Consider the following 57671-nt stretch of genomic DNA (forward strand, 5'->3'; position numbering starts at 1 on the left):
CGGTGACGGTAGAAGCTGAAGGCTATGAATCTGAAACGCGTGATATCGAGCTTACGAAGAGTCTCAACATCGGCGATATACCGATGCGCAGAGTTCGGGGCAACGAGGTCGCTGCTGTAAAGAAGCCGCGTACCGCGCTCGATATCGAAGCGCCTATCGGTGAGCCCGATGTCGATGTCATCGAAGTCGGCGAAGTAACGGCAGCCATGTCGGTCATGTCGCAGGCGCCGGACGAAGACGGTGGCGTCATGAGTACAGGGGGACTTGCGAAGAACTGAAACGGATTGCGTCGGTTCCGCTTGTGCGAAGCCGACCGTGCGCTGTCGAGTGACGGCGTCTAAACGATACCAACGAAAGGGGACAGCTGATGATTACGAAAGCAGATGATGTGAGGCTCACCGTGCAGCCCATCTTCCTTGAAATGGAGCATCTGTACAAATACGAGGGGCCGTGTCGGGTTGGGAGGGGCGAGGCGCTCGAACCGGGATTCGATGCTATTAGAAATGCCGAATGGTACAAGCGATTCCAGAAAAAGCTTGCCGACAACATCCCAGACGATATAGCCGAGGTCAAAGACATTCTCCGCATCAAACGGACTGACAACTGGGACCAGGAAGAAGAGTGGTGGACCCGCATAGCAGCCACAACTGCAGATACCGATTTCTATATTGTCCATTCGTTTCTCGGGCTTGATGACATCGCCGTTGAGTTCGGTGAGCGATTCAAAAAGCCGTTCAGCTTAGAGCCTGAATACGAGAACCCTTGCTCGACTACTTCAGTTGGCGCCGCACTGAACGCTCGCGATCGCGGATACGAATTCTACGGGTTCAGAACGTGGGATGAGCTTGTGCGGCAGCTCCGTATCCTGCGTGCACGCAAAGTCGTGAGGACATCTCGGATCCTCATGGCGCCGCGCAACGGGGCAGCGTTGTCGTTTAGCGGCGTTGATGGAGCCTACGATGTCGAGGAGCTCACTCATAATCTCGGGTGCCGTTTCCGCTACATGAGCATACACGAGCTGCTTGACCAGACGTCTCCGGCTAAGCCTGCTGGCAATCATACGACGCCCGGTCGCGATACCTGGGACATCACCGATGAGGATGCAGCCGAAATCGAGGCCGTGGCAGACGATCTTATCGCGCGCGCCGACGAGGTAGAGGTTGATCGCGAATATGTGATTAATTCTCTGAAATTCTTCAAAACGATGCGTAAACATATGGATCGTCTCGACTGCAACGGGTTTACGGCACCATGCCCCGATAGCTGCTCAACACGCCGCTTGAATGAAGAGAAATTTACATTCTGCCTTGCGCATTCCCTCAATATGAGGGAGGGGTTGCCCTCGGCGTGCGAATACGATGCATGTTCGGTTATCACCCAGCAAGCGCTCGTCGCCGTATCAGGGCAGCGGTGCTTCATGGGTAACACGATGCCGGTTGTGAAGGAGTCTGACGGCAGGTGGGCTACCTTCGGACTCGGCGGCATCGAGGACGAGGATATGCCGTTGCTCGACGAACACGAGGGGCATCTTTACATGATGGTGCACTCTGTCCCTAATCCGCGCATGAATGACCCCGAAAAAGATGCTCCCTACTCGCTTCGTCACTTTGCCGAAGAGCAGGGTTTTGGAGCGGTGTACCGTTACGATTTCAACCGTGACAAAGGTACGATCATCACCGTGGCGCGTTTTTCGCCCAACGGGAGCAAGCTCTTAGTTGCGAAAGGAACGATCGTTTGCGGAAACGGATTCCATCAGCATAGCTGCAACACTGCCATCGTGTTTTCCGTCGCCGATCAAAACGATTTGTTCCAAAAGCAGATGCTGGTGGGCAATCATCTCGCCACCGTGTATGGCGACTACACGCGAGAAATGGAAGCGCTCGGCAAGGCGCTTGGTGTCGAGGTTATAACGTCATAGTAGGTTTGGTGGCGGGCGGGCAGCCATGATGTCCGCCCGCAGTTATTTGCAGGAGGCCGACATGGGAGACGATGCGTCGAACCGCATCAAGGAGCGAATCGAGGCGTTGTATGAAAAATCGTTTGCGTATCTCGATTCGATCAAGAGTCAAGCGGGTGACGAGGAAGCTGTCCGTGCTCATTTGAAATCATTTGTGCTACACCGCTTCTTTCTTGTTGACGAGGATCCGGCCTCGGATGATATCGCGACGTTGGCGACGATGAGCACCGAAAAGCTTTTGAGAATAGACAGGAAAAACGCGCTAGGCGACATGCCGAACAATTGCGCAGGTACGAGTTCTGAGACGTTGAAAAAAGCCCTTTTGATCATGACCTTGCACAAACAGCTCGGAGTTCGGTTTGATCCACTCGAAAACGATACGATAGCGCAGCTGTCTCGCTCAATCGTGCAGCAGCTCGGCGGCGACCATGGGTAAGTTCGAGTTCGATATAGCGCGCGTGCGTTCAGACTTTCCTATTCTTGATCGTAAGGTGAACCGATGCCCTTTGGTGTATCTCGACAATGCGGCAACGACGCATGTGCCCGATCAGGTTCTTGCAGTAATCGCGAACCACTACCACACGCACAACGCCAACGTGCATCGTGGTGCCCATACACTGAGCCTAGAGGCGACCGGGTATTTTGAAAAGGCACGTGAGCGAGTTGCGGAGTTTGTCGGAGCGAACCGTAAAAGCGAAGTAGTCTTTACGCGGGGGACAACGGATTCGATCAATCTTGTAGCGCAGTCATGGGGTGCGGCGAACCGCAAAAGCGGAGTTGCCGTAACTGCGATGGAGCACCACTCCAACTTCATACCGTGGCAGCAGCTCTGCCGGGCTCGCAGGAAAAAACTCGGAGTCGTTCCGTTGGATTCCAGCGGAGATCTTGACCTCGATGCGCTTGAGGTGATGCTGCGGAAGGACGACATAGGCTTGGTAGCGGTAACACAGGTCTCGAACGTGCTCGGTACGGTAAATCCCCTTCGTGACATCGTCGAGCTGGCCCATCGATTCGGCGCGCTCGTGCTCATTGACGCCGCGCAGGCGGTTCGACACGAAGCTATACAGGCACACGAGCTCGAGTGCGATTTTCTCTGCTTTTCGGGCCACAAGATGATGGGTCCTACGGGTATCGGCGTTCTGTACGGGAAAGCGTCGCTTCTCGAGAAGATACCGCCGTTCGCCTTCGGGGGCGAGATGGCTGATCGGGTTGATGCGATAAGGAGCACGTTTCAGCCTGCGCCGCTCAAATTCGAGGCAGGTACGCCTAACTATGTGGGAGCGATCGGCCTAGCGGCAAGCATCGACTACCTGAAAGGAGTGGGACTATCGGCAATCCGTTTGCGCGAGCAGGAGCTTTTACGCTATGCGGAAAAGCGGATACGGTCGATAAGCGAGGTAAGGGTGCTGGGAAGCCCGAAGAGGCGGGCGGGATGTTTGTCGTTTGCAGTTGAAGGTCGAAACCCGTTCGATGTTGCCGCTATGCTCGATGCGCAGGGCATCGCCGTCAGATCGGGGAGTATGTGCGCCCAGCCTCTTGTAAAGAATCTCGACGTTGCGCAGGTTGTGAGAATCTCACCTGCTTTCTACAACACGTTCGAGGAGCTGGATGCATGCATTGCGGCTCTCGAGGAGACGGTCGCGATGCTTCCGCCGGCGCTGCAGGGGTGAGTGGAAGGAGCTACGGTATGTGCGGATATTTATGTACTGGATGCGGTAGATGCAGAGGAGAGCTAAGGGGCATGAAGTCGTTCGGAACCTGTCTTGTATGCAAAACGGAAAACGAACCAGGTAGAGAGATATGCCGGGCTTGCGGAGCAAAGCTGGTTCCTCCACCTGGAGCCGCGCTTGAAGTCAACGTGAAGAAAAAACCTACGTAGGCGATCCCTCGCATGAATCGCTTCCTCCAATAACCCCCAGCGCCTCCCGCCCGTCCATCGGCTTTGCGTACAGGAAGCCCTGTATCAGCGTACAGCCCGCTTCCTCGATGAACGCGCGTTGCTCGTCGGTTTCCACGCCCTCGGCGAGCACAGTGATTCCCATGGCGGCGAAGGAGGCAACGAGATGCCCGAGAAAATCGCTTCCCTCGAAATCGCGCCGTGACGTCATCCAGACGATGCTCTTGTCGAGCTTCACGACATCGATGGGTAGCCCGAGAATGGTCGAAAGATTCGAATATCCGGTGCCGAAATCATCGAGGCAAAAGGCTATTCCTGCCTCGTGCATTTCGAGCATGAACTGCGCAACGCCCTCGGGGTTGGAAACGAGCACGCTTTCGGTGATCTCGATCTTGATATGGCGCGGATCGATCTCGCTGGCCCGTATGATGTCGATTGTGCGCTCGGGCAGGTCGTTTTGCATGAACTGAACGGCTGAGAAGTTGACCGATACGCTATCGAACGGACTGTCGGGATAGTCGTCGCGTGCGGCTTTGATAAACGCGCATACCTTTTCGAGCACCGCGTAGGTCATATCGACGATGATCCCCGTTTCCTCAGCGATGGGTATGAATTCGGCGGGGGATATCGGACCGAGTTCGGTATCTTCGAGGCGGCAGAGCGCTTCTGCGGCGACGAACTTCTGCTGAGGCACCGACCATATGGGCTGGTAGTGGATCGTGAACCCGTCTTCGGCAAGCGCTCTGCGCAGGATATCGGCGATGCGGTGCTTGCGCCTGATGGCCCCTACCATCCCCTGGGTACAGCGGCACGGTTCGTTTGGCCCGAGCCGCTTCGATTCCTCGACGCTGTACTCGAGCGCGTTGGTCACCGATCCGCTGCTTGCGGCCACATCGGGGTAGTCCACGATGCCGATCGAGCACGAGACGACGAAGTTCGTGTCCCCGATCTGCCACGGTTCGGCCATGCGCGCGCGTAATTCGGCGAGAAACCCGTCCACCTCGCTTCGGCGATCTTTTTCGAACAGAGCGACGAACTGATCGCCGCCGTAGCGGTAGAGCCACGGAGTGCGGGCTGCGGTTTTCAGATACGCCGAAAGCGAGCCGAGGAACGCATCGCCGCTGTCGGTGCCGAACTTATCGTTGATGAACTTGAAGTTATCCACTGAAACGAGGACGGCGGTAAACGGGTTCTGGTGTTTCTGCTCGAGTGCGAGCATGTTAGAGAACTCCTGGCGATTGGGGATGCCGGTGAGGAAATCGATCGATATCTGCTTGTTTTGGAGATAGAGGTACACGATGAGGAGCGAGCATACGGCAGCGGAGCCCGAGAGAATGTAGCTCGGGAAGACCTGCTGAATCGCGATCACCGCGACGGCGAGCAGCGGGAAGAATATGAGTATGCGCGTGATCGCCGGATCGATGTCGCGGCGCGAGATGTAGGCGCGCACGAAGCACATTGCGCAGTACAGGTAGAACACAAGGTAGGTGATCGGGATCAGCGGACCTTGGTGGTACGCTCCTGTTTCGTCGAGGTAAAACAGGCTGCCGGTCCAAGCGTTCGACGCTACGCATGCAAGATAGATAAGATAGGGGATTGATCCGAGCGCGGCACGCGCGGCGTGCCGAGGGCGCGCCTCGGTGAAGGTCGCGTAAATGTAATAGTAATAGGCAGCGCCGATGAGCGGTGTCGCCGCAAAGTACAGCGTGGTGATAAGCCAGGTGAGTCCGATGAGCTCGATCGCTCTGTTCTCGATGAGGATCGTCGAGGCGATGTTGAGCCCGATTGCCGCCACCGTGATGATGAGGCATACCTGAAATATCCTGTTCTTCAGGCTCGGCGTCAAGTAGCTCTTGCGCGAATAGGCCAAGATGATGCATGCGATGACAAATGCGATGCACTCAGCCGTAAGATTCCACGTCACGTTACCCGTCTCTGTCGTCCCCGTTACTGCAAACCATGACCTATTGTATCGTATTACCGCTTCGAAACGCCGCTTGATGGTCGCCGCATTCTCTCGATGCGTTATTTGGAAAAACGAGCGTGCTTTCGTCCGAGCAACCCGCGAAGCTCGGCCGCGCCACGGCGCTCGCTTTCGTGGTCGCAGCACGAGACGTTACCAAAATGTAATATAGTATCTTATATATAAATTCTGCATGCGAACAGGCATTTCAAAAGATATCATTTCGACTTTAACCTCTTGGGAATCGGCGCGGCCAAAACGGCATTTCAGACACTGTTTCGTTGCTATAATTACAGAATGAGTTACCTACTATGGGTATCGTCTACCGGGGATCGACGAGCGCTCGGCTCGCCGTATGCCAGGCTGCGGATTCCCCGGTACGGTTACGGGAGGTTGTATCGATGGGAGTCCACGTTCTCGCAAAGCGAAGCCGGTTGCTCGCTGTTGTCCTTGCTGTTGTTGTTCCCCTCTCGCTCATGCCCGCGGGGCTTTCCTATGCTCTCGAGCTTCCTGTGGGCGGCGGCGAGAGCGAGACGCAGGAAAGCTCCTCGCACGACGCTCGCGAAAACTCCGAAAGCCTCGATGCCGGCAAGGATTTCGAAAGCCCCGACGAGAGCAAGAATTCCGAGGGCTCTGACTCTGGGATAGTCGGTGAAGGCTCAAGCGGCGATGATGCAGCCGACGGCCCCGACGGAAGAGAAACGGGCGAAGACCTGAGCGGCGACGAAGCAGCCGAAAGCCAAAACGGCATCGAAGCAGCCGAAAGCCTGCGCGGCACCGAGCTTGTCGCCAATGATTGGATCAGCCTGAAAACCATGGTCGAATCTGCAACCGGAAGCGTTGCGATACTCGTTGCCAACGACTGCACTGCGCTCGGTGCGATAATCGTTCCGTCCGGAACCTCGGTCGAAATCAAATCGGCAAGCGATACGAAAACGATCACAGCACAGGGTTCGTTCCGCATTTTCGAGGCTGCATCCGCAAAGCTTACCTTGGAAAACATCGTTTTGGACGGCAACGGCCTCGGCAGAGGCGTCACCCTTTCATCGGACGCGTCGCTTATGCTCGGAGACGGTGCTGTGATTCGGAACTGTGCTGGTAAAAACGGGGGCGATTCAAGCGGTCCGGTCGTTTATGCGCAGGACTCATCAATGGTAATCCAAGACGCAGTTCTCGAAGGTAGCGTGGTGGGGCAGCTAGGAAGCGGTGCCGGTGGAGCCGTGTTCGCCTCGAATTCCACAATCGACATGAAAGGCGGAACGATCCGCAACAACAGGGCTCTGTACGGAGCTGGGCTCTACGTTTCCGGCGCAGGCAGCCAACTTACCATGGACGGCGGATCGATCGAAGCCAACGATGCGTCGGATACAAACTATCCGCGTCCTCGCGGTTCCGAGAACATCGGGTACGGGGGCGGAGTCCTCGTTACGTCCGGCGCTCGTTTCGTGATGAACGGCGGAAGCGTGCAGGGCAACGAGTGCAACTACAGCGGCGGCGGCGTTTTTGTCGGATCGTACGGGGACGATCCGACGATTCCCGATGCTTCTTCCTTTGTCATAAATGGCGGTGCGATCAAGGGTAATTTCAGCCATTATGCGGGGGGCGGCATCCTCATTCGAGGATTCGGGCCCACGATGACCATGTACGGCGGCGAGATAACCGACAACGAGGCGGCAACCTACGAATACAGCGACGGAACGAAAGGCGGCGGGTACGGCGTCGGCATATACGTCTTGAGCGGTGCTGTAACGATCGGAGACCCGATCGGGAATGCGCCGTCGACGCCTTTGATTTCGAGGAACAAGGCAACGGGCGAGAACAGCCAAGGTGGTGCCCTGTATGCCATATCGTATGCCAATCAGCCGGGTATTGGCGGTCCGTCGGCTCCCGTCGTCATCAACGATGCCGACATCTCGTACAACACGTTGGTTGTATCCGGCGGCGGCATATCGCTCTACGATTCGGAAGTAACCATGAACGGCGGCCGCATCCGAGAGAACGCGACGGAGGGGTTCGGCGGCGGCATCTGCCTATACCCGTTCGGCACCGGCTCGTTCAGGCCGTCGTTTACGCTCAATGCCGGTTCGGTCGAGGGTAACCAAGCCCATGCTTCGAGTTTGGGCGGGGGAGGGGTGTTCGCCGTCGGCGCCTCCGAGAGCGCGACTGCTGAAGTGAACCTCAATGGCGGCGAAGTAAGCGGCAATGCGTCTGCCGGGCACGGGGGAGGCGTCTACGTCGGCGAGAATACGCTGCTTCGCGCCGAGGGCGCAGCCCTCATCGCAGATAACGAAGCCGCTTTCGAGGGCGGTGGCGTATACACGGCCGATTTCAACGGATTCGCGGCGGGCGAGCCGGTGGGGGATTACGGTGCGGTTACGCAGGCGGATTACGGCAACCTCAACTTCGATGCATCGGTGCGCTTCGAAGGCAATACCGCTTCTCATCCTTTCATGCCCCCGGTGTTTTCCTCCGATATGACGAAAATCGCGTATGCGACTTCGAGCCTGCGTTCCGATGGAGCATATCTTCATCCGCTCAACAACTACGACATAAACTATCGAGGAGATGAGATTACGAAGTACCGGGTCGTGTACCATCCGAACGGCGGTGAAGGCACGCTGCGCACCTACGAGCACTACCGGGGAGAGCTCCATGACGTGCGGGCCAACGAAGGAGATGTCGGATTCGCCCGGCCGATGCATGAGTTTTCGGGTTGGTCGCTTGATCCTGCAGCCGAGGGGGGCACGCTGTTCGGCGGGGAGCAGCTTTCGGAAGCCGATGCGACCGAAAGCTCCGTGACGCTGTATGCCATATGGAAGCAGGAAGAGGCGCCGATTCCCGACCCGGACCCCGATCCTGATCCGACTGTGCCGCCGGAAGACCCGACGCCGACGCCCAAGCCTTCTTATGGCACCTCGTTTCCGGCGAAGCTCGCAGCGGCGGGAGACGGGCTTTCGGTCGCCGTGCTTGCCGCGGGGGTCGGTGTGATTCTTGCGGGGGGAGCACTCCTTTTGGCCGTGCACCGCTCGCGCGAAAAGCGCTGATCCGCAGATGATGGTTCGCTGGGTGTAAATATTCTTAATCAAGGATATTACACCTAGTCATATGGTGTTTTTCTCGGGCAAAACTAGGCATATCGATCCGTTTGGGCATGGAAAAGGATCGCTTCGGCCTCGATACTGATTCCAACGATTCGCGCAGGCTCCGGGTGTGCTTGCGCGAACGTCCTCGGATCATGAAACGGGGTTGAGGGAATTGTCTGCATCGGTATCCGTTTGCCCGTCGAATTCCTATCCGCTTCGTTTTTGCAGAGCTTCGAAATTCTATCGCTTGTGACGTGCGCAGGCCGAATCGGCATGCGAGGTGCGCAGAGTATGCGCGCAAGACGAGAGAAAGGGGCAGCATGACGGATACGATTGAGGTAAAGCGAGCCGGATGCTTCTTCTGCCACGTGCGCTGCGGCGTGCTCGTGACGAAGAAGAACGGCAGGATCGTCGACATCGAAGGCGATCCGGATTGTCCGCACAACAAGGGGTACGTGTGCTCGAGGCTCGAGAAAGGGCGCTACCTCGAGGGGTTCGTGTACAACCCCAACCGTTTGAAGCGCCCGCTCAAGCGCAAAGGGGAACGCGGCGGCGGCGAGTGGGAGGAAATCACGTGGGACCAGGCATTCGACGAAATTGCCGATAAGCTTGCAAAGCTGCGCGACGAGTACGGTGCCGAAACACTCGCGTTCACCGAGGGCACGGCACGCACCTGGAGCTGGCTGCACTACAAGTTCACGAACCTGTTCGGCACCCCTAACACCGGAGGCAACGGAACCATCTGCTACTCGAGCGACATGTGGCTCGAGCCCTGCACCTACGGAGGATTTTGCTCTGACAAGGCCGACTGGGTGAACGCCGACCTTGTGGTTCTGTGGGGCCGCAACACCATCGCATCCGAGCCGCTTTTATGGCATTGGGTCGATACGAACCGCAAGGAACGCGGTGCGAAGCTGCTTGTCATCGACCCGCGTTTCAGCGAGGTGGCCCAAAAGGCCGATCTGTTCTTGCAGCTGCGCCCCGGCACCGATGCAGCGCTCGCGCTCGGCTTCATTAACGTCATCATCGAAGAGGACCTCTACGACCACGAGTTCGTGGATGAGTGGTGCATCGGTTTCGACGAGCTCAAAGAGCGCGCTGCCGAGTATCCGCCCGAGAAGGTCGCCGAGATCACGTGGGTAAGCGCCGATAAGATCAGGGAAGCCGCCCGCATGTACGCTACTACGAAGCCCGCGTGCCTGCCGTGGGGCCAGAAGGGCGGCGATGCGAGCGGTATCAACGCTTCAAGCGCCATACAGGCCAAAGCGATCCTGCGCGCCATCACGGGCAATCTCGACAAGAAGGGCGGCGATCAGCTGGCCCCGCCGTCGCGCTTCCCCCCGGCGTTCTACGAGCACTACGCGCTTTCGCAGGAGCAGCGCGACAAGATGATCGGCAACGATCGGTTCCCCGGTCTCACGTTCAAGGGATGGGACGTCATCTCGCAGGCCTATCCGTCGTTCTACCCGTACAGCAACGCGCCGCTTCTGTTCCGCGCGATGCGCGACGGCGACCCTTATCCGGTCAAGGCCCTCATCGTGCAGGCCGACAATCCGGTCATGGCGTTTTCGAACACGAAGCTCGTGGTCGACGCGCTCATGAACCTCGAGCTTCTGGTCGTGCACGACTACTTCCTCACGCCGACGGCGGCTCTTGCCGATTACGCGCTGCCTGCGGCCACGTGGCTTGAGCGTCCGGACAACTGCTATGCCGTCATGAACCATCGGCCGATGTACTTCGGAGCGCAGGCGCGGGTGATCGAACGGTTCGAGGGCGGTACCGACGTCGATTTCCGCGACGATTACGAGTTCTTCTACGGCTTGGCCGTCCGCCTCGGGCAAGAGGACAAGTGGTGGGGCCCGAAGGCCGAAGACATGCTCGATTTCCAGCTGGCTCCCATGGGCATGACGCACGAGAAGTTCTACAACGAGGTCAAGTACATGGCCGGGCAGAAGAAGTTCGAGAAGTACAAAGAGCCGGGGTTCAAATTCCTCACACCCACCGGCAAAGTCGAACTGCGCTCGACGGTAGTCGAGAAGCTCGCCGAGGAAACGGGGATACCGTTCGACCCGCTGCCGCATTTCGAATACCCGGGTTTGAGCGTGGAAAAGCATCCCGAATGGAAAGACGAATATCCTCTCATCATGATAACCGGTGCGAGGTTCATGCCGTTTTACCACTCCGAACACCGGCAACCCGGCCCTTACCGCGACCTGCATCCCGATCCGATCTTCGACATCCATCCCGACACGGCGATCGATTTGGATATCCGAGACGGCGACTGGTGCTGGATCGAGACGCACAAGGGACGCATTAAGCAGCGCGCCCGCAAGACGTCCATCGTCGATCCGCGCGTCATCAGCGTGCAGCATGATTGGTGGTTCCCCGAGAAAGAAGAGGCGCTGCCGAGTTTGTTCGGAGCGTTCGAGTCGAACGTGAACGTGCTTTTGGACGACGATCCCGAAACCCTCGACCAGCTCATCGGCGCATGGCAGCAAACCGGCGTTGCGGTGAAGGTGTACAAGTGCGAGGAGGAAGAAGCGTAGGCGAACGGAACCGATCGATCTTATGCAGGTTCGCTCGGCCGAGTGCCGGGCGAACCCTCGCGTCAAAGAGGAAAGGAGCATGCCATGGCAACGGATCTGTCCCAGCTGTTCGGAATCGATCCCGATGCGGCCGAGGCCATCAAGGCGCTCGGCATCGAGACGATCGAAGCCTTCTACGAAGTGGCCAAGCACCCCGATTCGAGAAACGAGCTTTCCGAGCAGATCGGCGTCGATGCCTTCAAGCTCGAAGAGTGGTCGTCGACGGCGGGAAACTTTATTTTGATGTCGAATTGCGAATGGTGAGGTGATCGTCATGTGTTTCAGGCCTCCGAGCGCAGAGGCGGGCGAGATCGTGTGCCCGAACTGCTTCATCGTGGCCGAGCCCGATGCGCAGGGCCGCTGCCCTGAGTGCGGCGAGCCGATGAGGCCGGCGGGAAGCGCGCCCGCACCTGCCGCACCGACGCCACCCGGTGCGCCAGCGCCACCGAGCGCGCCTGGTGCCCCCGAAGCGCCAAAACCGCCGCACTAGATTCATCCCTGCGGGCTTCCGCGTCGCGTGCGGGAGCCCGCCCGATCTGGACAAGCGAAAGAACCCGTGCCATGATGGGAAAAAGCGATCGGGGGTTGACCGCATGAGGGGAAGCGATTCCAAGCTGAGCTTCGCCGAGTCGTTCATCGACTTGGCCGAAACGATGCCCATAGACAAGATAACGGTGAACATGATCGTCGAGCGCATCGGCAAGCACCGCAAGACGTTCTACTACCATTTCTCCGACAAAGACGATCTCATGAGATGGCTCTTTCGATTCGATCTCGCCAGGGGGCTGGAAAGCGAGTTCGGCTCAGCGCAGCTGGTGTACGAGGATGAGGGAGGATCGTATCCGGAGTTTCCGTTCTACGTGAGAAACGTGCTCGGCAACGGACGGCTCTACAACGCGTTGTTCTTCGAGGCCTTCGCGCGCTCGCTCGAGAGCAGAAGGGCGTACTACCGGGCAGTCTTCTCGGTCCGCGGTCTCGGTTCGATGGAAAACTACCTGTACGATCTGTATTGCCCTGAGCTGAAAAAGGACATCGTCCATTTGATCGAGGTCGGTCTCGCCGACAAGCCGGCGCTGCTCCAGGCGGAGTGTCGCGAGCAGCTTGCCCAGGGGGAGGGTATCGATTTTCTTGCCGGGTTCTACACGGGGGCGTTCATCCAGCGGTTCGTCAAGCGCCTTATCGACGATCCGTCCCGCAGGACCATCGACGACATCAGGCCCTACGAGAACGTGATCCACGATTCGCTGTGGCTGCTCATCGGGGCGGGGGCGCAGAGCCGTTGCCGCTAGCTTCGCCGTGCTCGCCCTTCGTCTCAGGCGGATTCGGCGGCGATCCCCCGATAAAGGTGTGGCATGCTGGGCAGCAGAGGGCATCGGGCGGAAGGGGGCTTTTGCATTCGGGGCAGGAAAGGGGCCTCTCGTCGCGGCCCGTGTCGAAGCAGGCGCCGCACATCACGCAGGGTATGCACATGGCAAGCTCCTTTCGATGCGCTCTCGTTCAGTGCGCTCCGGCTTCTCCGTCTACTGTATAGAGTGTGCACCCGAGTTCTCCCGGGTGTCACTAGCCAGTTTTCGCTCTGTGGGCGAAATGCGGCTACGGATCTAGCCCCTCGCTCGTCTGAACCATCCGTGTCGGGTAAATGTGCGCAGGTTGTGCAGATGCCCGCACCAGCGGCTTTGCGAAAAAAGCTTCTTGCATCCACGCCGCCGGGCGTATATAATTCTCGGTTGCGTCTGGTTGTGGATGGATACACCCGGGCGCGTGGCAAGCCGGAGTCGTAAACGCTTCACTCCAAAACGGGCGTTAAGCGGCAAGCGGAACCACATAGGTTATCAGGGTCTTCTGGGGTACGCAAGGAGTGTGCGTGCGAGCAGGGGGCCGCAGGAAAGGAAACTGAGGACATGGGAGTAAAGCAGTACAAGCCGACCAGTCCCGGCAGGCGCTTCCAAACGGTCTCGGACTTTGCCGAGATCACGCGCACCACGCCGGAAAAGTCGCTGTTGACGCCGCTGCCCAACAAGGCAGGACGTAACAACAACGGCCGCATCACCACCCGCCATCAGGGCGGAGGTGCCAAGCGTCGTTACCGCATCATCGATTTCAAGCGCAACAAAGACGGTGTGCCCGCCAAGGTTGCGACCATCGAGTACGATCCGAACCGCTCCGCCCGCATCGCCCTTCTGCATTACGCAGACGGCGAGAAGCGCTACATCCTTCATCCGAAGGGCCTGTGCGTCGGCGATACCGTCATGAGCGGCGTCGACGCCGACATCAAGCCGGGCAACGCTCTGCCGTTGTCGGCTATCCCCGTGGGCACGCTCGTCCACGCCGTCGAGCTCCAGCCCGGCCGCGGTGCTGCCATCGCGCGTTCCGCCGGCACGAGCATCCAGCTCATGGGCAAGGAAGGCGACTACGCCATCCTCCGTATGCCCTCCTCTGAAATGCGCCGCGTGCTCGTTACCTGCCGCGCCACTGTGGGCGAAGTGGGCAACGCCGAGCATGCTAACATCAAGATCGGCAAAGCGGGCCGCAATCGCTGGAAGGGCATCCGCCCGAGCGTCCGCGGTACCGTCATGAATCCGGTCGACCATCCGCACGGCGGCGGCGAAGGCAAGAACAAATCCGCTGGTCGTCACCCGGTCACCCCGTGGGGCGTTCCCACCAAGGGCCATCGCACCCGCAATCCCAAGAAGGCTTCGAGCCGCTTGATCATCCGTCGGCGCAAGAAGTAGCGCGAGCGCATAAGGAGTAGATGTGAGTAGAAGTTTGAAAAAAGGTCCTTTCGTCGAACCGCGCCTTCTCGATCGCATTGAGGCGATGAATGCGGCAGGCGAGAAGAACGTCGTCAAGACCTGGTCGCGTGCCAGCACCATCTTCCCGGAAATGGTGGGACACACCATCGCCGTGCACGATGGCCGCAAGCACGTGCCCGTATACGTAACCGAATCCATGGTTGGCCATAAGCTCGGGGAATTTGCGCCTACGCGTACGTTCCGCGGCCATTCGGCCGACAAAGGCAAGCGATAGGAGGACGCGAGCATGGAAGCTAAAGCAGTATCGCGTTTCGTGCGCGTCTCGCCTCGCAAGGCCCGCATCGTCATCGATCAGATCCGCGGCAAGTCCGTTACCCAGGCGCGCGAGATCCTCAGGTTCACCAACCGCGGCATCGCTGAGACGGTCGAGAAGACCCTCAACTCTGCCGTTGCCAACGCCGAGCACAACCATCACGTTCGTGCCGAGTCGCTGGTCGTCAAAACTGCATTCGCCGACGAAGGCCCCACGCTCAAGCGCATTCGTCCGCGTGCAAAGGGCTCCGCTTCGCGTATCCGCAAGCGCACGAGCCATATCACCATCATCGTCGCAACACGAGAGGAGGCATAAAGCACATGGGTCAGAAAGTCAGCCCCACCGGATTCCGTCTCGGCATTACCGAGGAGTGGCGCAGCCGCTGGTATTCGGATAAGGACTATGCGAAGAACCTCGAGAACGACCTGGCTATTCGCAAGTTTTTGGACAAGTACCTCGCCCGCGCCGCCGTCTCCAAAGTGGAAATCGAACGCGCCGGTGACAAGATCAAAGTCGTCATCACCACGGCTCGCCCAGGCGTTGTGATCGGCAAGAAGGGTGCCGAGATCGACACGCTTCGCAAGAAGCTCGACAAAATCGCCAACGGTCCCGTTTCCGTCGAGGTGATCGAGATCAAGCGCCCCGAACTCGACGCCGTGCTCATTGCCCAGAGCGTCGCAGAGCAGCTCGAGGGTCGCGTGGCTTTCCGCCGCGCCATGCGCAAGGCCGTCCAATCCGCCCGCAAGAGCGGTGCCCAGGGCATCCGCATCCAGTGCGCCGGCCGTCTGGGCGGTGCCGAGATGAGCCGCCGCGAGTGGTACCGCGAGGGTCGCGTGCCGCTGCATACGCTGCGCGCCAAGATCGATTACGGTTTCGCCACCGCCGCCACCACGATGGGTTCCATCGGTGTGCAGGTGTGGGTTTACCACGGCGAAGTGCTCCCCGGCCAGAAGGCTCCCCAGCCCGCGCTCGAGGGCAGCTCTCGCCCCAACCGTTCCCGTCGTAACGACCGCAACGAGAGGGGGGCAAAGTAAATGCTCGTACCTAAGCGCGTAAAGCACCGCAAGGTGCAGCGTGGCTCGATGAAGGGTAAGGCCAAAGGCGGCACCCGCTTGAACCACGGCACCTACGGCATCCAGGCCCAAGAGGCCGCTTGGATCACCAACCGCCAGATCGAGGCTGCGCGTATCGCCATGACCCGTCATATGAAGCGCGGCGGTAAGGTGTGGATCACCATCTTCCCCGATAAGCCGATTACCCAGAAGCCTGCGGAAACCCGCATGGGTTCCGGTAAAGGTAACCCCGAGGCGTGGGTCGCTGTGGTGAAACCCGGCCGCATCATGTTCGAGATCGACGGCGTCGACGAAGAGACTGCCAAAGAGGCGCTTCGTCTCGCCATCAACAAATTGCCCATCAAGTGCAAGATTGTTTCTCGCGAAACGGAAGGGCAGGCGTAAATGAAAGCAGCAGAGATTCGCGAGCTTTCGGCTGACGATTTGCAGGCGAAGCTTAAAGAAGCCCGCGCAGAGCTTTTCAATCTGCGTTTCCAGATGGCCACGAGCCAGCTTGACAACACCGCTCGCGTGGGCCAGGTCAAGAAAGACATCGCTCGCATCCAAACCGAGATGCGCGCCCGTGAGCTGAGCGCTTAAAGCGAACTGTAGGAAAGGTTGAGAATACATGAGTGAAGATCGCAATTCTCGCAAGGTTCGCCAGGGCGTCGTCGTAAGCGCCGCGGGCGACAAAACCTGCGTGGTACAAGTGAAAGAACGCAAGCAGCATCCTGTGTACGGCAAGATGATGACGAGCACGAAGAAATTCCATGCCCATGACGAGGAGAACACCGCCGGCGTCGGCGACACCGTCCAGATCATGGAAACCCGTCCGCTCTCCAAGCTGAAGCGCTGGCGTTTGCTCAAGATCGTCGAGAAGGCCAAATAGTCTGCGTGCTTTTCCGGACTATACGAGATGAAAGTTAGGTTACAGCAATGATTCAGATGCAAACCATGCTCGCAGTGGCCGACAACTCCGGCGCTCGCAAGGTGCAGTGCATCAAGGTCCTCGGCGGCTCGAAGCGCCGTTACGCGGGACTGGGCGATGTCATCATCTGCAGCGTTAAGGAAGCGGCGCCCAACGGCAGCGTGAAGAAGGGCGAAGTCGTCCGCTGCGTCGTCGTGCGTGTGAAGAAGGAAGTCCGTCGCGCAGACGGCAGCTACATCAAGTTCGATCAGAACGCCGCCGTTCTCATCGACAACTCCGGAGCTCCGAAGGGCACCCGTATCTTCGGGCCTGTCGCTCGCGAGCTGCGTGATAAGAAGTACATGAAGATCGTGTCCCTGGCACCGGAAACGCTGTAAGGGGGGATACATACCATGGCAAAGATGAACATCAAGAAGGGCGACAAGGTCAAGGTTCTCACCGGCAAGGATAAGGGCAAAGAGTCCGTCGTCCTGCGCGCGCTGCCCGAAAAGGAGCGCGTGGTCGTCGAGAAGGTCAACGTCGTCAAGAAGGCGCTGCGTCCGACCCAGCAGAACCCGCAGGGCGGCATCTCGAGCGTCGAGGCTCCGATCCACGTTTCCAACGTCGCGATCATCTGCCCGAGCTGCAAGCAGGCCACCCGCATTTCGATCAAGCGCGAAGACGGCAAGAAGGTCCGTTATTGCAAGAAGTGCGGCAAGGCTATCGACGAGTAAATGATGAAAATCCGAAGCCCGCTTGGTCGGGCTTTCGGTTTACGGTAAAGTAAGCAAGCACATGACCCCCGCGCATGCGGGGGACGCAGGGTCGGAAATCCTGCGTTTAATTCATCGGAGAGAGGCAACACCATGGCTATTCCTCGTTTGAAGGAACTGTACAAAACCGAGATTGTTCCCGCGCTCGAAAAGGAGCTCGGCGTCGACAACGTCAACAAAGTTCCGCGCCTTGAGAAGATCGTCGTGAACATGGGCGTCGGCGCGGCTTCCAACGATTCGAAACTGCTCGATGCCGCTATGGCCGATCTGCGCGTCATCACGGGCCAGCAGCCCGCCATCACGCGTGCCAAGAAATCCATCGCAGGTTTTCACGTGCGCGAAGGCCAGCCCATCGGCTGCAAGGTTACCCTGCGCGGCGACCGCATGTGGGAGTTTCTCGACCGCCTGCTCGCCACGGCGCTTCCGCGTGTGCGCGACTTCCGCGGCATTCCCGCCACGAGCTTCGACGGACGCGGCAACTACACGCTCGGCGTGACCGAGCAGCTGATCTTCCCGGAGATCGAGTACGACAAGGTCGATCGCACCCGCGGCATGGACATCACGTTTGTGACCACCGCCGAGGACAACGAGAGCGCGTTTGCGCTTCTGAAGGCGCTCGGATTCCCGTTCAAGAATTAGGAACCTAAACTCGAATGCCATCGGGTTGGTTATAGGAAAGAAGGATTTGCATGGCTAAGAAATCGATGATCGCCAAAGCTAAGCGCGAGCCGAAGTTCTCGACGCGCCAGCACAATCGCTGCACTCGCTGTGGTCGCCCCCGTGCGTACTACCGCAAGTTCGGTCTGTGCCGCGTCTGCCTTCGCGAGCTTGCGAACAAGGGCGAACTTCCCGGCGTGACCAAATCTTCCTGGTAAGACTTACAGGCAACAACGGTACGCAACGGGTGTGCCGTCGGGATAGGCGGAGGCGCTACGGGCGCCGACGAACCGACCATTCGGCTCATCACGAACCAAAGGAGAAACAATGAGCATGAACGACCCCATTGCAGATATGCTTACGCGTGTGCGTAACGCTAACTCTGCAAGCAAGCCGACGGTTTCCATGCCGTCGAGCAAAAAGCTTGTCGAAATCGCCCGCATCATGCAGGAAGAGGGCTACATCGCAGGCTACGAGATCGAGAAGGCGGAGCCCCGCGACATTCTCGAGATCACGCTGAAGTACGGCGACAAGAAGAGCAAGACGATCCGCGGCCTCAAGCGCATTTCCAAGCCGGGTCTGCGCATCTACGCCGGCAAAGACGAACTGCCCCGCGTGCTCGGCGGTCTCGGCACGGCGGTTATCTCTACAAGCCACGGCGTCATGACTGACCGCGATGCCCGTAAAGCGGGCGTGGGCGGCGAAGTCATCGCCTACATCTGGTAGGAAAGGAAGGGATTTAGATATGTCTCGTATCGGTAAACAACCCATCGCCGTTCCTGCTGGCGTCGAAGTTACCATCGACGGAACCACCGTTTCGGTCAAGGGTGCGAAGGGAGAGCTTTCCCGCACGCTTCCCGAGATGATGATCATCAGCCGCGAGGGCGACGAAATCATCGTCGAGCGCCCGGACGACAGCCGCGAGGCGCGAAGTCTCCACGGTCTCACCCGCACGCTCATTGCCAATATGGTCGAAGGCGTGTCCGCCGGCTTCAAGAAGAAGCTCGAGCTCGTCGGTGTCGGTTACCGCGCCGCGCTCAAGGGCACTGACCTCGAAATGCAGCTCGGTTTTTCCCATCCGGTTCTGGTCAAGGCTCCCGAAGGCATCACCTTCGAGGTTCCGAGCCAAACCGAGATCATCGTATCCGGTCCCAGCAAAGAGGCTGTCGGCCAGGTTGCTGCGAACATCCGCAAGTGGCGCAAGCCCGAGCCGTACAAAGGCAAGGGTATTCGCTACGAAGGCGAGCATGTACGTCGCAAGCTCGGCAAGGCTGCCAAGTCCGATTAATCGAGATACGTTGCCGAGAAAAGGACTGAAGGGAAATTACCATGAAGAAACTTAAAGCAAAGCAAGCCGGGCTGCGTCGCCGTCACACCCGCGTCCGTGGGAAGATCTCCGGAACGCCGGCCCGTCCTCGCCTGTGCATCACGCGCAGCAATTCGAACATGTACGCTCAGGTCATCGATGACGTCGCGGGCAAGACCCTCTGTGCAGTGTCTACGCTCAGCGCCGACTTCAAGGCAAGCGAGAAAAGCGGTGCGACCGTTGAGGGAGCATCCGTACTCGGTAGCCTGATCGGCAAGAAAGCGATCGAATCCGGCGTCACGGAAGTCGTGTTCGACCGTGGCGGAAACCTGTATCACGGGCGCATCAAGGCCGTTGCCGACGGTGCCCGCGAAGCCGGACTGAAATTTTAAAGGGGTGTTTGACGCTTATGGCTCGTAAACAGCAAGAGAACCAGCCGTCCGTTCCTGAGCTCCAGGAGCGCGTGGTCTATATCAACCGCGTTTCCAAGGTTGTCAAGGGCGGCCGTCGTTTCGCCCTGACCGCGCTCGTGGTCGTCGGTGACGGCAACGGTCGCGTGGGCGTGGGCATGGGCAAGTCCCAGGAAGTGCCGATCGCCATCAAAAAGGGCGTCGAGGACGCGAAGAAAAACATGTTCACCGTGCCCTTGACCGACGAGAAGACGCTTCCGCACGACATTCTCGGCGAGTACGGCGCAGGTCGCGTGCTCATCAAGCCGGCGACTCCCGGTACCGGCGTTATCGCCGGCGGTCCGGTGCGCGCTATCATGGAGCTTGCCGGTGTGACCGACGTGCTTACCAAGTCGCTCGGCACCAACAACGCCATGAATATCGTGAAGGCAGCCGCAGAGGGCCTCAAGAATATGGAGAGCCCCGAGGAAGTCGCCAAGCGCCGTGGCATTTCGGTCGGCCAGATCTACGGCTGGAAGGAGAAGAAGTAACCATGGCAGATAAGACACTTCGCGTCACCCAGGTCAAAAGCGCCATCGGGTGTCCTGCCGATCAGGGTAAGACCCTGCGTGCCCTCGGGCTCGGCAAGATCGGCCGTACGGTCGAGCAGGTGGACAACCCCTGCGTCCGCGGCATGATTTTCAAGGTCAAGCATCTTGTGAACGTGGAAGAAGCCAACTAGGCTTCTTCCTTTTCCGTATATACTGCTCGATTGAGAATAGTATATACTTACTCGGAAGTTTGCTGGCGGCGAGCTGCCAGCATCGGATGGACGAGAGAGTCCGTCCGATTAGCGAATATGAAGGAGAACCACAGTGGAACTGAAAGATCTCGTACCTGCAGAAGGATCCAAAAAGGCCCGCAAGCGCGTTGGTCGCGGCCCTGCATCGGGCACCGGCAAAACTGCAGGCCGCGGTTACAACGGTCAGAAGTCCCGTGCGGGCGGCGGTAAGGGCCCCGGCTTCGAGGGCGGCCAGACCCCCTTGGCGCGCCGTCTTCCCAAGCTGCCCGGATTCCGCAATATCAACCATGTCGAGTACGTGCCGGTGAACGTGAGCCGTCTCGAGGCCGTGTACGAGGCCGGGGAAGTCGTCGATGGCGATACCCTCAAGGCCAAGGGCATCATCAAGCATGCCGACGCGCTTGTTAAAGTGCTCGGCGACGGCGAGATCACCAAATCGCTTACCGTGAAGGTCGATAAGGTTTCTGCTTCGGCGAAGGCGAAAATCGAAGCAGCCGGAGGAAAGGTTGAAGCGCCTTGCTAAGCTCAATCGTAGATGCATTCAAAGTCCCGGAGCTGCGTAAGAAGATCCTCTTCACGCTTGCCATCCTGGCTTTGTATCGCCTCGGAGCCTACATTCCGGTGCCCGGTATTCCGTTCAAGGCGTTCGCCGATGCGTTCGTCGCTGACGGGCAGGTTGCCATGACGATGCTCGACCTGTTCACCGGAGGCGCGCTCGCGAACTTCTCGGTGTTCTCGCTCGGCATCATGCCCTACATCACCGCATCGATCATCATGCAGCTGATGCAGGGTGTCATCCCGGCCGTCGGCAGATGGGCGAAGGAGGGGGACAGCGGCCGCAAGAAGATCACCCAGGTTACGCGTTATCTTACGCTCGGCCTCGGCCTGATCAATGCGATCGGCTACCTGTTCCTGTTCAAATCGCCGCAGTACGGCATCGTGTTCAGCCCTGAGGTTCCCGAGCTCCTCACCGACATCATCGTCGTGTTCACGCTCGTGGCGGGCACGGCGTTCATCATGTGGATGGGAGAGCTTATCACGCAGCGCGGCATCGGCAACGGCATGTCGCTCATCATCTTCGTGAGCATCGTGAGCCGCGTACCCTCCGCCATCTTCTCGTCGGTAAACCTCCAGGCCGACATGGGCATGGGCATCGCCATCACCGCGCTTATCGTGGTTGTCGTGCTCGTGTGCATTCCGCTCATCATCTTTGTCGAGCGGGCGCAGCGCCGCATTCCGGTGAACTACGCCAAGCGCATCCAGGGGCGCAAGATGATGGGAGGCCAGTCCACCTACATCCCCTTGAAGGTGAACGCGGCGGGCGTTATCCCGATCATCTTCGCGAGCTGCCTCATCTACTTCCCGGCCCAGATTGCGGCGTTGTTCAACGTCGATTGGCTGACAGGCTTCGCCAATGCGATCTCGACGGGTTGGGTCAACTGGATCATCACGCTCGTGCTCATCGTGTTCTTCGCGTACTTCTACACCTCGATGGTGTTCAATCCCGACGAGACGGCGGATAACCTGCGCAAGCAGGGCGGCTTCATTCCGGGTGTGCGTCCGGGGACGGCTACCGTGCAGTACATCAAGAACGTGATCCATCGCGTTACGCTGCCCGGCGGCATCTTCATCGCGCTCATCGCAGTCGTGCCGAGCATCGTCTTCTACTTCACGGGCAATCAGCTCATCCAGGCGTTCGGCGGCACGTCGATCCTCATCATGATCGGCGTCGCGCTCGATACTATGAGCAAGGTCGAATCGCAGCTGAAGATGCACAACTACGACGGCTTCTTCAAGTAGGGCAAGCACCAACGTAAGTGGGCGAGCACCAATTGCACCTGCTCGAGGCCTCCGATTTCGGGGGCCTCTTTTTTGACCGTGCGAGGGTGGGCCAAAAATCGTCCATATGGATGATCTTGTGCGAGGATAGTTGGCTGGCTCTGCTCCGTCGAGTTCCTGAACAGGCACGATGCAAACGGTTTTTCGAGGCGACTGGAACGGCGCGCGCAACCGTACCAGAAATCGTCCATATGGACGTTTTCTGGTACAAACGACTGGTGTTCGTTGCTCAAGCAGAATCAGTGCAACTTCGCAGAGCGCCAAAGGGCGATCCGGTGCTCTAGTGCTCTGAACGGGCGAATGCCGGTCCTGGTCGAGCGAGGGCCTTGGGTGTGGCTGCAGGTCTTGTTTGCGGAAGGTTGTCGTATCCAGATTTAAGGTTTTCTGGTGCCTATCTGCCGTTTGGGGTGTTTCTCTTGAAAATCAGGCCAGCTCCCAGCTCCTTTGCTACAATACGGTAATCGTTGATAGCGAAAGGATTCGAACATGAACATCGTGTTGTTGGGGGCTCCGGGCGCCGGTAAGGGTACGCAAGCCGCTAAGCTGGTTGAAGAGTACGAACTGCCGCATATCTCGACGGGCGACATGCTGCGCGCAGCGGTCAAGCAAGGAACCCCGCTGGGAAAGAAAGCCAAGTCTTTCATGGACGCCGGGGACCTTGTTCCCGATGACGTCATCATCGGGCTCGTGACCGAGCGGCTTCAGGCGAAGGACACCGAGAAAGGCTTCATTCTCGACGGCTTTCCCCGCACGTCGGCCCAGGCTGTCGCGCTCGATGCCGAGCTTTCGAAACTCGGCCGTCCTCTCGATGCGGCTCTGCTCATCGACGTCGACCCCGAGGTCATCGTGGGCCGCCTCACCTCGCGCCGCATGTGCAAGGATTGCGGCTACATCGGCACTGCTGCTGATGTGACCTGCCCCAAGTGCGGCGGCGAAATGTATCAGCGCGATGACGACAACGAAGCGACGGTGCGCAACCGCCTCGATGTGTACGAGAAGTCCACAGCTCCCTTGATCGATTACTACCGCGGCTGCGATCTGCTTGTCGCTATCGACGGCGACCGCGACCCCAACGTCGTCTACGCCGACGTGAAGAAAAGCCTCGGCCTGTAAAGGGCGAGGCTCACAAGGGCTTCGGCCTGTAAGGGGCGAGGCTCGCAAGGCTTCGGCCTGTGAGGGGCGAGCGGGCCGAAGGGTTGCGCTTGCAAAGCTTAACGTGATCGCGCAGTGCGAGTTCGCAAGTCTCGGGCGCACGGTACACCGAAGCGGGAAGCCGGATTGCCGGTTTCCCGCTTTTCTTATCGAGCGCCGTGTGCGCTGCCGTCGATTGCCGTCGCATGCCCGTGCTTCATCGCGTATAATCTGATTCGTTTATGCCAAGCTTATGGGAAAAGATCAGGGTGCTTGTACGCGATTATGCGCGTGCGAACAAGGCTGCCCTCGTTCACATCGCTAAGTGCATCGTCGTCATCGTGCTCGCGGCCACCATGCTCGAAGCGTTCGTTTTCAACTTCAACTTCTTCTCGTCGGCGGGCTACAACACGATCAACCTCAGCAGCAAGCTCGATCTTCAGGAGACGGGAACTGCGCTCGAGCCCGAATACCGACTGACCGAGGTCGATCATGTCATCGAATTCTCGAACCTCAACACCGAGGTCCGCAACCTCAGGCTCGATTTCGATTTCGAGCAACCTGCGCAGGCGCTCCAGGTGAAAATCCAATTTACCGACGAGGCGCACCATACGTACTTCGATTCGACCGAATACACGGTGGGCGTTCCGACGACGATTGTATCGACGTTTGTCGGCCAAAGCGAATACATCAATCTCAACACAACGGGGCTTGTCGACAACCTCCGTATCGAAATCGTCGGCGATGACGTGCAGTATCCGATTCTTTTGAGCGGCGTGTACGTCAACGCGCATCACCCGTTCGATTTCAATACGACGCGCTATTTGGTTACGCTCGGTATCCTTGCGCTCATCTGCGTGTTCAGGCCTAAATCGAGCATATACCGCTGCTTTATCGTCGAGCGCCCGCGTCGCTCGAAAGTCATCATCGTGGCAACGGTTGTTATCGAAGTGTACCTTATGGCGACGTTTCTGCTTCTCGGTTCGAATCTGGTGGGCGTAGCTACGCCCACGTACAATTACGGTTCATGGGACGGTGTGAGCATCGTCAATACCTTCGAGGTGGGCGGCGACAATGCCCAACAATACGCCGAGCTTGCAAAATCGATGGCGAAGGGCCAGCTCTACCTAGAAGAGGAGCCGCCTCAGTGGCTCCAAGACATGGCCGATCCGTACGACAAGGGGGCGCGTGACGAGGCGCAGAAGGTGACGGGCGAGCCGTACCTGTTTGATGTCGCCTATCACGACGGGCACTACTACGTGTACTTCGGGGTGGTTCCCGTGCTTTTGTTCTACTTGCCGTTCTTCCTGGTGACGGGGGCGAATTTCCCGACGGCTATCGGGGTGCTTGCCGCGTGCATCGCGTTCGTGCTCGGCTGCTCGGCGCTGCTCGACCGATTCGCGCGCTACCATTTCAAACGGGTGAGTTTAGGGTTGTACCTGCTTTTGCAGATACCGCTCGTTTTCTGCTGCGGCGTGCTCTATCTGCTGAAGTTCCCCACGTTCTACTCGCTTCCCATCATGCTCGGGCTCGCGTTCTCGGTGTGGGGTTTGTACTTCTGGATGAGGGGCCGCACGTCGGCATCGCCCTGCCCATGGTATCTTGCGGGCTCGCTGTGCATGGTGCTCGTCGCGGGGTGCCGTCCCCAGTTGCTTGCCTTCTCACTGCTCGCATTCCCGTTGTTCTGGCGTCTGTTCATTACGAAGCGGCACCTGTTCACGCCGCGGGGAGCACGGGAATTCGCCTGCTTGATCGCACCGTATCTTGTCGTAGCCGCGGGACTCATGTGGTACAACTGGGCTCGGTTCGGTTCGCCGACTAATTTCGGGGCGAACTATAACCTGACGGTCAACGATATGACCAAACGCGGATTCAGTTTCGGAAGGCTCGCCCCGGCTTTCTTCGCGTATTTCTTGCAGCCTCCGAGTGCGTCGGGCGTGTTCCCGTTTATCCAGCCCGCTCCGTTCGACACCACCTACATGGGGCAAACCATCAAAGAGGTTACGTTCGGCGGCATCCTCGCATGTTTGCCGATCCTGTGGATACTGCCGTTTTCCAAGCGCATTCTGCGGATGCGGATCGCCCAGCGCTCGACGCGCACGATCGCCGGCGTCATCCTTGTGCTCCTTTCGGCAGGCGTGCTCGTCGCGCTCCTCGATGCGCAGATGGCGGGCATTCTCCAGCGCTACTACGCCGATTTCAGCTTCATGTTCCTTGCAGCGGCCGTATTGCTTGCGTTCATCGTGAACGAGAACCTCGATCAGGAATCGGTCACGCGCAACCTGCTCATGAAAGTGCTCATCGTACTTGTAGCCTTAAGCGTTCTCTACAGTCTGCTCGTCTGCTTCGTTCCCGAGACGGGCTGGTTCTCCGATATCTACCCCTGGGCCTATCAGGAGATCATCGAGACGGCCCAGTTCTGGACGTAGGCGGGTTTCATGGCTGTCAATCCTTGCGTACCGAAAGCGTCGTCGGAAGCCGTCCATAAGTCGATGGTGTCCAACAAGAGGGCGAACACGAAGCCCGAGCTTCTCGTGCGCAAGCGCTTGCGCGGGGCGGGATTGACGGGCTACCGACTCCAGTGGAAGGTGCCGGGTCGCCCCGATGTTGCGTGGCCGGGAAAGCGCGTGGCGCTGTTCATCAACGGATGCTTCTGGCATCGCTGCCCTCATTGCAACCTGCCGCTCCCGAAATCGAACATCGAGTACTGGCATATCAAGTTCGAGCGAAACGTCGAACGCGACGAGAAAAATCTTGCTTTGCTTGAAGAGCTCGGATGGAAGGTCCACGTTGTCTGGGAATGCCAACTCAAGAAAAAGAAGATCGACGAGACGTTTTCCGAGCTGCTCCCGCTGCTCGCCGAAGAGCTCGGCAAACCGCTTCGCGCCTTGGAAGCGGACGATCATGCAAGCGATCGGGCGGACGCGTCGGGGGTTTCTGCTACGACCGAGGCGTAGGCCGTGGGCGCATCGGGGTTGTGGCTGCGGCAGAAGCCGGCGACCGAATCGTGGGTGCGCAGGCCGGACGGTCTTTGGTCCTGGGCGGTGTCTGATGCAACGAAATGCGGCGGCCACCGCGTTTGTTTATCCGAAAACGGCGAAACGCAGCGGCTATCGCGCTTGTTTAGCGAGGTAGAGTTGCTTGTCGGCCGCGCGAATGAGATCTTGGAGCGTTCGCATCTCGTCGGTGCACATGGCGCAGCCGACGCTCGCTTTCAGGGGGTAGGGGGCTTTCGCCGCCTCTCCGAGCCGCTCAAGCTCTGCGTTCAGAATATCGGAGACGCGGTCCAAGCCGTGCTCGTCTCCGGTCTCGGCGACGAGCACGAACTCATCGCCTCCGTAGCGCGCCAAGAAATACGAACTGCCGGCAAAGCCCGATCGCATCGCGTCGGCTACCCTTTGCAGCGCGCGATCGCCCTCGACGTGGCCGAACGTATCGTTGATGTGCTTGAAGCGGTCGACGTCGATGATGAAGAGGCGCAGGGGCCGCAACGCGTCTCGATGCCTCATCCTGCTCGAAACGTAGCGGGCAAGCTGGGTTCTGTTGTTGAGCTGGGTGAGGGGGTCGAGCGATATCTTCTGCTCCTGCATATCGAGATAGACCCACAGAAGGGCGAACGCAACGCCGACGCTCGTAAGCGGAACGCCGGGCAGAAACGCCTGTAGCGTAATGCCGACAAGCGGGAATACCGCGAATGAAGCGAGTGCGATGTACTGCGAGCGTTGTGCGAAGTTCTCCTTTTTGAACGCACCGATGAGCGCATGGACGGCGGTGACGGCACCGTAACCGTACACGATGCAGAACTGCACAGCGTACCAATCTCCCCGATAGTATGCGCCGTTTGCATCGACCGAGAGTATCCAGCCGGTTTCGGCGGACAGCGCTATCAGGACAACTGATACGATCAGGGGCAAAGCGCTCAGCGCGAGCCCTTTTGCCGTCGATGCGAAGCGCGAGTTCTGAACGCGTTCGGAATAGACGAACCAGCAGAAGCTGCCGACGGATGCGGCGAGGTAATACAGGGCGTTTATGCAGTAGCTACCGAAGCGGCCGAGATGCGCAAAGCCGTTGTCGACGAGGGCCCATGCGACGTCGAGCCCGCATGCGACGATGTTTGCGATCAGAACCGCTGCGAACCAAACCTGCCGGTCGCGCAAATCGCTACCCAGGTACGTCTTGGCAAGGATCAAGGCCATGATGAGAACACACAGGCCGTTTACCTCGATATAGAGCAAAAGCGGATCCATGTTCCTCCTTGAACATGATACATGACCTAAACAGTCAGCAATAGGCGATAGTATAGCGTATCCTCGCGAATTCCTGCCATTCAGGTATGTTTTCAGGATGCCGTGTGCTTTCGGACCGCCGAGCATCGCTTTCTGTCGTCTATGAGAACCTGCTCGTATTCGTTCACGCTTCCACCATAAAAACTGGCCGTTTGCCGATGGGAGCGACCGCGGCAAGCTGCCCGTTGCCCTCGTCGCATAAAGCGAAGAATTCCTACTGGTATCATGAATGCCGTGTATCCGATCAGACGAAGAGCTCTGAGTGGGGTTGAGGTTTAGGTGACGCTACGGCGCATCGCAAGCCGACGGTCATCGAAAGCTTCCGATCAGAGCATAATCCCTTCAAAGGAGAGGTGTATGACGAGAGAACTGAAATCAATGGACGGCAACAATGCTGCTGCGTACGTCTCCTATGCGTTTACGGAGGTAGCAGGCATTTACCCCATTACCCCGTCGAGCCCTATGGCCGATTTGGTGGATCAGTGGGCCGCTGCCGGACAGAAGAACATCTTCGGCACCACGGTGAAGGTATGCGAGATGCAGTCCGAGGGGGGGGCTGCCGGCGCGGTGCACGGGTCGCTTGCCGCAGGCGCGCTGACCACCACCTATACCGCCTCGCAGGGTCTGCTTCTCATGATCCCCAACATGTACAAGATCGCAGCTGAAATGCTGCCGTGCGTGTTCCACGTCAGCGCGCGTACGGTTGCCACCCAGGCGCTTTCCATCTTCGGCGACCATTCCGACGTTATGGCATGCCGCCAGACCGGGTTCGCCATGCTCGCCGAAAGCAACGTGCAGGAGGTCATGGACCTGTCTGCCGTCGCGCACCTCGCCGCCATCAAAGGCCGCGTGCCGTTCATCAACTTCTTCGACGGCTTCCGCACCTCCCACGAAGTGCAGAAGATCGCCGTGTGGGACTACGACGACTTGGCCGAGCTGTGCGACATGGATGCAGTCGCGGCGTTTCGCGACCATGCGCTCAACCCCGAGCGCCCCGCCATGCGCGGCAGCCATGAGAACGGCGACATCTTCTTCCAGCACCGCGAGGCCATCAACGGCCACTACGACGCGCTGCCCTCCGTCGTCGAAGAGTACCTGCACAAGGTGAACGAGAAGCTCGGCACCGATTACGAGCTGTTCAACTACTACGGTGCTCCGGACGCCGATCGCGTGATCGTGGCCATGGGCTCGTTCTGCGACGTCGTCGAGGAAGTCATCGACTACCTGAACGCGCACGGCGAGAAGGTCGGCCTCGTGAAGGTGCGCCTGTACCGTCCGTTCGTGTCCGAGAAGTTCGTGGCCGCGCTTCCCGCCACGGCAACCAAGATCGCGGTCATGGACCGCACCAAGGAGCCCGGTTCGGTGGGCGAGCCGCTCTACATGGACGTGGTCAACGCACTCGCTCAGGAAGGCCGCACCGATCTCACCGTCGTCGGCGGCCGCTATGGCTTGGGTTCGAAGGACACCCCGCCGTCTTCGGTGTTCGCCATCTACACGGAGCTCGAGAAGGACGCTCCCGCCCGCGAGTTTACCGTCGGCATCGTTGACGACGTGACGAACCTGTCCCTGCCCGAGGATCCGGCTTCCCCCAACACCGCTGCAGAAGGTACCATCGAGTGCAAGTTCTGGGGTCTCGGCGGCGATGGCACGGTGGGTGCGAACAAGAACTCCATCAAGATCATCGGCGACCACACCGATAAGTACGTGCAGGCCTACTTCCAGTACGATTCGAAGAAGACGGGCGGCGTGACGATCAGCCACCTGCGCTTCGGCGATTCGCCCATTCGTTCCACCTATTACATCAACAAGGCCGACTTCGTGGCCTGCCACAATCCCTCGTACGTGACCAAAGGCTTCCGCATGGTCAACGACGTGAAGCCCGGCGGAGTCTTCATGATCAACTGCCAATGGGATCTCGAAGAGCTCGAACATCACCTGAATGCCGAGGCGAAACGCTACATCGCCGAGAACGACATCCAACTCTACACCATCAACGCCATCGACCTTGCCCAGGAGATCGGCATGGGCAAGCGCACGAACACCATTCTGCAGTCGGCGTTCTTCTCGCTTGCGAACGTCATGCCGCAGGAAGAGGCCATCCAATACATGAAGGATGCTGCCACCGCCTCTTACCTGAAGAAGGGCCAGGAAGTCGTCGATATGAACCACCGCGCCATCGATGCCGGTGCAACGGCCTACAAGAAGATCGAGGTTCCGGCTAGCTGGGCGCAAGCGACCGACGACGGGGGAGCGCCCGGGCTCGTCGGCCGTCCCGAGGTGGTCACGATGGTCAACTCCATCATGGAGCCTGTGGGCTGCATGGACGGCGACAGCCTTCCCGTCTCGGTGTTCGCGGCGCATGCCGACGGACAGTTCGAGCTGGGTGCTGCGGCGTACGAGAAGCGCGGGGTCGCCGTTACCGTTCCCACGTGGGATGCATCGACGTGCATCCAGTGCAACCAGTGCTCGTTCGTGTGCCCGCATGCGACCATCCGTCCGTTCGCGTTAACCGCTGAGGAAGCGGCTTCGGCCCCCTCGGCTACTAAGCTCGTGCCGATGAAGGGCAAAGGCAACGAGGGCTATCAGTACACGCTTGCCATCTCGCCGCTCGATTGCATGGGTTGCGGCGTCTGCATCGGCACGTGTCCCACCGATTCGCTCGCAATGGTTCCCACTGAGGGCGAACTTGCGCAGCAAGAGGTGTTCGACTACTGCGTGCAGTCCGTGGCCGATAAGCCCGAGCTGGAAGACGTGAGCGTCAAGGGCAGCCAGTTCAAGCAGCCGCTCCTCGAGTTCTCGGGAGCCTGCGCCGGCTGCGCGGAGACCGCGTACGCGCGCCTCATCACCCAGCTGTTCGGCGACCGCATGTACGTGGCGAACGCGACCGGCTGCTCGTCGATCTGGGGCGGGCCTGCGGCGACTTCGCCGTATACGGTGAACAAAGACGGACACGGACCGGCATGGTCGAACTCGCTGTTCGAGGACAACGCCGAGCACGGCTTGGGCATGCTCCTCGGCCATGAGGCGGTGCGCAGCAAGCTCGTTGCCGACACCGAAGAGCTCGTGGCGGGAGATGTCAGCGAATCCGTCAAACAGGCCGCTCAGGCGTGGCTCGACTCCATGAACGAGGGAGATGCGAGCAAAGAGGCATCCGCTGCGTATGCGGCCGAACTTGAGAAGGTCGCAGCAGGCGATACGGGTGCGGCCAAACTCGCTTCCGCCATTCTCGAGAACAAAGAGTATCTCACCAAGAAGTCCGTCTGGATCTTCGGCGGCGACGGCTGGGCGTACGACATCGGCTACGGCGGCCTCGATCATGTGCTCGCTTCGGGCAAAGACGTGAACGTGTTCGTGTTCGACACCGAGGTGTATTCCAACACCGGCGGCCAGGCCTCGAAGGCTTCCAACATCGGCCAGGTCGCCCAGTTCGCGGCTGCGGGCAAAGATATCAAGAAGAAGAGCCTCGCCGAAATCGCCATTAGCTACGGGTACGTGTACGTGGCGCAGGTTGCCATGGGCGCCAAGCCCGCGCAGACCCTGAAGGCCATCGCCGAAGCTGAGGCGTATCCCGGACCGTCGCTCATCATCGGCTACTCGCCCTGCGAAATGCACTCCATCAAGGGCGGCATGGCCAACTGCCAAGACGAGATGAAGAAGGCCGTCGATTGCGGCTACTGGAACCTGCTTCGCTTCAATCCCGCCGCCCCGGCCGGCAAGAAGTTCGTGCTCGACTCCAAGGAGCCTGCGGGCGGATACAAGGAATTCCTCATGAATGAGGCGCGCTACAGCCGCCTGACGCGTGAGTTCCCCGATCGCGCGAACGAGCTGTTCGAGCGTAACGAGAAGGCGGCAATGGATCGCTACGACCACCTTCTGAAGCTCAAGGAGGTCTACTCCGAGGCGTAAGCCTCGGCGTGCGGAGATAAGAGAAAGAGGCTTGTCGCAAAAGCAAGCCTCTTTTCTTGTATAGTATGCAGATGAATCAGTAACCGTGTACGTATCAAGGAAGGAAAGAGGGACCCAATGGCAGAATTACCCCTGATCTTGGGCCTGGTAGCCGGCATCATCGCAGCCGTCTACGCAGGTGTCTTGATCACCCGGATCAACAAGATGCCTGCAGGCAATGAAAAAATGCAGAGCATCGCCGCGGCCATTCAAGAAGGAGCGATGGCGTATCTCGGCCGCCAGTACCGCACCGTCGCCATCGTCGGCGTTATCGTTGCCATCGTACTGCTCGTTCCCGGCTTCATGGGAGTATCGGGCTTCGGCATCTGGACGGCAATCGGCTTCATCGTAGGCGGCGTCGCATCGGCTGCAGCAGGCTTCATCGGCATGCGCATCTCGGTTGCGGCGAACGTGCGCACGGCTGAAGCGGCACGCACGGGCCTTGGACATGCCCTGCGCGTGGCGTTCCAGTCGGGCACCGTCACCGGCATGTTCGTCATCGGACTCGGGATTCTCTCGGTGTCCGTCATGTCGTTTCTCGTGCTGACGGGCACGGCACCGTTTGCTGCGCTCGTGGGCCTCGGCTTCGGCGGTTCGCTCATCTCGGTGTTCGCGCGTCTCGGCGGCGGCATCTTCACCAAAGCCGCCGACGTGGGAGCCGACCTTGTGGGCAAGGTCGAAGCAGGCATTCCCGAAGACGATCCGCGCAACCCCGCCGTTATCGCCGACAACGTGGGCGACAACGTGGGCGACTGCGCCGGCATGGCCGCCGACCTGTTCGAGACCTACGTGGTGACCACGGTTGCCGCCATGCTCATCGGCAACCTCGCCTTCGGTGCCGAGAACATCGTCGTGTCGCTCGGATTCCCGGTCGTGATCGGCGTCGCCTCCATCATCGCCTCGATCATCGGCACCGTGTTCGTCAAGATGAGCGAGAACGGCACCATCATGGGCGCGCTGTACAAGGGCCTGTGGATTTCGGCCATCCTTGCCATCGTGGCGTTCTTCCCGATCACGAACTGGATGCTCGCCGACGTCACCGTGGTGAACACCGGGCTCGCACCGGCCGGCATCACGCCGTTGTCCATTTGGATCTGCGCCGTTATCGGTGTCGTGCTTACTGCGGCTATGGTCTACATTACCGACCATTACACCTCGTCTGAGAAGAAGCCGGTCGAATCGATCGCGGAGGCTTCCGTGACTGGCCACGGCACGAACGTCATTCAGGGCCTCGCTGTCGGCATGGAGGCTACCGGCCTGCCGATCCTCGTGATCGTCATCGCAACGCTGGCGAGCTTCTTCCTTGGCGGCATCTTCGGCATCGCCGTCGCTGCGCTTTCGATGCTTTCGATGGCGGGCATCGTCGTCGCTATCGACTCGTTCGGTCCCGTGACCGACAACGCGGGCGGCATAGCCGAGATGAGCGGCCTGCCCGAGAGCGTGCGCGAGAATACCGACGCCCTCGATGCGGTGGGCAATACCACCAAGGCCGTCACCAAAGGCTACGCTATCGCATCGGCGGCTCTTGCGGCCGTGGTGCTGTTCGCTGACTTCACCCACACGGTAACCGAAGAAACGGGTGCGGCGTTCACATTCGACCTCGCGAACCCCTTCGTGCTCATCGGCCTGTTCATCGGCGGCCTTCTGCCGTATCTGTTCGCCGCCCGCGCCATGACGAGCGTCGGCAAGGCCGCAGGCGACGTCGTCGAGGAAGTGCGCCGTCAGTTCAAAGAGATTCCCGGCATCATGGAGGGTACGGGCAAGCCCGATTACGCACGTTGCGTTGATCTTGTAACCAAGGCCGCGCTGCGCGAGATGGTGCTTCCGGCCATGATCCCGATCGGCACGCCCATCCTCATCATCGTCGTCGGCTTCATCTTACAGGCCGTCGGCTACGACCAGGCGTTCGAATTCACGACGCTCGTGTTAGGCGGAGCGCTTGTGGGTACCATCATCACGGGTCTGTTTGTCGCCATCTCCATGACGAGCGGCGGCGGCGCGTGGGACAACGCCAAGAAGCTCATCGAAGAGGGCAAGTTCGGCGGCAAGGGCTCGTTCGCCCATCAGGCTGCCGTCACCGGTGACACGGTCGGCGATCCGTACAAGGATACCGCAGGTCCTGCGCTGAACTCTATGATCAAGGTGTTCAACATCGTTGCGCTTCTGCTGGTTCCGCTTTTGGCGCTTCTGGCATAAAAGCTTGCACCGAAGTTTGTTTGAAAAGGCCGGCAGCGCTGAGCTGCCGGCCTTTTTCTATGCGGTGTCGTGCCGACCTTCGACAAGATCGATGAGCTCTTGATGGGTGTGCACGTCGAGCTTCGCATAGATGTGGCTCACGTGGGTTTTCACGGTGTTGTACGAGACGACGAGCTTCTCTTGGATGAACCGCGCGTTGCGCCCCTGCGCGAGCAAGCTGAATATTTCGTCTTCGCGCGCGGTGAGTCCGTGGGCTTCGCTCAGCAGACGGCAGCGTTGCTCGAAATCGGCGGGCCGCTCGCTCGGCGAGAGGGGCGCGGCGGGTTCCACCTTGCGGATCGTGTCGCCGAAGCTGAAGTTGCGCTGCGTTGCCAGAATGTACACCACGAGGCCGAACACGATGCAGGCGGAAACGGTTGCGATCACGCCGTAGTCGATGTGGTAGTACTGGTTTGCGAGCCGCCCGAAGTTCGCCCCGATGATCGTTCCGAGCGATGCCATAGCGGTTCCCCAGGTAAGAACCACGAGCGCGTTGGCAACGTTTTTCGCGGCAAGCGCGACGAGCACGAAGTACATGAGAATCTCGAAGAGCCCCGTGCCGCTGCTCAGGAGGTTGCTTGCGATCAGATCGTTTTGTGTGCCCGCGATCGAGGGGACGAGAAACCCTGCGATGCTGAACAGAATGGAAACTCTGAACAGCGCATCCGGATCGAGGGGTTGCTTTCTCGCGAGCCGCACGAGCGCGTAGACGCCGAGCGGAAGGAGGGCGAGCAGCGGGAAGATGGGCACGCGGTCGGTTTCGGCGAACGTGAGCGTGTATCCGTATATGAACCGGAAGATGATGAGCGTGACGAACACCTGATGGACGAACGGCAGGTAAGAGGCAGGTGAGGTGACCGCCGCGTCGGCAGGGGGATCGGCTGCGAGGATCTGCCGTAAAACGGGTCGGGCCGACGAGGCGCAGAGGGCAAGGGTGACAAAAGGCAGCGCGACGAACAGAAGCAGATTCGCTTCGATAGGAAGCAGCGGGAACAGTATGCGCAGCGCATATGACGCGAAATAGGCGAACGCAATGCCTATCCCCAACGTGCGCAGATCGAGGCCCATGCATGCGACTCCTACGAGGACGGCTGCAAGGCTGATGCCGATGGTGATGACAGATGCTCCTGCAGCGAGCACGAAAAACGAATCGAGATACAGACCCGCAAGCGTGAGGATGGCTCCTGCGACGAGCGTGGCGAAGATTCCCGGGAAGAGGTGCTTTTTGAGCAGTCCCGGCTTCCAACGGGCTACGATCGCCATGACGATGAGTCCGATGCCTCCCGCTGCGGCGCTGATTTCGCGTGTCCAAGGCGATACAGCGTCGAATAGGGGAAATGCGCAGAAGTTCAAAAGCCAGTACTCGGTGAACATGAGCACGAGAGCGGCAAAGCACGCAGCTACGCGCTTTATCCGCTTTTTCGCGACGCTTCGCCCCGTGCGCTCATCGCGTCCTGCTGCGGCGACGTGCACTCTGCTCCTCCTCGGGTAACGACTTCTATTTCATCGCTTCATTCTAACAGGGTGATACGGGCGAAACGGCGCATTCAAGCCAAAATCACCCGAGTCGTATGATGAAAAAGGAGCTCCCGCGACGCTACGTTTGTATGCGTCGGATGCGGTTTCGGCGCAAGCGGAGCGCAATCCGAAGGAAAGAAAACGGTATGCAAGGGAGGAAACGATGAAGCAGGAAACCATGCAGAAAAGTGGGATGAGCCGCCGGGCGTTCTTGGGGCTCGGTGCCACGGCAGCCGCGCTGGCGGGTGCGGGGCTTGCGGGGTGCGCCCCAGCTGCACCGTCCGCGAGCGCCGAGGGAGGAAGCGGGGCCGCTGCAGCAACCGATTGGCTCGGAGCCGAACCCGAAATAGCGGAAAGCGATATCGTCGAAACCGTCGACACCGAGGTGCTCGTATGTGGGGCGGGAACGTCGGGTTTGTTCGCTGCGTGCTCTGCGGCGGAAGAGGGTGCCAAGGTCGTATGCCTCGAGAAGGGCTCCATCGGCGGAGGCGTGCGCGACAACCTCGGCTCGATCAACAGCCGTCTTCAGAAGGAAGCGGGCGTTGAAATCGACGAGAACGAGATCTGCAACGACCTGACCCGCTACGCGAACAACTACTGCAACCAGCGCCTGTACCATATTTGGGCTCAGAACTCCGGCGAGGCGATCGACTGGTATCAGGATCGACTCGAAGAGGCGGGTTTCGAGCTGTTCTTCGAGGGCGCCGAGAATGCGAAGCCGTCGCGCTACAAGCACTGGCCGACGGGCCATATCCCCAGCTGGCCCGCTGATGCCGAATTCGCCGGGCTCAAAGACGTCGTCAACGGCAAGATCGTACTCGGCGACTATGCGAAAGAGAAGGGCGTCGATTTCCGTTTCCTGACGCCGCTTGTCAAACTCGTGAAGGAAGGCGATAAGGTCACCGGTGCCATTGCGAAGGGTCCCGACGGCTACATCAAGATCAACGCCTCGAAGGGCACCGTGGTGTGCACGGGCGGCTACGCGCGCAACGAGGACATGCTCAAGGCCTTGCAGCCTCAGACGCTCAGCAAGTACTCGCTGTCCATCGCCATCGATGGAACGACGGGCGACGGCATCAAGTCGTGTCTGTGGGCGGGTGCGCACATGGACGAAGCGCACACGGCGATGGTGTTCGACCGCGTTGCCGTCAAGCCCGACGAGTACGGTGGAGCTGAAACGGTGGGGTCGCTGTTCTGGATGGGTTCGAACCCGTGGCTCAAGGTCAACCTCAACGGCGAGCGTTTCACCAACGAATCGGCTCCCTACGACTACGTGCTCAACGCCGCCATCGCGCAGCCGCATCATACGGTTGTCGATATCTGGGATGCGGACTACGCGACTTACCTCGAGCAGTTCGACATCCACGGATGCGCCCGCGTGTATCCTTTCGACAACGGGGCTCCCACCAACATGACGCTCGAAGTGACGCAGGGCATCAACGAAGGCCTTATCGAGAACGGCTACATCGTTGTAGCCGATACGATCGAGGAGCTTGCCGAGGGCCTCGGCATTCCGGCGGACAATCTGAAAAAGACGGTCGATCGTCAGAACGAGAACTTCGACAACCAGGTCGATCCTGATTTCGGCAAGGAGGATTTCCGCCTGTCCGCCATCCGCACGCCTCCGTTCTACGGCGTGCGCACCTCGGGCTACATGCTCTGCACGCTCGACGGCATCACGATCAACGAGAATTTCCAGGCTGTTGACGAGGGAGGCAACGCGATCGAGGGTCTCTACGTTGCCGGCGTCGATTCGGGATCGTATTTCGCCCACACCTACCCGAACATGTCGACTGGCCACTGCTGCGGCCGATCGGTCACCTTCGCGCGTATGATCGGCAAGGCGCTCGCCGCGAAGTAGCATGTGCGCAGATGCATGTCTCGAAGAGCATCTGAACCGTTTGGCAAGGCCCGTGCGCATTTGCGTGCGGGCCTTGTTTTTAGAGGCGGGCCATGCCGATTGGCAGGATCCGTTTTCGATTTCTGAGTTCAACCCAGCTTGTATGCTGACGCGATACGTCCTGTATAGAACATCGAACGTAGTGTACGGTATGGGAACCATGCTGTATTAATATAGATTGTAATCTACATTTACCATAAATTGGTATATGATGTAGATCATAATCTACAATAGGAGCATGATATGGATGCACTACGCTATAGTCGCCCTCGCTATGAAAAACTGCTTAACCACTATCTCGACACCGAACAGGTGAAGGTGCTCAAGGGCATACGGCGGTGCGGTAAATCGGTGCTTCTCGAAATGCTTGTCGAAGAGCTGAAACGTCGTGGTATTGAAGATAGAAATATCTTCTACAAACGCTTCGACCTGTTCGGGCTGCCCGCCGTGCAAGAAGCGGATGCTTTGCAGAAGGAAATTGAGGCAGCCCTGCAGTTGATCGATGAGGGATCTGCCTTTTATGTCTTTCTCGATGAGATACAAGAGGTCGTCGGATGGGAAAGAGTGGTACGAGGACTGCATGCCCAACCTGGCGTTGACATATACATAACGGGTTCGAATGCTGAGCTTTTTTCTTCCGAGCTTGCTACCTTGCTTTCGGGTCGCTATATCGAACTTGAGATCTATCCTCTTTCGTTTACGGAGTACCTGCACTTTTGGGAAGAAGCCGGGCTGCCTGCTCGGGATACGGAAAGCGCGTTTCGGCTCTATCTGCTTTACGGAGGCATGCCAAGCCTGTTTTCGCTGAAAACCTGGGATGAGGAAGATATTTTCAGAGAGTTGATCAGCATCTACAACACGGTGGTACTAAAAGATGTAGCTCAAAGGCACAAAATTCGCGATCTCGCATTGCTCGAGCGACTGGTGAAGTACATCTTCTCTACTTCCGGAAATCTGCTGTCAACCCGAAGCGTTGCAAATTACTTAACCAGTTCAGGAGTAAAAACAGCATACGAGACCGTAGATTCGTATTTGTACGCACTTGTACAGGCTTTGATACTGCATGCAGCACCGCAGGGGGGATTGCAGGGAAAAGAGCTATTGCGTCCGCTGCAGAAGTATTATCCGGCTGATACGGGACTGAGAAATCTTGCGACGAACTTCAGGTTGCAAAACATCGGATTCCAGTTGGAAAACGTGGTTTACATGGAATTGCTCCGCCGTGGATACGCCATCGAGGTCGGCACGCTCGAAAAGGCGGAGATCGATTTCGTCGCGCAACGCAGAAGCGAGCGCCTTTACATTCAAGTTTCGGAGACGCTCGGCGACGAAAAAGTCTTCGAGCGCGAGCTTGCTCCGCTCAGGGCGATTAGGGATTCTTTCCCTAAAGTGGTGCTCACAATGGATAAACTCCGTGTCGGAACAACCGAAGACGGTATTTTGGTGGGCAGTCTTCTTGAATGGCTGCAGCAAGAGGAGAAGTGAGCGGAGCATGCAAGCTACAGGAGCAAACGGCGACTCCGTGTGCTTTACTCTGGCTGTGAGCTGAGCGCCTCTTCGCAAGCGTCAATTAATAATTCGGAAAGGTATAATTAAGAAAGTCTCAAGGGTGAAAACATAGCCATTAATCTTTGCGGCTCGTAATCTCGATACAGACACCGAACGTGTCACTCCTGGGGGTATTCACAAGGAAGAGGAGGATCAATGACGAGCTATCTGGAAACAATAAGAGAGTCTTCGGGCATGAGCCGAAGGAATTTCCTGAAGGCGAGCGCGGCCGCTACGGCGGCACTCGCGGTTTCGGGCGGACTTGCGGGATGCGCGAACAAAGTCGAACCCGCCGATGCGACGACTGACAATGGCGAAACCGTTCCGGTTGACGGGCAGTGGATTACGGCAGCGTGCTGGCACAACTGCGGGGGACGCTGTTTGAACAAGGTGCTCGTGAAAGACGGCGTGGCAATTCGGCAGAAAACCGACGATACCCACGAGGACAGCGCCGATTATCCGCAGCAACGGGCCTGCCTTCGCGGCCGTTCTCAGCGCAAGCAGGTGTTTTCGGCCGACCGCATCAAATATCCCATGAAGCGCAAAGGGTGGAGCCCCGATAATCCGCAGGGCGAGCTGCGCGGTAAAGACGACTGGGAGCGTATCGAATGGGACGAGGCACTAACCTATGTAGCCGACGAGCTGAAGAAGGCGAAGGACCAGTACGGTAATCGCTCCATTTTGGCTATCGGCTCTGAGATCGGGCGCGTGCTGACGCTTTTCGGTGGCTACACTGCAACGTGGGGGACGGGATCATACGGTTCGTTCGCGCTTACGGCGGGCATTATCGGTACCGAAACGTGGTCGGGCGGCATCAACGATCGAATCGACATGCGGGAAAACACCGAGCTGTTCGTCATGATCGGATCGAATCCGGCATGGAGTTCGGGCGGGAATCCGACGTTCCATATGCTGCAGGCGAAAGAAAACGGAGCACGGTTTATCGCTATCGATCCGTACTATAACGATACCTACGAGGTGCTCGGTGCCGAATGGCTGCCGATCCGTCCCGGTCAGGACACCGCTTTCCTTATCGGACTCGCCTATGCGCTCATCGACGGCGATGCGCAAGGCAAAAGCCTCATCGATTGGGATTTTCTGACTACGCACACGATCGGCTTCGATGCCGAGCATATGCCCGAAGGAAGCGATCCGCAAGGCAATTTCAAGGACTACGTACTCGGAACATATGACGGTCTGCCGAAAACGCCCGAGTGGGCCGCGGAGCTTTGCGGTATCTCGGCGGATCGCATACGTCAGCTTGCCGAAGAAATCGCGCCGAGCACGGCCGTGGCGCTTATGTGCGGATGGGCGCCAGCTCGTACCCACAACTCCGATGGGTTCCCTCAGGTGTTCTCGACGATCGGAGCGATGACGGGGCATATGGGGAAACCGGGGCATATGACCGGAGTCAACTGCCATAGCGCTGCTGGTAACGGCGGCCCTTCGCTTGTTAATCCGGGTCCTTCCGGGGTAGCGGCAATCAAAGACGTCCCTGTCGATGACAGTATCAACAAGACCGAGGTATGGAGGTCGATACTGGAAGGGCAATACACGTGGAATGGACGCAACGGAACCGTGACCATGCCCGCCGATGCCGATAAAGCTCCTTCGGAGGTACGCGATATCGACATCCATGTGATCTATCATGGGGGAGGCGCCACGCTCCAAACGACCGACGCCATGTCAGAAGGTATAGAAGCCCATCGCAAAGTCGACTTCGTCGTGTCGCACGCGCAGTTCCTCACGACGAACGCGCTCTATTCCGACATTATCCTTCCCGTTACAACGTTGTGGGAACGGCCAGGCGGCTTTCTCACGGGAAATCGTGAAATGCTCATCATGTACACGCAGGTGACTGAACCGCTCTTCGAAAGCCAAAGCGACCAGTGGATCGCACGCGAGCTGGCCAAGAAGCTTGGAATCGACGAAGGTGCCGTGTACGATATCGACGAGAACCAGCAGTTCTTCAATACGGTTGCCGGAGCGACTTACGTTGAAGAAGACGGCACAACCGCATCTCCTTTGGTGACGATCACGCAGGAGGATATCGACGAATGGGGCGTTGAGGGTTCGCCTCAGGAAGGTGTGATCGGATTTCAGGAGCTCAAGGAAAAGGGCGTATATCAAATCGAGCGCAAACCGGGCGACAACTACGGATTCGTTGCCTACAGCGGCTTCGCGAGCGATCCTGAGAATAATCCGCTTCCCTCGCTCTCGGGTAAGCTCGAAATCCACTCGGCACGCCTTGCCGAAATCGTGAACGGTATGGGTTACAGCACCATCGAGCCCGTTCCCACCTATATTCCGCAAGTATGCGGATACGAAGACACGTTCGCCGATTATGCGACGGGTGAGAAAGGCGAGTACCCCTTCCAGATATTCAACATCCATTACCTGCGCCGTTCGCACACGGTGTTCGACAACATCCCCTGGCTGCGTGAAGCATGGGAGAACCCCGTGTACCTCAACGCGCAGGATGCTGCCGAGCGGGGCGTCGCCGCAGGCGATACCGTGCACGTTGCAAGCCCCTACGGCACGGTGCTGCGCAAGGCGACGTTGACCAATCGCGTGATCCCCGGTGTCGTTATGCTACCGCATGGAGCCTGGGTCGATATGGATGCTGCCGATGAGAACGACACCGCAGGAGCCGATAACGTCATCTGCGGAGGATGTCCGACGGGTCAGGGTGTTTCGGGATGGAACACCGCAATCTGCAACTTCGAAAAGTACACCGGCGAAGCGCTTGTCGACGATAGCGAGCGTCCGCAGCGCATCATCTGCGAATAGCGAATGGGGGAGATCATGGGAAGAAAAGGATTCTACTACAATCAAAATGCCTGCATAGGGTGTCGTACCTGTCAGGTTGCCTGCAAGGATAAAAACGATTTGGACGTGGGCACGCTGTTTCGCACCGTTACGAGCTACGAGACGGGCATGTTTCCCGAGGCACACGTGTATCACTACGCCGCAACGTGCAACCACTGCGAAGAGCCGGCATGCGTTGCCGTGTGCCCGAATGCCGCTACGTACATAGATGAGAACGATGGTACGGTACAGCACGACGACGAGAAGTGCATCGGGTGCCAGTACTGCGTGAAGGCGTGTCCGTACGGGGTGCCGCAGTACATCGAATCGATTCAGAAGACCCATAAGTGCGATGCCTGCATCGGACTCCGGTCGACGGGGGAGAATCCGGCTTGCGTCGCCGCCTGCCCCATGAGAGCGCTTGGTTTCGGAGACATCGAAGAGCTGAGAAAGATCTATCCCGATAGCGTGAGCGACATCGCCATCCTGCCCGATTCTTCACAGACGAACCCGTCGGTTGCCATCGATGCGAAAGCGACGGCGCTCAAGCCCGATCCGGTTTCAGTAACGCTCTAAGTTTTTGGGAAGCTCAAGCCGTGGCATCGGATACTCGATGCCACGGCTCTTTCGTAAGGGGGAGTCATGGACGAGGCAATCGATGTGCTTCTGTGCAATCGGAGTTTTCTGTATTCGTATCTGAGTCGGGCGTTTGCAGCTGAGCCTGATGAAGCGTTTCTCGAAATCGTGAGAAACGGCCATGCGCAGGAGGCTTGCGCGCTGCTCGGCGGTGAATGCGAATCGCTGCACCGCGCCCTTGTCTCGACGATAAGCAGAAGCTTCGATATCGGCGAAATACAAAGCGAGTATGCGAGGCTGTTCGTCGGTCCCGCCAAGCTGCCTGCACCTCCGTGGGAGTCGGTGTACGCAACGGGGGAGCCCCTCTTGTTCCAAGAAAGCACGTTGGCTGTTCGTGAAGCGTATCAAAGCGCAGGATTTCAAGCAGCTGGGTATCCGCATGAAGCAGACGACCACCTTGCGACGGAGTTGAGTTTCATGGCGGCCCTTGCAAAGAAAACGAGCTTTGCGTATGCGACTAGCGAGTACGTGCGATTGCATGAATTGCTTGCTGCGCAGATCGATTTTCTCGAGCATCATATCCAAGTATGGTTCAGGCCCTTCGCCGAACGCCTCAAGGGGCAAGACTCCTCGGGGTTTTATCCGTCGTTCGCTGCACTGGGCGCTTTAGTGTGTGAGTGCGACAACGCGGTTTTGAGGGAGATTCGATCTTTCGTGTAGTACTATAAGCTTCAGGGGGATCGCTATGGGAAACGTCACGCTGAAAACGAAGTTCGTTGTGCTGATATCGGCTCTTGTCGCCGTGTCGCTGTTTGCCAATCTTGCGTGGACCTCGATGAACAAGCGCGCCCAGATGGAAAGCGAGCTGCGCGAGAAAGGCGAGGTGCTTGCGCAGCAGATGGATGCGATGTGGGAGTTCATGGCGTCGAACCAAGACCGGCTCGAGCAGATATCCTACACCGAAGACGGGGTGTATCAGGGGCTTCACTGCGCCATCGTCGGCCGCAGCATCGGGCTTCTGTTCACATCGCAATCCGAGTATGAAACCAAGTTCGTGAACTTCAACCCGCGCAACATCGGCGATGAGCCCGATGAGTTCGAAGCTGCTGCGCTTAATGCGTTCATGGATGAAGGCCGCACCGAATACTACGCGATGACTGAACGCGACGGTAAGGAGGTCTTCCGCTACTCGGCACCCATGCGCATCGAAGAGAACTGCCTCGACTGCCACGGCGAGCCTAAAGGCGAGATCGACGTGACGGGATTTCCGAAGGAGGGGTGGACCATCGGCGATGTCGGCGGTGCCATCAGCATCACCATGCCGCTTGACGTGTACATGGAAAGCGAGCAATCCGCCATCGTGCAAGACGTAATCTTCTTCGGCGGCATGCTCGCGTTCTGCCTTGTGGTCGTTTATCTGGCGCTCGGATACCTTGTAACGCGGCCGCTCAATAAAATCCAGGCTGCGGTCGAGCAGATCCAAACCGGCAACCTCGATGTGGAGCTTGCCTACACCGAATCGTCGCGCGAGATGAACACGCTCACAGCCGATTTCAATCGGATGGCCGAGGAGCTGTCGACCATCTACGGCAACCTCGAAACGCAGGTGGAAGACCGTACCGCCCAGCTTGCCCGAGCAAACGACGTGCTCGAGCGGCAACGTGCCCAGCTCGAAGAGGCTAACGACCGCTTGCGCGGCGAGAACCAGTACAAATCCGACTTCCTTGCCATGATGAGCCACGAGCTGCGAACGCCGCTCACCTCCATCCTTGCGTTCGCCGAAATGCTCAACAAGGAAAACGATCCGAAAGACGAGAAGGAAGCGGAAACGCGCCGCGAGATCGAGGCGAACAGCCGCGCGCTTCTGTTCATGATCAACGACATTTTGGAGATGAGCCGCCTCGATGCGGGCAGGATAGAGATGAATGTGGAAACGGTTGATTTAGGGGATGTCGCGGGGCTCGTGCAGTCGGTCGTGCAGCCGCTCGCTAAGCAGAACGGTATCGAATTCACCTGCGATATCGATGCCGATGTCCCGCTCATCGTGGCGGACTTCGAAAAACTCCGCCACGTGCTCGAGAACCTTGCGGGCAACGCGGTGAAGTTCACGCCGCGCGGTGGGTCGGTTCGTTTGGCGATCAGCTACCATCCCGAATGCGACGAAGTGTGGTTCAAGGTAATCGACACGGGGATCGGCATCGCGAAGAAAGATCAGAAGCGCATATTCGAACGGTTCGTGCAGGTCGATTCTTCTGCTTCGCGCAGGTACAGCGGAACGGGTCTCGGCCTCGCTTTGGCCAAGGAGTACACCGAAATGCACGAAGGTACCCTCTGCGTCGAAAGCGCACCGGGAAAAGGCAGTACGTTCACTGTGAGGATTCCCGCCGATCCGGATGGCAGCGAGGGGGCGAGGGGTAGATGACCCAAGCAAAGATCATGCTCATCGATGACGATGAGAGCCTGCACGTGCTTATCAGGCGGCTCACCGAAGAGGCGGGCTACCGATTCTGTTCGGCGTACGGGGGAGAAGAAGGCCTCAAGGTGCTTGCGTCCGAAAAACCCGACCTGCTTCTGCTCGACGTGATGATGCCGGGTATGAACGGGTTTGACGTGTGCCAGACCATGCGCGAGGGGGGCAGGCGCATCCCGATCATCTTTCTTTCCGCAAAAGGCGACATCGTCGACAAGTCGATCGGTTTCAAAGCCGGCGGCGACGATTATGTGGTGAAGCCGTTCAGCTCCGACGAGCTTCTGCTGCGCATCGAAGCGCATCTGCGCAGGCATAAATCGGACCTCGCGTTCGCCAAGGCGATTACGCGCGAGGGAAGCAACGTCACGGGAGATGTCGAGGTGTGCTTCAACCGTTACGAAGTGCGGCTGCGCGGCGAGAAAGTGGATTTGACGGCGAAGGAATTCGAGATACTTGCGCTGTTGGCTGCAAGTCCCGGCCAAGTGTTTACACGTGCTCAGATATTCGAGCACATCTGGGGCGAGGGAAGCGATGTCGACGAGAACAGCATCACCGTGTTCATCCGCAAGATTCGCGAGAAGATCGAAGACAACCCCTCGCAGCCGAGGTATCTGCTTACCGTATGGCGCGTGGGGTACAAGTTCGCCGAGAGGGTGTAGGGCGAAAACTTCGCCGAGTAGCCGATAAAACCGCTCGGTTTATTCTGAGGTGCCTTGACGGTCGCGCATCGGTGCCATAAAGTGGTGGTTGAACCATTACCGATCTCATGAGAAAACCGAGGTGTCGGCCGCATTGAACACGCATGAAGCGTTAGAGTCTTTCGACCTTGATCCGCGCCTCTTTTACGATGCGATGGCGTTCAGCACCGAAGATTATCTGTACGTCATCGACATGAAAACCGATCGAGCGCTCGTATCCGAGAACATGCAGCAGGACTTCGGTCTACCCGATCGCCTGTTCGAGGGGCTTATCCCGCTTTGGAGAGAACTGATCGCAGGGCGCGATCAGCAGAGCTTCGACGACTCCATCGATGATATGCTGTGCGGAAAAACCGATGTGCACGATCTCGAATACCAGGTGAAGAACCGCAAAGGCGAGTACATTTGGGTTGTGTGCCGAGGACTTTTGAAACGCGACGGGGAAGGCGAGCCCGCCATGTTCGCGGGCGTCGTCACCAATCTCGAGCGTAAGGGCAAGGTTGATCCCACGACGGGGCTGTTCATGCACGACAAATGCCTGCACGTGCTCGATCGCATGCTATCGCGCGGGGGTGCACGGGGCGGCGTGCTGCTGCTCGGCCTCGATGATTTTTCGCGTATCAATTCGCTGAACGATCACACGTTCGGAGATGTCGTACTGCGCGTATTCGCCCAGAGCGTACAGCGCCTTCTGCCCGACGAAGCCTCGATGTTCCGCTTCGACGGCGACGAGTTCGCAATCGTCGTCGACGGAGTCGATCGTGCTGGCATGGAGGAATTATACCGAGCCGTCCACGCGCTCGCCAACCGCCAGCAGTCCATCGACGGCACTGTGTACTTCTGCACGGTATCGGGCGGCATCGCGATGGCCGGCGAAGATGAGTGCAGCGGATCGGATCTCCTTAAACGCGCTGAGAGCGCGCTTGAGGAAAGCAAGCACAGCGGCAAGAACACGGTTTCGTTCTTCTCCCCGGTGACGACTGAGAAGAAACTTCGTCGCCTCGAACTGAGCGACCGTCTGCAGGCTTCGGTGCTTGACGGCATGCGTGGGTTCTCGGTGTCCTACCAGCCGCTCGTCGATGCCGCCACCTTGGAGATCGGCGAAGCGGAGGCGCTGCTTCGGTGGGGTGCCGAAGGGCTCGGTCCGGTCGGCCCCGACGAGTTCGTTCCCGTGCTCGAATCGTACGGGTTGATTGGGCAGGTGGGCCGCTGGGTTCTCGATCAGGCTATTGCGCAGTGCGCCGAGTGGAACAAGCTTCGCCCGGGATTCGTCATGAACGTGAACATATCCTACGTGCAGCTGTTCGACCGCGATTTCATCCCGAACGTCCAACATTCGCTCGAAAAGACCGGGCTCGACCCTGCGCAGCTTGTTCTCGAGATGACGGAAAGCTACTTCGTCACCGATTTCGATGCACTCAAATTGACGTTCGATCGGCTGCGCAGCCTCGGCATCAGGCTCGCGATGGACGATTTCGGAACAGGCTACTCGTCGCTTGGCATGCTGTCGCAAACACCTGCCGACATCGTGAAGATCGACCGGGTGTTCATCCGAAACATCCACGCCGAAACGTTCAACCGCTCGTTCATCGATGCAGTCATCGACCTGTGCCATAGCGTAGGCATAGAGGTGACCGTCGAAGGCGTCGAAGCATCGCCCGAACTCGATACGGTCCGTTCGATCGGAGCCGATTGCATCCAGGGGTTTTTGGTTTCGAAACCCGTTTCGCCCGACGAATTCCAAACACGGTTTCTGGCGTAGTGCAGTGCCCGCTGTGGGATCCCGCTCGAAGGGCATCGTTTTGTCTACGGCTGTAGAAGTTCGATGAGGTCATCTTCGGTCAGGCTCGCAAGCGATACGCCGGCATCGCCTGCGCCGATCACCCGATCGGCGAGCTCGCTCTTGGCCTCCTGGAGGTGCAGGATGCGCTCCTCGATCGTGTCTTTGGCGATGACCTTGTATACGCTGACCATGTTCGATTGCCCGATGCGGTGCGCACGGTCGGTCGCTTGGGCCTGCGCAGCGGCGTTCCACCACGGATCGGCATGAATGACGATCGAGGCTCCCGTGAGGTTGAGGCCCGTCCCGCCTGCTTTGAGCGACATGAGGAACACCGGCGTATCGTCTTCGTTGAACGCGTTCACGAGTTCGAGGCGCTTTTTCTTCGCAGTCGCGCCGGTAAGGGTGTAATACGGCGCGCCGATGCGGTCGAGCCGCTCGGCGATGAGCGAGAGAAAGCTGGTGAACTGCGAGAACACGAGCACTTTCTCGTCTGAATCGCACGCTGATTCCACGAGTTCCACCACGGCATCGAGTTTTGCCGACGTACCCTCGTAGTTCTCGTACAGCAACCGGGGATCGCAGCAGAGTTGGCGGAGTTTCGTGAGCTCGGCGAGCACCTCGACCCGATGTTCTCCCGACCGCTTCTCCTTACGGTTCTTGTGCTGCTCGGTCAGCGTTTCGCGCAACTGCTGCTCGTGGGCGGCGTAGAGGCGGTGCTGCTGTTCGTCCATCTGCGCGTAGAATACCGATTCCAATTTATCGGGCAGATCGCGCAGCACCTCGGCTTTGAGCCTGCGCATCATGAACGGTCCGACGAGCGCTTTGAGGCGCGCAGCCGCTTCTTCGCCGCCGCCCATGACGGCGAGCTCGAAACGCTCGCGAAAGCGCATGGAGGAACCGAGCAAGCCGGGCATCAAGAAGTCGAAAATGCTCCAAAGTTCGCTCAGGCGGTTTTCCATGGGGGTCCCCGTCAGCGCAAGGCGGTGGCGGGCGCGTATACGTTTCACGCTTCTCGTCGTGAGCGTGGCGTGGTTTTTGATGTATTGCGCCTCGTCGAGTACGCAGCAGTGGAAGTCCTTGTTGCTGTACTCGTCCGAATCGATGCGGACGAGGTCGTAAGAGGTTACGAACACGTCGATGCCGCGCTCGGCGCGGATGCGCGCGCGTTCGCGCTTCGTGCCCGCGATCGGTTTTACCTGAAGCTCGGGTGCGAACCGCTCAAACTCCGCGATCCAGTTGTACACGAGTGAAGCGGGGCATACGATAAGGCTCGGGCCAACGGCGCTCGCTTCGTCTTTATTCGCAAGCAAAAGCGCAATGAGCTGAGCCGATTTCCCCAACCCCATCTCGTCGGCTAGAATGCCGCCGAATCCGCATTCGAGAAGCATGGCGAGCCACTGAAATCCCCCGACCTGATACGCACGCAAGACGCCTTCAAGGGAGGGCGGAATGCGACGGCGCGATGTGTCGGGAGCTTTGAAGCGCTCGACGTAGCGGGTGAACGTCTCGTCCCTGCGAGCGTCTTCGAGCTCTTCGTCAAGGTAGAACGCACGAAACGAGGGCAGCTCGACGGTGCCTTGGCCGAGCTGCTTCGCCGTGATTCCCAGATCCGCCGCGATGCGGTCGAGTTCGGCTACGTTGCTCTGCGCCAGATCGATGAAGGCTCCGCTGCGCAGGCGGTGGTATCTCTTGCGCTTTTTGTAGCTGGCGAGCAGCGCCGCTATTTCGGAGGCCGGAAGATCGTCGGAAGAGACCGTGAGGTTGATGAGATTGCCGGCAAGCGAGAGCCCGAAGGACACGCGGGGTTTACGGTCGGTGATGAGTCGGTCGAACGCCTGCGTGGTGAACACCTCGCCGATCTCTTTGAATTCCAGAAGGCCACCGAATACCAGGTTCGCCACATCTTCGTCGTTTTCGAGGGGTATACGTTGATCGGGGTAGCGGAAATACCGGTTGACGAGGTGCGTTGCCAGGGCCTCCACGCGCTCGTCGCGCAAGGGGCCGGGCGTTTGTTCGTCCGCTTCGACCTCGTCGATGAGGTTGTAGCGTCGCTCGCCGTACAGGGCGAACACTTCGCAGGAAACACCCTGTTTGTCTTTATCGAAGTAGAATGCGAGGTGGCAGGGAACGGGGCGGTACGCGTCGATTTCTCGCGGGGCCTGCACGCGCAGCGCTCCCTCGATCTTCGGTAGCACCGTAGCGCAGAAAAGGGGCATGTCGGCGCATGCGATAAACAGCCGATCGTCGTCGCTGTCATACACGGTCCGAAGAAAGTCGGCGCAGGAGGAACAAGCGGGCGAGCAGCGGTAGAACGCATCGCCGAGCCATACGTACATACGCTCGCCGCTCGCTGCGAACGGAATTGGATCGGCGCGAACGAGGGAATAGCCTGCGTCCCCTACTTTATTCAGCTTGATCTCGATGGGGGGATCCTCGTGCTCGACGTGGGCGCGCGTGTTCGCACGCACCCCGTAATCGGTTCCCTCGACGAGAAACGTCGTTCCGTCGAGCGCATCGATAAGCTCGATGAGCTCTGCTTCGGATAAATCGAGGTCACGGCCTGTATCGTCGCGGCCGCGGTAGCGCCACAGTGCTGAGCCGTTCGCGTAATCGCGCACCGAGACGGCCTTGTCGATGAACCGCGCAACCGCCTGCCCGCGTTCGGTGAACAAGGCAGGCGTATGGGTGAATGCGAGTTTCTTGCCGTAGGAGTAATGCTCGGCTTTGCGCATGCGGCTTGCGAATTCCGAGATGCTTTTGACAACATAGGAACCGTGGGGTCCCGCAACCTTGAAGTGCGCGGTCCAGCTGCCGTATCCGTACCCGATGATGGTTTCGAGCTCGATGGATCCGAGCTCTTCGGAAGTTTCGGCCTGCCTGCTGCGCTCCATGAACGCGGCGATGCTCGCCGATGTGGCAACCTTCGCGCGGCGCTCCTGAAATCCCATAAAACTTTGGGGTGCATCGTTGTAGGTGAGCACGAGGGCGGCGCAGTGCTTGCACATCCCGTCGAACGATTCGATGGCGGGGCAGGTGCATGAATAGTCGAGGATGGCGTCGTCTTCCTCGTCGAACACAACGAGGGTGCGGTAGCGTTCGTTCCAGCCTTTGCTGCTTACGAAAAAGGCGCTCACGGTGGTTTCTACGCCGTCGTGGCGGCACTGTTTCGTGAGGATGCTCCGGTTCGAGGCCGCAAGGTGCCGTGCGCGCTCCAATGTGCGTGCGAGGCAATGCTGGCTTATTTCATCCTCGGATATCATGGGCACCTTAAAGTGCTGCCCGCAGCATTCTGCGGGCAGTTCGGTCGAACGGGTTTTGCTGCGCTGCTCTCGTCACGTTATCGGGCTTCGAGCAGCTGTTCCACTGCCGCGAGCTTCACGCAGCACACGAATACGTCCATCGCCTCTTCGAGCTCCTCGAGCGGCGGCAGGGTGGGGGCGATGCGGATGTTGCTGTCGGCCGGATCGTTTTTGTACGGGTAGGTGGCGCCTGCGCCCGTCATCACGACGCCCGCCTCTTTTGCAAGTCCGACGATGCGCTTCGCGGTTCCTTCGGGAGCATCGAACGAGATGAAGTAACCGCCGCGCGGATTGCTCCACGCACCGCATCCGGTGCCTTCGAGCCCTGCACCGAGTTTCTCGCACACGAGCTCGAACTTCGGGCGCACGATGGCGGCGTGTTTGGCCATGTGCGCGGCAAGGTCGTCTTCGTCCTGGAAGAACCGCACGTGACGCAGCTGGTTGAGCTTGTCGTAACCGATGGTCTGCACGCCCATGCGTTTTTTGATCTCGGCGATGTTCTCGGGGCTGGCTGCCATGGCCGAAATGCCCGCACCGGGAAACGTCACCTTAGAGGTCGAAGCGAATTTGAAATAGCGGTCGGGGTTGCCCGCCTCGATGCACGCGTCGCCGATGTCTTTGAGGTGGTCCTGTTCGGATGCGTCGTCGTAAAGGTGGTGTACGCAGTAGGCGTTGTCCCAGAAGATGCGGAAGTCCTCTGCCGCGCACTCCATGTTCGCCAGACGCTCTACGACTTCGTCGGAGTAGGTAACGCCGCCGGGGTTAGAGTACTTCGGAACGCACCAGATGCCCTTGATCGATTCGTCTTCGGCGACGAGGCGCTCGACTTCGTCCATATCGGGACCGTCGGCGAGCATGGGTACGGTGATCATCTCGATGCCGAACGCTTCGGTGACGCCGAAATGGCGGTCGTAGCCTGGGGTGGGGCAGAGCCACTTCACCGTGTCGAGCGTACACCACGGTTTCGATCCGAGTGTGCCGAACGTCCAGCAGCGTGCAACCGTGTCGTACATGATGCTCAGGCTCGCGTTGCCGAATACGATGACGTTGTCGGCTTCGTCGTCGAGCATGGAAGCCATGAGCGCCTTCGCTTCGGGCAGACCGTCGAGAACGCCGTAGTTGCGGCAATCGGTGCCGTCTTCGCTTCGGTAATCGGCATCGGAGGCAAGGATGTCGAGCATCGGCATGCTCAGATCGAGCTGTGCGGCGGCGGGCTTTCCGCGGGCCATGTTGAGCTTGAGTTCCTTGGCCTTGTAGCCTGCGTACTCCTCTTCAAGCTGCGCATGCAGCGTTTCCAATTCGGCTGCCGATAGGTCCGCATAGGTTGACATCGTGATTCCTTTCACCGTCTCGCCCGATAGAAGCAACAAAATGAGGTGGGATACTCCACTGAGTTAAAGTATAATCCCACCGTATTGTTCATTATAGGGGAAGAAGCGATTACATGGTTTCCAATGATTTTTGGGTATTGTTCGCCATGCTCATCTACTTTATCGTCGTGGTCATCATCGGCTTCGTGTACGCGAAGCGCTCGAATGCCTCGTCGGAGAATTACTTTCTCGGTGGGCGCAGCCTCGGCCCGTGGCTTACGGCGCTTTCGGCCGAAGCATCGGATATGTCGGGGTGGCTGCTCATGGGCTTGCCCGGCGTGGCGTACTTCACGGGCGCGTCCGACGCCATGTGGACGGCGATCGGCCTAGCCATCGGCACGTATCTGAACTGGAAGATCGTTGCGCGGCGTTTACGCAAGTACTCCGAGGTGGCCAACAACTCCATCACTCTGCCGGATTTCTTCTCGAACCGCTTTCATGATAAGAAGAACATCCTGATGACAATCGCTGCGATTATCATCCTGTTGTTCTTCTGCATCTATGTGGGCAGTTGCTTCGTCACGTGCGGCAAGCTGTTCTCGACGCTGTTCGGGCTCGATTACGCCACCATGATGGTCCTAGGCGCGCTCATCGTGTTCCTCTACACGTTCGTAGGCGGCTACCTTTCGGTGTGCACGACCGACCTCGTCCAGGGCATGCTCATGGTGTGCGCGCTCGTGGTGGTATTCATCGGCAGCGTCGCCTCCGCTGGCGGCGTGGATAACACGGTGGCGTTTCTCCAGGATATCCCCGGTTTCTTGAGTGCCACGCATATGGCATCGCCCGTGCTTGACGAGGCGGGCAAGCAGGTTGTTGAAAACGGCATGCCCCTGTTCGGCGTCCCGAACGAGTACGGCCTCGTGACGATCATCTCGGGACTCGTGTGGGGTCTCGGCTACTTCGGCATGCCCCAGGTGCTCGTGCGTTTCATGAGCGTGCGGCATTCCGACGAGATCAAGAAATCCCGTATCATCGCCACGGTCTGGGTTGTTGTGTCGCTTACCGCCGCCGTGCTCATCGGCCTCATCGGGCGTGCAGTCATCCCCGACGCATTCCTTACGCAGTCGGCTGCCGAGAACGTGTTCATCGTGCTTTCCGAGATGCTTCTGCCCGCGTTCTTCTGCGGACTTGTCGTGTCGGGCATCTTCGCTGCATCGATGAGCTCGTCATCGTCGTATCTGCTCATCTCGGGTTCGGCTGTGGCCACCAACATTTTCAAGGGCCTCATCAAGAAGGATGCGACCGACCGCCAGGTCATGATCGTCGCGCGCCTGACGCTCGTGGTCGTGCTTCTGTTCGGCATCGCGATAGCACTCGACGAGAACTCGTCGATCTTCGCGGTGGTATCGTATGCGTGGGCCGGCTTCGGTGCCTCGTTCGGTCCGCTCATGCTCACGAGCCTGTACTGGAGGCGGACGAATCTGCCCGGAGCCGTTGCGGGTATGGTCGTCGGTGCCGGCACCGTGCTTATCTGGAACGCGTTCATAAAGCCGCTTGGGGGATGGTTCGGCATCTACGAGCTGTTCCCGGCGTTCGTGCTGGGTTTGCTCGCGATCGTGGTGGTATCGCTTGCAACCAAGGAGCCTTCGAAAGAAGTCACCGACGAGTTCGACACCTACCTCGAAGCCGACGTGTAGGCGTATCGGCAGAAGAACTTCGCTTACCGTTGAAAACGGTCCGCTACGGCAATGCGTGGCGGGCCGTTTCGTCTGTTCTGCCGACGTGGCAGCACTCGATGGGCGGACTGTGTCGGATGCCGCTTCGCTATGCGAGCGCTTCTTTATTGGCGGTCTGTTTCGCGGAAGCATTGTCGGTAAGGCGTTTCTGCGCGAAAACGGCCTTTGGGTGGTTGTGAAGGCCAGCTTTGCGACATACGGAAGCGCATCACGGTCTTTTTTCGGCTTGGAAGTTTGCTTTAGCAACCTGTGATCAGGGAGTATCCAAAAACTTTTCGCGCTCTGGGCCCCCGATTGTCTTTCCGTGCATCGCAAAGCGACGATTCGCCGCCTACCGAAGGGCAATTATCGACAAAACCTTGCGAGGTACTTAAGGGGTCCTCCGTTACGAAGGTGTTTTACGGGGTGATCGCTTGGAAAGGCAGTCGCTCGATAGCCGATCGGGAATGGATGCAAAGCGGTCGGGCGGAAGCGTAATCGATGGGCAGGAGATCGCAAATTAGCTGGGCAGAACAGGTGATTCACGAGTGATCACGGGCTGATCTCCGATGTATTGACCAAATCGGTCAATATCCGCTATACTCACCGTATTGACCGATTCGGTCAACAAAAGGGCGCGCAGGCAAGCTCGAAAAAGCGTGCGTCCTACGGTTCGAAAGGCGGGCATCATATGAACGAGCGGTTTTTCGCGCTGCCGGAAGCTAAGCGCAACGCGATCGTCAACGCGGGATTCCGCGTCTTTGCGAGGTACGGGTACAAAAAGGCGTCAACCGACGAGATCGCGCGCGAAGCGGGTATCTCGAAGGCGCTCTTGTTCCACTATTTCGGCAGTAAGCGCGAGTACTATCTCTACCTGTACAACTACGCGATCGAGTTTCTCGTCAAGGCGCTCAAAAGCATGACCGACCGCACCGAAACCGATTTCTTCAAGATATGCTTCAACGCTCAGATGGCGAAGATGAAGCTTTTGGCCGAGCATCCCGATGCCATGCAGTTTGCCCTGTACGCCTACCTCGAGGGTGACGAAGAGGTCAAGGGCGAGGCTGATGCGAGTTTTGGCATCGCCCTCGAAGCGAGCGCTCAAACGCTTATCACGCGCTCGAATGCCGCCATGTTCAAGGAGGGCGTGCAGGTTGAGAAGGTGCTCGACATCGTGCTGTGGATGTCGGAAGGCTACATGCTCAGCCGCACGCCGGAACAGCTCGCCGATCTTGAGGCGGTAAACGACGAGTTTCTCGACTACTTGGAGCTTTTGAAACGGCACTTCTACCGAGAGGAGTACCTATGAGCGAAAAAGCAGTGCAGGGCAGCGCCGGGGGAGCCGAGTTTCGCGGCGCGGCGGGAAAACCGGTTATCGAGACGATCGGCTTGACGAAGCGCTACGGCAAGGCGCGCGGGATCGAGCGGGTCGACCTCGCGGTTTTTGGCGGAGACATCTTCGGATTCATCGGACCGAACGGGGCGGGGAAGAGCACGCTTATCCGTACGCTGCTCGGTTTGATCAAGAAGACTTCGGGCGAAGCGCGGGTGCTCGGCCGGGAATGCGGCCCTTCGCGAAAAGACATTCTTTCACGGGTGGGATACATGCCTTCGGAGGCGCAGTTCTACCACGGCATGAAGGTAGCCGATGTGATCGCGTATTCCGCCCGGTTGCGACGCAAGGATTGCACGGCGGAAGCAGCGCGCCTTTGCGAGCGGCTCGGGCTCGATCCGAAACGCAAGGTGGAGGATCTCTCACTCGGCAACCGCAAGAAGGTGAGCATCGTGTGCGCGTTGCAGCATGCCCCTGAGCTCTACGTCCTCGACGAACCCACGAGTGGTCTCGATCCGCTTGTGCAGAAGGAGTTCTTCGCGCTCTTGCTCGAACGCCATGCGGCAGGTGCGACCATCATGCTTTCTTCCCACGTTCTTTCGGAGGTGCAGCGCTACTGCGAGCATGCAGCTATCATCCGCGAAGGCCGCATCATTGCGTCGGGGTCGGTCGAAGCGCTTTCGGCTTCCACGGCCAGGCGGGTGCGCATCCGCGGTTTCTCAGGCGGGCAGCCTTCGCTCATCGGCGTGCGAAACATCGATCAACAAGATGGCGATCTGGGCTTTCTCTACCAGGGCGACGTACACGAGCTTGTCACATGGCTTGCAGGCGCTCACTTCGACGACGTGATGATCGAAGAGCCCGACATCGAAGAGGTGTTCATGCATTACTACGAGGACGACGCTGCCGCTCGGGTGCTGTCCGGGAATGTGGCGGATGCGGACGGATTCGGCAGGGGGGATATCGGGACTGAGACGGCTGTGCATTCGTCCGGTGCCTCGATAGGCGGTGATCGACGATGACGGTGTTCGCACACGAAATGCGGCAGAATGCGAAGATGCTTGCGATATGGTCGGTGGTCCTCGGTGGGCTCATCGCCGTATGTCTGGCGATGTTTCCCGAGATGGAAGCGCAATCGGCCGACATAAGCGAGCTGTTTGCGAGCATGGGCGTGCTCACCGAGGCGTTCGGCATGGACCGTCTGAGCATGGCTGATCCCATGGGCTACTTCGGCATTCAGGCGGGAAGCGTGCTCGGAATCGGCGGCGCGTTCTTCGCAGCGTATCTCGGTATCAGGATGCTTTCCAAGGAAGAAACCGAGCACACGGCAGAATTCTTGCTCACTCACCCGGTGAGCCGCGTTTCCGTCGCCCTGCAGAAACTTGCGGCGGTCGTTGCGTGCATCGCCGTTCTCAACCTCGTATGCGCCGCGTGCTCGACCGCAACGTACGCGGCGATTGGCGTCGATCTCGAGTGGGACGGCTTCTGGGCGTTCACGGCAGCGCAGCTTGTCCTCCAGCTTGAAATCGCGTTCGTCTGCTTTGCGGCGTCGGCGTTTCTCGGACGCGGCAGCGTTGGCGCGGGTCTCGGCCTCGCGGCGCTTCTGTACTTCTTGAACATCGTGGGCAATCTGAGCGATAAAGTCGAATGGGTCCGCTACATCACGCCGTTTGCGTACGCAGATGCCTCGAACATCATCCCCGGCGCCTCGCTCGATACAGGGCTTGTGGGCCTCGGTGCGCTCTACGGTATCGTGGCGCTTGCAATCGCATGTGCGGCGTACGCGCGTAAAGACATTGCCGTATAGCAACGGCGGGTGCCGCGCATCGACAGTCATAGAAAGCAGGTACGGTATGGAGGCTTTATATACATCATGCGAGCGCGTGCACACGACGCCTCGGGGAGCTGTTCGGTATTGGGTGACAAACCCGTCTGCCCCGAACGGTTCGCCCAATCAAGCGCCGAGCGGGGAAGAATCGGGCATCGTGCTCGTGTTTCTGCACGGCATGACGGCGAATCATGATATGTTCGTGCCGCAAATCGCCGGCTTTGCCGACCGGTATCGCACCGTTGCGTGGGATGCTCCCCTGCATGGAGCGTCGCGTCCGTATGCCGATTTCTCCTACGCGCACGCGGCCGACGATCTGAGGGGCATCCTCGACGCCGAGGGCATTGACCGGGCTGTCCTTGTGGGGCAGTCCATGGGAGGGTTCATCTCGCAGGAATTCATCGCGCGCTACCCTGAGCGGGTTCGTGCGTTCGTCGCCATCGATTCGTGCCCCTACGACGAACGCTACTATTCGAAATCCGACCTCTGGTGGCTTCGCCGGATGGGTTGGATGATGCGGCTCTATCCCGGTCGAACCCTCGTAAACGCGATAGCCAAGCAGTCTTGCGAAACCGAGGCGGGTCGCGCTGCCATGCGCGCAATGCTCTCGATCTACGGCAAACGGGAGCTGTGCGATCTGACCGGGGTATGCTACCGAGCATTCGCCGACGAACACCGTGACGTCGACCTTCCGCTTCCCGTGCAGCTTATCGTGGGAGATCGCGACCGTACGGGCAAGGTGCGGTTCTACAACAGCGAATGGCATGAGCATGCTGCGCACCCCCTCGCGGTCATCGAGGGCGCGGGACACGGATCGAACATGGACGATCCCCGTGCGGTAAACCGCGTGATAGAGCGGTTTCTCGACTCCTTATAAGGCGTAACTGCCGTACCTTTTGCGCATACGGTGCACGTCTGGTGCGCGGGTAGCCTAGAACGAACGTTCGTGCGATACTATGCTTTCACGGAATCGAGGCACTGGAAAGAAAGCGACGCGAACATGGATGCGACG

Annotated in this window: 51 protein-coding genes (2 of these 51 running past the window's edge); 46 read left to right on the plus strand and 5 right to left on the minus strand. The window is 58.8% G+C overall.

Annotated features, from left to right (window positions below; all coding sequences use genetic code 11):
* From FJE54_RS09515 to FJE54_RS09530, 4 genes are all read left to right on the plus strand, one after another.
* Positions 1-278, plus strand: the 3' portion of a protein-coding gene (locus tag FJE54_RS09515; protein ID WP_139652557.1) for a 4Fe-4S dicluster domain-containing protein. It extends 697 nt beyond the left edge of the window; only the last 278 of its 975 coding nucleotides appear in the window; its start codon lies off the left edge, out of view; it ends in the stop codon at positions 276-278.
* 89 nt (positions 279-367) lie between these two features.
* Positions 368-1918: a fucose isomerase gene (locus FJE54_RS09520; RefSeq protein WP_139652558.1), complete on the plus strand. Its 1551-nt coding sequence runs from the start codon at positions 368-370 to the stop codon at positions 1916-1918.
* Between the two features lie 61 nt (positions 1919-1979).
* Positions 1980-2393, plus strand: coding sequence for a hypothetical protein (locus FJE54_RS09525; protein ID WP_139652559.1), 414 nt, complete (start codon positions 1980-1982; stop codon positions 2391-2393).
* The gene (locus tag FJE54_RS09530) at positions 2386-3627 is read left to right on the plus strand and encodes an aminotransferase class V-fold PLP-dependent enzyme (protein ID WP_139652560.1); all 1242 of its coding nucleotides are present in this window, start codon (positions 2386-2388) and stop codon (positions 3625-3627) included. The genes FJE54_RS09525 and FJE54_RS09530 overlap by 8 nt, the downstream gene beginning before the upstream one ends.
* A 201-nt stretch (positions 3628-3828) precedes the next feature.
* Here the strand turns inward: FJE54_RS09530 and FJE54_RS09535 are convergent, their stop codons facing one another.
* Positions 3829-5778 (minus strand): putative bifunctional diguanylate cyclase/phosphodiesterase, encoded by a 1950-nt coding sequence (locus tag FJE54_RS09535; protein WP_139652561.1) that lies wholly within the window; start codon positions 5776-5778, stop codon positions 3829-3831.
* 350 nt (positions 5779-6128) lie between these two features.
* Between FJE54_RS09535 and FJE54_RS09540 the strand changes: the two genes are divergently transcribed.
* From FJE54_RS09540 to FJE54_RS09665, 26 genes are all read left to right on the plus strand, one after another.
* Complete coding sequence (locus FJE54_RS09540) at positions 6129-8861, plus strand: autotransporter outer membrane beta-barrel domain-containing protein (protein WP_139652562.1); 2733 nt, start codon at positions 6129-6131, stop codon at positions 8859-8861.
* Positions 8862-9220: 359 nt separating this feature from the next.
* Positions 9221-11446: a molybdopterin-containing oxidoreductase family protein gene (locus FJE54_RS09545; RefSeq protein ID WP_139652563.1), complete on the plus strand. Its 2226-nt coding sequence runs from the start codon at positions 9221-9223 to the stop codon at positions 11444-11446.
* Between the two features lie 84 nt (positions 11447-11530).
* On the plus strand, positions 11531-11749 hold the full coding sequence (locus FJE54_RS09550; RefSeq protein WP_139652564.1) for a DUF4332 domain-containing protein: 219 nt from the start codon (positions 11531-11533) through the stop codon (positions 11747-11749).
* Between the two features lie 10 nt (positions 11750-11759).
* Positions 11760-11975 carry a hypothetical protein gene (locus tag FJE54_RS09555; RefSeq protein ID WP_139652565.1) on the plus strand — a complete coding sequence of 72 codons (216 nt, stop codon included), beginning with the start codon at positions 11760-11762 and terminating at the stop codon, positions 11973-11975.
* Positions 11976-12078: 103 nt separating this feature from the next.
* On the plus strand, positions 12079-12774 hold the full coding sequence (locus FJE54_RS09560) for a TetR family transcriptional regulator (RefSeq protein WP_139652566.1): 696 nt from the start codon (positions 12079-12081) through the stop codon (positions 12772-12774).
* A 612-nt stretch (positions 12775-13386) separates the two neighbouring features.
* Positions 13387-14217, plus strand: a complete 831-nt coding sequence (gene rplB, locus FJE54_RS09565; RefSeq protein ID WP_139652567.1) for a 50S ribosomal protein L2 — start codon at positions 13387-13389, stop codon at positions 14215-14217.
* Positions 14218-14239: 22 nt separating this feature from the next.
* Positions 14240-14512 (plus strand): 30S ribosomal protein S19, encoded by a 273-nt coding sequence (gene rpsS, locus FJE54_RS09570; protein ID WP_139652568.1) that lies wholly within the window; start codon positions 14240-14242, stop codon positions 14510-14512.
* A 12-nt stretch (positions 14513-14524) separates the two neighbouring features.
* Positions 14525-14866 (plus strand): 50S ribosomal protein L22, encoded by a 342-nt coding sequence (gene rplV, locus FJE54_RS09575; protein ID WP_139652569.1) that lies wholly within the window; start codon positions 14525-14527, stop codon positions 14864-14866.
* 5 nt (positions 14867-14871) lie between these two features.
* Positions 14872-15585, plus strand: a complete 714-nt coding sequence (gene rpsC, locus FJE54_RS09580) for a 30S ribosomal protein S3 (RefSeq protein ID WP_139652570.1) — start codon at positions 14872-14874, stop codon at positions 15583-15585.
* Complete coding sequence (rplP, locus tag FJE54_RS09585; RefSeq protein ID WP_139652571.1) at positions 15586-16008, plus strand: 50S ribosomal protein L16; 423 nt, start codon at positions 15586-15588, stop codon at positions 16006-16008.
* On the plus strand, positions 16009-16203 hold the full coding sequence (gene rpmC / locus FJE54_RS09590; RefSeq protein ID WP_139652572.1) for a 50S ribosomal protein L29: 195 nt from the start codon (positions 16009-16011) through the stop codon (positions 16201-16203). It begins immediately after the preceding gene.
* A 28-nt stretch (positions 16204-16231) separates the two neighbouring features.
* Entirely contained in the window at positions 16232-16492 is a 261-nt protein-coding gene (rpsQ, locus tag FJE54_RS09595; protein WP_139652573.1) for a 30S ribosomal protein S17, read from the plus strand.
* A 47-nt stretch (positions 16493-16539) separates the two neighbouring features.
* Positions 16540-16908 carry a 50S ribosomal protein L14 gene (rplN, locus tag FJE54_RS09600; RefSeq protein WP_139652574.1) on the plus strand — a complete coding sequence of 123 codons (369 nt, stop codon included), beginning with the start codon at positions 16540-16542 and terminating at the stop codon, positions 16906-16908.
* Positions 16909-16923: 15 nt separating this feature from the next.
* Positions 16924-17244, plus strand: coding sequence for a 50S ribosomal protein L24 (gene rplX, locus FJE54_RS09605; protein ID WP_139652575.1), 321 nt, complete (start codon positions 16924-16926; stop codon positions 17242-17244).
* 132 nt (positions 17245-17376) lie between these two features.
* Positions 17377-17922, plus strand: a complete 546-nt coding sequence (rplE, locus tag FJE54_RS09610) for a 50S ribosomal protein L5 (protein ID WP_139652576.1) — start codon at positions 17377-17379, stop codon at positions 17920-17922.
* A 50-nt stretch (positions 17923-17972) separates the two neighbouring features.
* Positions 17973-18158: a type Z 30S ribosomal protein S14 gene (locus FJE54_RS09615; RefSeq protein ID WP_041239446.1), complete on the plus strand. Its 186-nt coding sequence runs from the start codon at positions 17973-17975 to the stop codon at positions 18156-18158.
* Between the two features lie 109 nt (positions 18159-18267).
* Complete coding sequence (gene rpsH, locus FJE54_RS09620) at positions 18268-18666, plus strand: 30S ribosomal protein S8 (protein WP_139652577.1); 399 nt, start codon at positions 18268-18270, stop codon at positions 18664-18666.
* A gap of 19 nt (positions 18667-18685) precedes the next feature.
* On the plus strand, positions 18686-19228 hold the full coding sequence (gene rplF / locus FJE54_RS09625) for a 50S ribosomal protein L6 (RefSeq protein ID WP_139652578.1): 543 nt from the start codon (positions 18686-18688) through the stop codon (positions 19226-19228).
* Between the two features lie 41 nt (positions 19229-19269).
* The gene (gene rplR / locus FJE54_RS09630) at positions 19270-19638 is read left to right on the plus strand and encodes a 50S ribosomal protein L18 (RefSeq protein ID WP_139652579.1); all 369 of its coding nucleotides are present in this window, start codon (positions 19270-19272) and stop codon (positions 19636-19638) included.
* 17 nt (positions 19639-19655) lie between these two features.
* A complete protein-coding gene (gene rpsE / locus FJE54_RS09635; protein ID WP_139652580.1) occupies positions 19656-20186 on the plus strand; it encodes a 30S ribosomal protein S5 in 531 nt (176 codons plus the stop codon).
* A 2-nt stretch (positions 20187-20188) separates the two neighbouring features.
* Positions 20189-20377, plus strand: a complete 189-nt coding sequence (rpmD, locus tag FJE54_RS09640) for a 50S ribosomal protein L30 (RefSeq protein ID WP_139652581.1) — start codon at positions 20189-20191, stop codon at positions 20375-20377.
* Between the two features lie 133 nt (positions 20378-20510).
* Positions 20511-20960 carry a 50S ribosomal protein L15 gene (gene rplO, locus FJE54_RS09645; protein ID WP_139652582.1) on the plus strand — a complete coding sequence of 150 codons (450 nt, stop codon included), beginning with the start codon at positions 20511-20513 and terminating at the stop codon, positions 20958-20960.
* Complete coding sequence (gene secY, locus FJE54_RS09650) at positions 20954-22237, plus strand: preprotein translocase subunit SecY (RefSeq protein WP_139652583.1); 1284 nt, start codon at positions 20954-20956, stop codon at positions 22235-22237. Before rplO ends, secY begins: the two co-directional genes overlap by 7 nt.
* A gap of 525 nt (positions 22238-22762) precedes the next feature.
* A complete protein-coding gene (locus tag FJE54_RS09655) occupies positions 22763-23389 on the plus strand; it encodes an adenylate kinase (protein WP_139652584.1) in 627 nt (208 codons plus the stop codon).
* 287 nt (positions 23390-23676) lie between these two features.
* Complete coding sequence (locus FJE54_RS09660; protein ID WP_255467338.1) at positions 23677-25836, plus strand: cytochrome C oxidase Cbb3; 2160 nt, start codon at positions 23677-23679, stop codon at positions 25834-25836.
* A gap of 9 nt (positions 25837-25845) precedes the next feature.
* The gene (locus FJE54_RS09665) at positions 25846-26364 is read left to right on the plus strand and encodes a very short patch repair endonuclease (protein WP_139652586.1); all 519 of its coding nucleotides are present in this window, start codon (positions 25846-25848) and stop codon (positions 26362-26364) included.
* A gap of 153 nt (positions 26365-26517) precedes the next feature.
* Here FJE54_RS09665 and FJE54_RS09670 read toward each other — a convergent pair whose 3' ends face one another.
* Positions 26518-27654 carry a GGDEF domain-containing protein gene (locus FJE54_RS09670; protein WP_180326686.1) on the minus strand — a complete coding sequence of 379 codons (1137 nt, stop codon included), beginning with the start codon at positions 27652-27654 and terminating at the stop codon, positions 26518-26520.
* A 396-nt stretch (positions 27655-28050) separates the two neighbouring features.
* Between FJE54_RS09670 and nifJ the strand changes: the two genes are divergently transcribed.
* On the plus strand, positions 28051-31599 hold the full coding sequence (nifJ, locus tag FJE54_RS09675) for a pyruvate:ferredoxin (flavodoxin) oxidoreductase (protein ID WP_139652588.1): 3549 nt from the start codon (positions 28051-28053) through the stop codon (positions 31597-31599).
* Between the two features lie 117 nt (positions 31600-31716).
* Positions 31717-33834: a sodium-translocating pyrophosphatase gene (locus tag FJE54_RS09680; protein ID WP_139652589.1), complete on the plus strand. Its 2118-nt coding sequence runs from the start codon at positions 31717-31719 to the stop codon at positions 33832-33834.
* A 57-nt stretch (positions 33835-33891) separates the two neighbouring features.
* Here FJE54_RS09680 and FJE54_RS09685 read toward each other — a convergent pair whose 3' ends face one another.
* Positions 33892-35346, minus strand: coding sequence for a helix-turn-helix transcriptional regulator (locus FJE54_RS09685; protein ID WP_139652590.1), 1455 nt, complete (start codon positions 35344-35346; stop codon positions 33892-33894).
* A gap of 208 nt (positions 35347-35554) precedes the next feature.
* On the opposite strand from FJE54_RS09685, the gene FJE54_RS09690 reads away from it, so the two are divergent.
* The 8 genes from FJE54_RS09690 to FJE54_RS09725 all read left to right on the plus strand — a co-directional run bounded on the left by FJE54_RS09690 (position 35555) and on the right by FJE54_RS09725 (position 47153).
* Positions 35555-37252, plus strand: a complete 1698-nt coding sequence (locus tag FJE54_RS09690; protein WP_255467339.1) for an FAD-dependent oxidoreductase — start codon at positions 35555-35557, stop codon at positions 37250-37252.
* Positions 37253-37534: 282 nt separating this feature from the next.
* Positions 37535-38776 (plus strand): ATP-binding protein, encoded by a 1242-nt coding sequence (locus tag FJE54_RS09695; protein WP_139652591.1) that lies wholly within the window; start codon positions 37535-37537, stop codon positions 38774-38776.
* A 219-nt stretch (positions 38777-38995) separates the two neighbouring features.
* A complete protein-coding gene (locus FJE54_RS09700; protein ID WP_139652592.1) occupies positions 38996-41629 on the plus strand; it encodes a molybdopterin-dependent oxidoreductase in 2634 nt (877 codons plus the stop codon).
* Between the two features lie 15 nt (positions 41630-41644).
* Complete coding sequence (locus tag FJE54_RS09705) at positions 41645-42223, plus strand: 4Fe-4S dicluster domain-containing protein (protein ID WP_139652593.1); 579 nt, start codon at positions 41645-41647, stop codon at positions 42221-42223.
* Between the two features lie 66 nt (positions 42224-42289).
* Complete coding sequence (locus FJE54_RS09710) at positions 42290-42943, plus strand: TorD/DmsD family molecular chaperone (RefSeq protein WP_139652594.1); 654 nt, start codon at positions 42290-42292, stop codon at positions 42941-42943.
* Between the two features lie 25 nt (positions 42944-42968).
* Positions 42969-44645 carry an ATP-binding protein gene (locus FJE54_RS09715; protein ID WP_139652595.1) on the plus strand — a complete coding sequence of 559 codons (1677 nt, stop codon included), beginning with the start codon at positions 42969-42971 and terminating at the stop codon, positions 44643-44645.
* Positions 44642-45352 carry a response regulator transcription factor gene (locus FJE54_RS09720; RefSeq protein ID WP_139652596.1) on the plus strand — a complete coding sequence of 237 codons (711 nt, stop codon included), beginning with the start codon at positions 44642-44644 and terminating at the stop codon, positions 45350-45352. The genes FJE54_RS09715 and FJE54_RS09720 overlap by 4 nt, the downstream gene beginning before the upstream one ends.
* Positions 45353-45440: 88 nt before the next feature.
* Positions 45441-47153 (plus strand): bifunctional diguanylate cyclase/phosphodiesterase, encoded by a 1713-nt coding sequence (locus tag FJE54_RS09725; protein ID WP_255467341.1) that lies wholly within the window; start codon positions 45441-45443, stop codon positions 47151-47153.
* Positions 47154-47197: 44 nt separating this feature from the next.
* Here the strand turns inward: FJE54_RS09725 and FJE54_RS09730 are convergent, their stop codons facing one another.
* A complete protein-coding gene (locus FJE54_RS09730; RefSeq protein ID WP_139652597.1) occupies positions 47198-50434 on the minus strand; it encodes a DEAD/DEAH box helicase in 3237 nt (1078 codons plus the stop codon).
* Between the two features lie 77 nt (positions 50435-50511).
* A complete protein-coding gene (locus tag FJE54_RS09735; protein ID WP_139652598.1) occupies positions 50512-51804 on the minus strand; it encodes an aspartate aminotransferase type Ic in 1293 nt (430 codons plus the stop codon).
* A gap of 113 nt (positions 51805-51917) precedes the next feature.
* Here FJE54_RS09735 and putP point away from each other — a divergent pair, with 113 nt between their 5' ends.
* The 6 genes from putP to FJE54_RS09765 form a co-directional block, all read left to right on the plus strand.
* The gene (gene putP / locus FJE54_RS09740) at positions 51918-53480 is read left to right on the plus strand and encodes a sodium/proline symporter PutP (protein ID WP_139652599.1); all 1563 of its coding nucleotides are present in this window, start codon (positions 51918-51920) and stop codon (positions 53478-53480) included.
* Positions 53481-54189: 709 nt separating this feature from the next.
* Positions 54190-54807, plus strand: a complete 618-nt coding sequence (locus tag FJE54_RS09745) for a TetR/AcrR family transcriptional regulator (RefSeq protein WP_139652600.1) — start codon at positions 54190-54192, stop codon at positions 54805-54807.
* Positions 54804-55853 (plus strand): ABC transporter ATP-binding protein, encoded by a 1050-nt coding sequence (locus FJE54_RS09750; protein ID WP_139652601.1) that lies wholly within the window; start codon positions 54804-54806, stop codon positions 55851-55853. Before FJE54_RS09745 ends, FJE54_RS09750 begins: the two co-directional genes overlap by 4 nt.
* Positions 55850-56638, plus strand: coding sequence for an ABC transporter permease subunit (locus FJE54_RS09755; RefSeq protein ID WP_139652602.1), 789 nt, complete (start codon positions 55850-55852; stop codon positions 56636-56638). The genes FJE54_RS09750 and FJE54_RS09755 overlap by 4 nt, the downstream gene beginning before the upstream one ends.
* Before the next feature lie 46 nt (positions 56639-56684).
* Complete coding sequence (locus FJE54_RS09760; protein WP_180326687.1) at positions 56685-57536, plus strand: alpha/beta fold hydrolase; 852 nt, start codon at positions 56685-56687, stop codon at positions 57534-57536.
* Between the two features lie 123 nt (positions 57537-57659).
* Positions 57660-57671, plus strand: the 5' end (the start) of a protein-coding gene (locus FJE54_RS09765; protein ID WP_139652604.1) for a DEAD/DEAH box helicase. It continues 5541 nt past the right edge of the window; 12 of the gene's 5553 nt are visible here — the first part of the coding sequence; it begins with the start codon at positions 57660-57662; its stop codon lies beyond the right edge, outside the window.

This window comes from Raoultibacter phocaeensis (assembly GCF_901411515.1).
GTDB lineage: Bacteria > Actinomycetota > Coriobacteriia > Coriobacteriales > Eggerthellaceae > Raoultibacter > Raoultibacter phocaeensis.

Bases quoted from the DNA above. Each gene is read 5' to 3' on its own strand.
- FJE54_RS09520 (WP_139652558.1), top strand. From the start codon at position 368: ATGATTACGAAAGCAGATGATGTGAGGCTCACCGTGCAGCCCATCTTC.
- FJE54_RS09525 (WP_139652559.1), top strand. From the start codon at position 1,980: ATGGGAGACGATGCGTCGAACCGCATCAAGGAGCGAATCGAGGCGTTG.
- FJE54_RS09530 (WP_139652560.1), top strand. From the start codon at position 2,386: ATGGGTAAGTTCGAGTTCGATATAGCGCGCGTGCGTTCAGACTTTCCT.
- FJE54_RS09540 (WP_139652562.1), top strand. From the start codon at position 6,129: ATGGGTATCGTCTACCGGGGATCGACGAGCGCTCGGCTCGCCGTATGC.
- FJE54_RS09545 (WP_139652563.1), top strand. From the start codon at position 9,221: ATGACGGATACGATTGAGGTAAAGCGAGCCGGATGCTTCTTCTGCCAC.
- FJE54_RS09550 (WP_139652564.1), top strand. From the start codon at position 11,531: ATGGCAACGGATCTGTCCCAGCTGTTCGGAATCGATCCCGATGCGGCC.
- FJE54_RS09555 (WP_139652565.1), top strand. From the start codon at position 11,760: ATGTGTTTCAGGCCTCCGAGCGCAGAGGCGGGCGAGATCGTGTGCCCG.
- FJE54_RS09560 (WP_139652566.1), top strand. From the start codon at position 12,079: ATGAGGGGAAGCGATTCCAAGCTGAGCTTCGCCGAGTCGTTCATCGAC.
- rplB (WP_139652567.1), top strand. From the start codon at position 13,387: ATGGGAGTAAAGCAGTACAAGCCGACCAGTCCCGGCAGGCGCTTCCAA.
- rplV (WP_139652569.1), top strand. From the start codon at position 14,525: ATGGAAGCTAAAGCAGTATCGCGTTTCGTGCGCGTCTCGCCTCGCAAG.
- rpsC (WP_139652570.1), top strand. From the start codon at position 14,872: ATGGGTCAGAAAGTCAGCCCCACCGGATTCCGTCTCGGCATTACCGAG.
- rplP (WP_139652571.1), top strand. From the start codon at position 15,586: ATGCTCGTACCTAAGCGCGTAAAGCACCGCAAGGTGCAGCGTGGCTCG.
- rpmC (WP_139652572.1), top strand. From the start codon at position 16,009: ATGAAAGCAGCAGAGATTCGCGAGCTTTCGGCTGACGATTTGCAGGCG.
- rpsQ (WP_139652573.1), top strand. From the start codon at position 16,232: ATGAGTGAAGATCGCAATTCTCGCAAGGTTCGCCAGGGCGTCGTCGTA.
- rplN (WP_139652574.1), top strand. From the start codon at position 16,540: ATGATTCAGATGCAAACCATGCTCGCAGTGGCCGACAACTCCGGCGCT.
- rplX (WP_139652575.1), top strand. From the start codon at position 16,924: ATGGCAAAGATGAACATCAAGAAGGGCGACAAGGTCAAGGTTCTCACC.
- rplE (WP_139652576.1), top strand. From the start codon at position 17,377: ATGGCTATTCCTCGTTTGAAGGAACTGTACAAAACCGAGATTGTTCCC.
- FJE54_RS09615 (WP_041239446.1), top strand. From the start codon at position 17,973: ATGGCTAAGAAATCGATGATCGCCAAAGCTAAGCGCGAGCCGAAGTTC.
- rpsH (WP_139652577.1), top strand. From the start codon at position 18,268: ATGAGCATGAACGACCCCATTGCAGATATGCTTACGCGTGTGCGTAAC.
- rplF (WP_139652578.1), top strand. From the start codon at position 18,686: ATGTCTCGTATCGGTAAACAACCCATCGCCGTTCCTGCTGGCGTCGAA.
- rplR (WP_139652579.1), top strand. From the start codon at position 19,270: ATGAAGAAACTTAAAGCAAAGCAAGCCGGGCTGCGTCGCCGTCACACC.
- rpsE (WP_139652580.1), top strand. From the start codon at position 19,656: ATGGCTCGTAAACAGCAAGAGAACCAGCCGTCCGTTCCTGAGCTCCAG.
- rpmD (WP_139652581.1), top strand. From the start codon at position 20,189: ATGGCAGATAAGACACTTCGCGTCACCCAGGTCAAAAGCGCCATCGGG.
- FJE54_RS09655 (WP_139652584.1), top strand. From the start codon at position 22,763: ATGAACATCGTGTTGTTGGGGGCTCCGGGCGCCGGTAAGGGTACGCAA.
- FJE54_RS09665 (WP_139652586.1), top strand. From the start codon at position 25,846: ATGGCTGTCAATCCTTGCGTACCGAAAGCGTCGTCGGAAGCCGTCCAT.
- FJE54_RS09670 (WP_180326686.1), bottom strand. From the start codon at position 27,654: ATGGATCCGCTTTTGCTCTATATCGAGGTAAACGGCCTGTGTGTTCTC.
- nifJ (WP_139652588.1), top strand. From the start codon at position 28,051: ATGACGAGAGAACTGAAATCAATGGACGGCAACAATGCTGCTGCGTAC.
- FJE54_RS09680 (WP_139652589.1), top strand. From the start codon at position 31,717: ATGGCAGAATTACCCCTGATCTTGGGCCTGGTAGCCGGCATCATCGCA.
- FJE54_RS09690 (WP_255467339.1), top strand. From the start codon at position 35,555: ATGAAGCAGGAAACCATGCAGAAAAGTGGGATGAGCCGCCGGGCGTTC.
- FJE54_RS09695 (WP_139652591.1), top strand. From the start codon at position 37,535: ATGGATGCACTACGCTATAGTCGCCCTCGCTATGAAAAACTGCTTAAC.
- FJE54_RS09700 (WP_139652592.1), top strand. From the start codon at position 38,996: ATGACGAGCTATCTGGAAACAATAAGAGAGTCTTCGGGCATGAGCCGA.
- FJE54_RS09705 (WP_139652593.1), top strand. From the start codon at position 41,645: ATGGGAAGAAAAGGATTCTACTACAATCAAAATGCCTGCATAGGGTGT.
- FJE54_RS09710 (WP_139652594.1), top strand. From the start codon at position 42,290: ATGGACGAGGCAATCGATGTGCTTCTGTGCAATCGGAGTTTTCTGTAT.
- FJE54_RS09715 (WP_139652595.1), top strand. From the start codon at position 42,969: ATGGGAAACGTCACGCTGAAAACGAAGTTCGTTGTGCTGATATCGGCT.
- FJE54_RS09720 (WP_139652596.1), top strand. From the start codon at position 44,642: ATGACCCAAGCAAAGATCATGCTCATCGATGACGATGAGAGCCTGCAC.
- FJE54_RS09730 (WP_139652597.1), bottom strand. From the start codon at position 50,434: ATGATATCCGAGGATGAAATAAGCCAGCATTGCCTCGCACGCACATTG.
- FJE54_RS09735 (WP_139652598.1), bottom strand. From the start codon at position 51,804: ATGTCAACCTATGCGGACCTATCGGCAGCCGAATTGGAAACGCTGCAT.
- putP (WP_139652599.1), top strand. From the start codon at position 51,918: ATGGTTTCCAATGATTTTTGGGTATTGTTCGCCATGCTCATCTACTTT.
- FJE54_RS09745 (WP_139652600.1), top strand. From the start codon at position 54,190: ATGAACGAGCGGTTTTTCGCGCTGCCGGAAGCTAAGCGCAACGCGATC.
- FJE54_RS09750 (WP_139652601.1), top strand. From the start codon at position 54,804: ATGAGCGAAAAAGCAGTGCAGGGCAGCGCCGGGGGAGCCGAGTTTCGC.
- FJE54_RS09755 (WP_139652602.1), top strand. From the start codon at position 55,850: ATGACGGTGTTCGCACACGAAATGCGGCAGAATGCGAAGATGCTTGCG.
- FJE54_RS09760 (WP_180326687.1), top strand. From the start codon at position 56,685: ATGGAGGCTTTATATACATCATGCGAGCGCGTGCACACGACGCCTCGG.